Here is a 56,010-nt window from a genome sequence, read left to right as displayed (position 1 = left end):
GCCCGAGAAGATCAAGACCGAGACGCAGTTCGCGCGCCTGATCGGCGCAACGCCGCTGCAGGTCGATCTCCGTCTCGTGCGCGTCGGCAGCCACACGCCCAAGAACACCTCGCAGGAGCACATGATTGCCTTCTACGAGGCCTGGGAGGACATCGCCCACGAGAAGTTCGACGGCTTCATCGTCACCGGCGCGCCGATCGAGCACCTGCCCTTCGAGGGCGTAACCTACTGGAAGGAACTGCAGCGCATCTTCGACTGGACGCAGACGCACGTGCACTCGTCCTTCCACATCTGCTGGGGCGCGCAGGCCGCCTTGCACCACTTCCACGGCGTGCCGAAGCACGCCCTGCCGCAGAAGGCCTTCGGCGTCTATCGCCACAAGAACCTCAATGCCGCCTCGCCCTACCTGCGCGGCTTCTCCGACGACTTCTCCATGCCCGTGTCGCGCTGGACCGAGGTGCGGCGGGCCGAACTGCCCAAGGCGGGCCGCCTCGAGGTGCTGATGGAGTCGGAAGAGGTCGGCCTCTGCCTGATCAACGATCCGGACCACCGTTCGCTCTACATGTTCAACCACATCGAATATGACACGATGACACTCGCGGACGAGTACAACCGCGATGTGGCGGCGAAGAAGGCGATCAACATGCCGGCCAACTATTTCCCCGGAAACGACGCCAAGCGTCCTCCGGAGAACCGCTGGCGGAGCCACGCCCACCTGCTCTTCGGCAACTGGATCAACGAAGTCTACCAGACGACGCCCTATGATCTCGCCCGCATCGGCCAGGACTGAGAGCTGCAATAAACGCAGCCAAAACAACCGGCTCTTGCAGTCAGGCTTCGCCATCGCCACCTAGCGGCTGAGACGCTACACTGCGTCTGGGTTGAAAAAAGGGCGCATGGCGTTGAATTTGACCGATCTTGTGGATGGCACCCGCCTCGCGGCGGGCGGCCTCAAGGACTTTGCCACGGGCCTCGTCAGCCCGTCGCTGAGGCTTGGCGTGACTGGACTGTCACGCTCCGGCAAGACGGTGTTCATCACCGCCCTCGTCCACGCCTTGCTGAAGCAGGCGCGCCTGCCGGTGTTCGAAGCCCATGCCAGGGGCCGCATCAGCCGCTGCTATCTCGAACCGCAGCCGGACGATGATCTGCCGCGCTTCTCCTATGAAAAGCACCTCGAGGCGCTCACCGGCCCCGACCGCCATTGGCCCGAGGGCACGCGCCGCATCAGCCAGTTGCGCCTGACGATCGAATACGAACCGCGCGGATTGCTCGCCCGCAATCTGCACGGCGGGAAGCTGCATCTCGACATCGTCGACTATCCGGGTGAATGGCTGCTCGATCTGCCGCTCATGTCACAGACCTATGCACAGTGGTCGGCAGCAACGGTTGCCGGCAGCCGCAAGTCGCCACGGCTTGCCCACGCGAAGGAGTGGCACGCCCATCTCGCGAGCCTTGATCCTGCAGGCCCATCGGATGAGCAGCAGGCCCTGAAGGCGAGCGAACTCTTCACCGCCTATCTCGCCCGCTGCCGCGAAGACGACGTGGCGCTGTCCACCCTGCCGCCCGGCCGCTTCCTCATGCCGGGCGACCTCGCGGGCTCGCCTATGCTGTCCTTTGCACCACTCGATGTGCCGCCCGATCATGATCCGGTGTCAGGCTCTCTCGCCGCCCTCATGGCGCGCCGGTACGATGCCTATGTCGCCCGCGTGGTGAAGCCCTTCTTCTTCGGCCACTTCGCCCGTCTCGACCGGCAGATCGTGCTCGTCGATGTGCTCTCGGCCCTCAATGCCGGTCCTGCCGCCGTCAATGATCTCCGCGCGGCGTTGACGGGCGTGCTTGGAAGCTTCCGCATCGGCGCCAATTCCTTTGCCTCGGTGCTGCTCGGGCGGCGCATCGAGCGTGTGCTTTTCGCCGCCACCAAGGCCGACCTGTTGCATCACACCAGTCATGACCGCCTCGAAGCGATCCTGCGCGTGCTCGTCGACGAGGCCGCGAAGAAAGCCGAATTCAGCGGCGCCACCCATGATGTGGCAGCGCTGGCCGCGATCCGCGCAACCCGCGAAGCCATGGTGACGCGCGGCAAGGACCAGCTTCCCTGCATTTCGGGTGTGCCCCAGGCGGGCGAGGAACTCGGCACCACCTTCGACGGCGAGAAGGAAGCCGCCATCTTCCCCGGCGATCTCCCGGCCGATCCTGAAGCGGCACTTCGCGGCGATCTCGAAGGGCAACTGAAATTCGTGCGCTTCCGCCCGCCGCTCATCAAGGATGTCACTTTCCCCCACATCCGGCTGGACCGTGCCATCGAGTTTCTCATCGGAGACCGCTTCACATGAGCCGCAAACCGCAAGCCTTCGTGCTCGAGGACGACAAGGCCGCACACACGGACAAGAAGGCGTCACCGCGGGCCCATGTGGAATTCGCGCCCGAAAGCGAAAACCAGGATCTGGTCGTGGTGCCGCCCGCCGGTGTCGAGGCCAAGCCGCGCCGCATGCCGTGGCTGACGATCCTGGTCTCGGCCCTTGCCACGCTGGTGATGATGGCGGCGGGTGCTGCCGTCACCCAGATGGTTGAAGACTTCTTCACCCGCTCCGCCTTGCTCGGCTGGACCGCGCTTGCGGTCGCGGGCATCGCGGGGTTTGCGGCGCTTGCGATCATCGCCCGCGAAATCTGGGGCCTTGTCCGCCTCAACAAGATCGAAGGGATGCAGGAACTCGCGGCCCGCGCCATCAACCTCGATGAACAGAAGGCGGCACGCGCACTCGAGGATGGCCTCCGCAGCATCTACGGAAGCCGCACCGACCTTGCCTGGCCCATGAAGGAATTTGCCGCCCTTGGTGGCGACATCATCGACCCGCGCGACCGCGTGCTGCTCGCCGACCGCCTGCTCATGGAGCCGCTCGACGAAGCGGCCCATCGCATCATCGCCCGCCGCGCCTGCCGCGTCACGCTGCTCACCACGGTGACGCCGGCCGCGGCACTCGACATTCTCTTCGTCGCCTCCCAGAACCTCGGGCTCCTGCGCGAACTTGCGGCTCTCTATGGCGGACGGCCCTCAACGCTTTCCACCCTGCAGCTTGCCCGCATGGTGATCACCCATCTTGCCGTCACCGGCGGGCTCGCCCTCTCCGACAGCCTGATCCAGCATGTCGTCGGCAAGGGCCTGCTGGGCCGCCTCTCGGCGCGCTTCGGCGAAGGAGCGGTGAACGGCATTCTCACCAGCCGCATCGGGCTTGCCGCCATGGATGTCTGCCGCCCCATTCCGGCCCGTACGCCGGCGCGTGAAGCGCTTGGCAAGCTCTTGCGCGAGATCGTAAGCTTCCCGCCGAAAAACTCCTCGGATGACGCACGCAAACCTGAATCCGGAAACCCAGCGGAATCATAACCGCCGCAACGCCCTTCACACGGCGCTGCTGATCGGCGGCACCGGCCTGCTGATGGGTCTCATGGCCTATTCGGTACTGGGCGTGCTGGGGCTGATCGGGGCCGCGGTCTTCGGCGCCATCGGCCTTGCCAGCCTCAGCCGCATGTCGCCCAAGCTCATCCTCAATCTCTACAAGGCGAGGCCGCTCGGCGACAACGAACTGCCGGAACTGCAACAGGTATTGCGGCAACTGGCGAAGCGCGCCGATCTCCCAGCGGTGCCGCAGCTTCACTACGTGCCGAGCCGCATGCTCAATGCCTTCGCGGTCGGCACCCGGCAGGACTCGGCCATCGCCGTCACAGACGGGCTGGTGCGCGGCATGACCCTGCGGCAGATCACCGGCATCCTCGCCCATGAGACGGCGCACATCGCGAACGGCGACCTCAAGGTGATGGGGCTCGCCGATGTGCTCAACCGCATCACCAGCCTGATGTCGATGATCGGCCTCATCGGTGTCCCCATCGTCTTCGGCACAGGCGTCGACATTCCCTATGTCGGCCTCTTCATGCTGATCTTTGCGCCGACGATCGGTGGACTTTTGCAACTCGGCCTGTCGCGGGCCCGCGAATACGACGCCGACCTCGACGGCGTTACCCTGACCGGCGACCCGGAAGGTCTGGTCGAAGCCCTGTCGGCTCTCGAAAACTACCAGCGCGGCGTCTGGGAGGGCATGTTCCTTCCGGGAAGCCGCGTCCCACAGCCCTCCCTGCTCCGCACCCATCCGAAAACGGAAGACCGCATCGCCCGCCTGCGCGCGCTCACCACGGGTACAGTGGCACAGCCCGCCAGCGAAACCCGCCTGCGCCCCGACACCCTCAGGGGGCCACATCCGTCGCTTGTTCCGCACGTTTCCAACCCGCGCATCCGCTGGGCCCGCTTCGGCATTTACTTCTGATTAACCCTCCCCGCGTTTGCGCAGCGCGCGGCAGCAAAATCCTCATATTGTCATGGCAGGGGTGGCAGCCGAACACAGGGGAGTTGCCTCATGGACAGACTGACGGCTTTGCCGCGCACCAGCGAGATGGCTGGGGCTGCCCTGAAGCAGGCTGATCTTGTCAGCACCCTTCCGGCCTCGGCCCACATCAGCCTCGTGACTTCGCTTGGCGGCGTTCGCGCACTCGAGAAGGACTGGCTTGCCCTGGAAACCGACAGCCAGGGAACCACCACCGTCTTCCAGACCTACGAATGGGCCTCCACCTGGTGCAAGATCTATTGCGCCGGCGAAACCGGTTCCAGCATTCACATCATCACCGGCTATGATCAGAACCGTCTTGTCTTCCTCTGGCCCTTGATGCTGACGCGCCGCGTCGGCCTCAATGTGCTGTGCTGGCTCACCGAACCCTTCGGCCAATACGGCGACGTGCTCTGCGCCAAGGGGCAGAACGCCCAGATGTGGGTGGGACAGGCGCTAGCCTTCATCCGCAGGCTCAAGGGCATTGACGTGCTCCGCCTCCGCCACGTGCGCGACGACAGTGCCATTGCCGCATCCGCCGGCAAGATCCTGGTGAACGCCCATCTCGACGAGCGCGCGCCCTATCTCGATCTCACCCAGTTCGCCACCGAAGCGGACTACGAGAACCGCTACACCGGCACGCAGCGCAAGCGCCGCAAGAAGATCCGCAAGCATCTCGAGGAATTGGGCGAGGTGAGCTTCACCCGGCTGCCCTTGGGCACGCTCTCCGACAAGGCCATCGTCGATGCCATGAGCGAGAAGAACAAGTGGCTCGCCGAACGCGGCCGCATCAACCAGATCATGGCCTGCCCCTTCCATTCCGAGTTCCTCAAGGCACTCGCCCGCGGCAAGCAGCGCAGCATCGAAATGGTGGTGACGGAACTCCGCGCCGGCGACCGCGCCGTCTCGTGGGAGATCAGCTTCCGCTTCGGCGGCACGCACTTCGCCTACATCACCTCGCATGCGAACGACCTCACCGACCTGTCGCCCGGCCGCCTGCACTTCGACCTGTCGCAGCGCGCCTGTCTCGCCGATGGCATGAAGTCCTTCGACCTGATGGTGCCTTACGACGCCCACAAGGAATCCTGGAGCTCGGCCTGCATGCCGACCCAGGACTATTACCTGCCGCTGTCGCGCAAGGGCCTCGTCGCGGGCAAGCTGTACCTCAGCTACATCCGGCCCAAGCTCCGGGCGATCTACTATCGCCTGCCGCAATCCCTGCTGCGCTACATCAACCCGCTCCGCCGCAACGCCGAGGGCTGACCCCCAAATACACTCAAGGCTGATGTGAATTCATGGAGACTGTGCAGGGGCCGGCGTCTTGCGCTAAGGCACCCTCGGAGCAGTCATCATGGTCATCACGGAATTCACCCCACTGGCAGGTGCAATCGGCGGCGCGCTGATCGGATTTTCAGCCGTCCTCCTGCTCGCCACCGCCGGCCGCATCGCCGGAGCAAGTTTCATCTTCGGCGGCCTCTTCACCAGCCGCCTCGACGAGAACTTCACCTGGAAAGCGCTGTTCATGGCGGGCCTACTGGCGGGAGGCGCAATCGCCGGCTGGTTCGCTCCGCCGCAAATCACCTTTCCGTCCGGCCCGATCCTCACCGCCATCAGCGGATTCATCGTGGGCGTTGGCGTCACGCTCGGAAACGGCTGCACCTCGGGCCATGGCATCTGCGGCCTGGCGCGCTTCTCGAAACGCTCGCTCGCTGCAACCGTCACCTTCATGGCGGTCGCCATCGTAACGGTCTACGTGACTCGCCACGTGATCGGGGCCTGACATGCGAGCCTTCTTTATTCTCGTGAGCGGCCTTCTCTTCGGCCTTGGCGTTACCCTTTCCGGCATGGTCGATCCGTTGAAGGTGCTGAACTTCATGGATATCACCGGTACTTTCGATCCCACCCTGCTGTTCGTCATGGGCGCTGGTCTGGCGGTGACGCTCGTAGGCTACCGCATCGTCCTGGGCTGGCAGAAGCCACTCCTCGCGGAGCGCTTCCATCTTCCTGTCCGGAGCATGATCGATGCGCGACTCCTTGCAGGCGCAGCGCTCTTCGGCATCGGCTGGGGCCTCAGCGGTTTCTGCCCCGGACCTGCGGTCGCAAGCCTTGTCTTCGGTCACCTGCCGAGCGTGATCTTCGTCGCCGCCATGGCGGCCGGCATGGTGATCACCCGCCGCCTCGCGCCACGGGCCGGCTAGATTCGGTTATAGCGCTTCATCAGTTCCATCACCTGATCGAGCGGCAGCGCGATGGAGCGGTTTCCGTCGCGCCCTGTCATCGTCTCGTTGGCCACCATGGAATCGATCACCGCTTCTTCCGTCGCCTCTGCGACTGCGCGGAACAGGCCATCGATGGCGCCGTTGCCGAGGTAGTCTGCCTTCCGCAAGGCCGTGCGCTGCTCGTGGGCCGCCGCATTCGCGGTGGAGAAGGCGAGGAAGATATCGCCCGAACTGTTGCTGCCGATGGTGCCGGTCCGCGCCAGCCCCACCGGCACGCGCCGCGCCAGGCGCTTCAGCTGATGCGGCTGCAGGGGTGCATCGGTTGCGATGATGACAATGATCGAGCCTTGCTCCTTGCCGCGCAGTTGGTCGTGCAGGATGTGGGCACCGATGGGCACGCCCAGCAGCGTGAAGTCCGGCCGCCGCCCGAAATTCGACTGCACGAAAACGCCGAGCGTATATCGGACGCCGTCGATCTCGACGAGCCGCGAGGCGCTGCCGTTCCCGGCCTTGAAGTCATAGGTGATCATGCCGGTGCCGCCACCGACACTGCCGAGTTCGATCGCCCCTCCGCGTGCACTGTCGAGTGCCGCAAACGTATGCTCGGCAGTCACATGAAAGCCGTTGATGTCGTTGAGGTCGCCGTCATAGGTCTCGGCAGCCACCGGCAGACCCCAGTCCTGCCCGGTGCCCACCTTGCGTTCGACCATCCACTGGATGGTCGCATCGCGTGTGATGCCGCAGGAATGTGTATTGGTGATTGTAATCGGCGTCTGCAACTCGCCCGCTTCCTCGATCCAGACCAACCCGGTCATCTCGCCATTGCCGTTGAAGGATGAGAAGCCTGCCGCACACGGCACGTTTGCACCGGACCGGCCGCGCGGCAGAATGGCCGTGACACCCGTTCTCACCGGCCCATTGCCCCGCACCAACCGGCCCTCACCGGAGATGAGCGTGGTGACGCCCACTTCCACGCCCGCCACGTCGGTGATGGCGTTGAACGTTCCCGGCTCGCCTTGCAGTGGCAGGCCGAGGCCCCGGGAGCGCAACTTGCCTTGCGGCGTCTTCATCCAGTGGATCGACGTCATGATGTTTCCTTGAGTTGCGACCGGGAACCCGCTTTAACTTTGTCATGGTCGCTGAATCGGTATCGCATTTCAAGGATGCGCTCATCGTGCTGGGCACGGCGGGTGTGGCAATACCGTTGCTGAAGCGCATCGGCATCAACAACATCCTCGGCTTCATGCTGGTGGGCGTCATCCTCGGGCCGAACATCCTGGGCGGGCTTGCGCTCTATTGGCCGCCGCTATCGTCGCTCGCGCTCACCGACGAGGCTTCGGTCGCGGCCCTGGGTGAGCTCGGCGTCGTCTTCCTGCTCTTCCTGATCGGGCTTGAGCTGTCGCCCGAACGCCTGCTCACCATGAAGCGCCTCGTCTTCGGCCTCGGCGTCACCCAGGTGGTGATCAGCATGGTCGCCATCATGCTGGCGGCCAAGGCGCTTGGCCTCGACCAGCGCTCGGCCATCGTCGTCGGCATGGCGCTTTCGCTGTCGTCCACCGCCATCGTCGTGCAGATGTTCACCAGCGAACGCCGCCTCGGAACCCAGGCGGGCCGCACCAGCTTCGCCGTGCTGCTGCTGCAGGACCTTGCCATCATCCCGATGCTGATCCTCGTCGACATCATGGGTGATCCCGTCGGTTCGGACATGATGACCAGCATCGGTCTCGCAGCCCTCAAGACGGCAGGCGCCATTGCGGTGATCGTCGCCGTGGGGCGCTTCGGTCTCCGCCCGCTGCTGAAACTCGTCTCGGCCAGCAACAGCCCCGAGATCTTCATGTCCGCGGTTCTCTTCATCGCCATCGGCACGGGCGCACTCGCAACTTCCGCCGGCCTGTCCATGTCGCTCGGTGCCTTCGTTGCGGGCCTGATGCTCGCTGAAACCGAATACCGCCGCGCCATCGAAGCGATCATCGAGCCCTTCAAGGGCCTGCTGCTCGGCCTGTTCTTCCTGCTCGTCGGTCTTGGCCTCGACATCCACGGCATCCTTGCCGAGCCCATCGTTATCCTGGGCGTCGCCCTTGGCCTGATCGCCCTCAAGGCGGCAATTACCTACGCATTGGCGCGATATTTCCGCGTCGCCCGCCACGCCGCATTGGAGTCGGCATTCCTGCTCGGCCCCTGCGGCGAGTTCGCCTTCGTCATCATCGGTGCGGCAGCGGCGTCAAACGTGGTGAAGCCGGAAGATACCAACATCGCGCTCCTCGTCGTCACGCTCACCATGTTCGCTCTTCCCGTGATCGGCAAGGCGACGCGGCCCGTGGTCGACACCCTGCGCAAGGGAGCTGCCGTCACCGCCCTGCCGCAGCCTTCACTCTCGCCCGGCGGTGAGCCACAGGTGATCATCGCGGGCTATGGCCGCGTGGGCTCGCTCATTGCCTCCATGCTGGAGGAACACAATCTCACCTATCTCGCCATCGACACCGATGTGCAGGTGGTGAGCCAGCACTATGGGCAGGGCCACAAGGTGTTCTTCGGTGATGCCGTCGATCCGGTGTTTCTCAGCAAGTGCGGCCTCGCCACGGCGAAAGCCATCGCCGTCACCATGGACAATCCGGTGAAGGCGGAAGAGATCGTGCGCATCGCGCGCCAGGAAAATCCGGGTATCAAGATCATCGCCCGCGCCCGCGACGAGCGCCATGCCATGAAGCTCTATCTCGCCGGCGTCACAGAGGCCGTGCCGGAGACGATCGAATCCAGCCTGCAATTGGGTGAAGCGCTTCTCGTCGAAACAGGCGTGCCCATGGGGTTGGCCATCGCTTCGGTGCACGAGCGCCGCGACGGCTTCCGCAAACTGCTCGGCCGACCGAACCGCCGCGAGGCCGTCAGCGCAGCGCGCCGCAAGCTGCGCAACCGCATGCCGGCCAAGGAACGGAACGAGTGATCAGAACTGCTTTTCGGGAACCCGGACGCGAAGCCCGTCGAGGGCGTCCGTCACCTTGATCTGGCAGGAGAGGCGGGAGTTGTCCTTCACGTCGAAGGCGAAATCCAGCATGTCCGCTTCCATCGGGCTGCGAGCACCCGTCTTCTCCACCCACTCCTGCTCGACGTAGACATGGCAGGTGGCGCAGGCGCAGGCGCCGCCGCAATCCGCATCGATGCCGGGCACCTGGTTCTTCACGGCCGTCTCCATGACGGTCATGCCGGGCGTGCCGTTGGTCTCGATTTCGCTGCCGTTGTGCTGGATGAAGGTGATTTTCGCCATGGTTCCTGCCGGAGTTCTGCCGGTGAAAGTGCAATTTTGGCGGTCTCTTAGGTGATGTGCCTGTATCTGGCAACTGCACCCGCGCTCACCCCCAGCCGGCCGGAATTGACCGGCCTCGCTGCCCGCATATGGGATCAGGAAACAGGTTTTTCTAGCGGAGGTAGTTTTTTGCCGCGTCCTGGAAGGCATCGGCCTCCGCCATGAACTGATCGGCGATGCGGGTGCGGGCTTCAGGGTCCTGGGGCGAGCCTGCCAGTTCCCACTGGGCTGCCAGTTCGGCAATCCGGTTGGCGCCGACGGAGGCCGCCGCCCCCTTGAGGGTGTGGGTGAGGAAGCGCCAGGCGGTGGTGGTCATGGGCCGGGTGAAGGCCTGCTTGGCCTCGTTCACCTGGGCCAGGAACAGCCCCACGATCTCATTCTGGAGGTCGGGATCGCCAAAGGTCTGCCGGACGAAATGCACCTCGTCGAAGACGGCCCCCGGAACGGGCGCAGCCTGGGGGAGCGGGAACTTGTGAAGGGCAGAGGACACGGCGGCTTTTCCTTGGTCTGAGCCGGAAAAACTGCCACAAAGTCAATGACATCCCCTGAAAAAAGAGGGTTTGCAGGGGGTTTCCTGAATCGAATCAATTCGCTCCACATTTTTAACCAAACTTTCATTTACCCCCAGCTCTTCGCCTTGAAAGGGTTCAAGGCACCGACTCGTTAGGTTAATGTAGTCCAAATGCCCGTCTCAGGCGGTGGGCTCCGCAGTGGTGTACTGCGGTCGCCTGATGTGCGGGGGGACAACGAGTCGCGGCCAGTCTGTGACGTTAATCGAGAGTGCGGGTGAGAGCATGGCGAAGAATTCTGAAAAGGGGCGCAGGGAACGTTTCGCGGCCCTTCAAGCGGCGGAATCAGAACGCCCTTCGACCGCCGAACCGCAGCTGCGCGGCCGCCCCGCCAACGAGAATGATCCTGCCACCGCCATGATGCTCGCCAGGCTCCGCCGCCCGCCGAGCTACAATGTCTATGTTCCCGCCCTCGTCATTTCCATCGTCTGGGGCTTCCTGTTCCTGTTTGCCAACAAGAACACCGTCGTTGAACTGATCAACGGCCGGGCTGCCGACACCAATGCGCTGGCCATGCTGCTGCTGCTCTTCGGCCCGATGGCCGTGGTGTTTACCCTTGCCTATTACCTGTGGCACGCCCAGCGCATGCGCCAGGTCTCGGAAATCCTGGTGCAGTCCTCGGTCCGCCTGCTGCGTCCGCAGGATGTCGCCGCCGAAGGCCTCACCTCCATCGCCCAGAACGTGCGCCATGAGGTCGACCTTCTGGTGGGCGGCGTGGAACACGCCTATCAGCGCGCCGCGGCGCTTGAAGAGATCGTCCACAAGGAAATCTCTGCCGTCGAACGCGCCTTCGGTGCCAACGAAGATCGTATCCGCAGCCTGGTGAGCGGGCTTGAAAGCCAGCGCGCCGCCCTGCAGCAGACCAGCCAGCTTGTGGGCGGCGAAGCAGCCCCCCTGCTCTCGCGCCTCGAAAGCAACACCAACAACCTGAGCCAGGTGATCAACGTTGCGCTCTCGACCTTCTCGCGCCTCGAGGACGGCCTGAAGGGCTCGACCGCCGAACTCGCCCGCACCATCGAAGACGTCTCCAACCGCGCCGCCATGGCCGGCCAGGAAATCGGCGGCCATTCCTCGCAGTTCGAGCGCATGTCCACCATGCTGCTGAACGACTTCCGCGGCTTCTCCACCCAGCTTCAGGACTACGTGCAGATCCTCAACACCGCCGCCAACACGCTCGGCAACGAGTCGCGCAAGTTCGGCGGCGAAGTGAAGGGCATGGAAGCCAACCTGATCCAGCTCATGCGCCAGAGCGCCGACCAGATCGCCATGGCGAACAACGAGGTGGGCTCCACCATCGAGCGCCTGAGCAACGCCTCCGCCTCGCAGATCAAGCAGGCCGCCGGCGAACTGCAGCAGACGGTGGGCAGCATCAGCGACAACATCGGCTACCACCTCAAGGCGACCACAAGCGAAATCGCCAGCCTCGTCGAGCGCGCCGGCATCGATACCTCGCAGAAGATCGAGGACAGCCGCGCCCTTGTCACCCAGGGCCTGCAGAACGTCGCCAGCGACTTCATCAACCGCGTGGCCCAGTCGCGCACCGACCTCACCTCCTATGTGGATCAGGCGGCAGCGCAGATCACCGGCAACTTCGACAATGCGACGAGCCGCCTTGCCGAACGCATCAACGTCGCGGGCACGCAGATCCTTGCGGGCCTCGACCAGTCCGGCAACCAGTTCCTCTCGCAGCTCGACAGCTCGGGTGCCAACTACGCCAGCCGCATCGAGCAGGCCTCGGCCAATCTCAGCTCGCATATCGCCGATCAGGCCAACGCCATCTCGGACACGATGCGGAACGCCACCGACTCGCTCACCACGACCTTCGATGCGACCTTCGGCAGCGCCATCTCCAAGTTCGATTCCTCGGCCCAGGTTCTGGGCAAGCGCATCGACGAACACGCGAACTCGTTCGTCATTGCGATGAACAACGCCTCCAACAATCTCACCGGCACCTTCGACTCGACCTATGGCGCCGCCATCGAACGCTTCGACAAGACCGTCTCGGCCCTCACCAACTCGGTCGACGACCATGCCGCAACCCTTTTGCAGGCCATGCGCGATGCAACCGGCGAACTGACCGGCGGCTTCACCACCAACTACGCCGAAGCCCTGAGCAAGCTCGACAACACCGTGTCGAACCTCACCAACACGGTCGACAGCCACACCAACACATTCGTGACCGCGCTGCGCGACTCGACCTCGGCAGTCACCGGCGCCTTCGAAACCACCTACAACGGCGCGGTGGACAGGCTTGACCGCACCGCCGAGACCTTCGGCCAGCAGGTGACCCAGTACTCGAACACGCTCATGGGCACGATGAAAGAGGCCAGCGAGCAGATCAACAACTCCATGGCGGGCTCGGTCGCAACCGCGCTCGACCGCATGGACAATCATGCCGCCGCCTTGGGCGAGCACATCGAGAAGCACGCCACCGCCATTTCCGGCACGCTCAAGACCACCACCGAGTCGGTCACCACCAGCTTCAATGGCGCCTTCAGCCAGGCCATGGGCACATTCGACACCGGTCTTTCGCTTGCCGTCAGCAAGCTGGAGAACACCTCGGGCGCCACCATGCAGAAGATCAACGAGGTCACCTCGGCGGTCTCCAGCCAACTCCAGTCCACCGGCGCCGGCGTCAACGACATCCTCGTCACGACGAGCGGCACCATCGCCGCCCACCTCAAGGAAACGGCCGAGATCGTTAGCCGCCAGATGCAGGATTCGGGCCTTGCCCTCTCCGCCTCGATCGAGACCTCCGGTGGCGCCGTCACCGACCGCCTCATCACCATGTCGGGCGAGTTCATGGACAAGCTGGGCAATGTCCGCGAGGGCATGATCCAGATCCTGGAAGACACGACGATCAACCTCTCCGACCGCCTCAAGGACACCTCGACGCAGCTTTACACGCGCCTCGAGCAGACCACTCTCCACATCAGCGACCAGCTCGAGTCGGTCACGCTCCGCGTCAACGAGAACATCGATGCGACCGCCGGCGTTGTCACCAGCCGTGTGGCGGACGTCACCCAGTCGCTCACCAGCAAGCTCGACGCCTCGTCCAGCCAGCTGGGCTCGCTGCTTGAAGCCACCGAGTCGCGTCTCGGCGGCCAGCTCGAACAGGCCACGACCGACCTCACCAACCTCTTCACCAGCAACACCAACCGCATGGCCGACAATCTCACCGAGACGGCCCGCGACCTCGGCGAGCGCTTCGACATTGCGTCCGGCCATCTCGAGCGCATCACCACCGACGTGGCCAACCGCCTCACCAGCAGTTCGGACCGCTTCGTCACCACCATCGACCAGGCCTCCAGCGAGATGGAGAACACCTTCGGCAAGGCGCAGAACGCTTTTGCGGAAGGCCTCGGCAACACCGCGATGGAGATCAAGGGCCGCTTCGAACAGGAAACCGGCCTCCTCAGCGACCGCATCGACCGCGCCGCCAGCGAGTTCACCTCGGCCGCCGACATGTCAAGCGGCAAGCTCGACGAAGCCCACCGCAAGTTCTCGCAGCACATCGAGACGGCAAACACCTATCTCGCCGACCAGCTCGCCTCCGCCGCCGGCGACATCGACCAGCGCCTCGAGAGCATTTCCATGCAGCTCACCGGCAAGCTGGAAGTGACCGGCACGCGTATCTCCGAACGCCTCGATGACGTCAGCTCGCTCGTCGACCGCTCGATCGACAAGTTCAACGCCGAGATGGAGCGCATGCTCTCCAACCGCCGCGAGGTTCTCGACAGCCTCATCGCGGAAACCTCGAAGCGTGCGGCGGAAGTCGATCACGTCATGTCCAGCTACATGAGCATGATCGAGGAATCCCTCAGCGCCGCCGAAACCCGGTCGCGCGACATCAGCCGTATCGTCGGCGAGCAGACCAACATTGCGATCTCGCGCCTCGAGGAAGAACTCAAGCGCCTCGAAGGCTCGTCCACCGGTCAGGTCAACCAGGCCGCCCGCCTGCTCCGCGAGCAGCACGAGCGCGCCCTCTCCAGCATGAACGAGATGCTCTCCTCCACCGCCAGCGACTTCCAGCAGACGGCCCAGGACATGCGCATCACCGCACAGCAGGTCGTGAAGGACATCGACGCGGCCCGCAGCGAACTGAAGCGCGCCGTCATCGACCTGCCGGAGGAAACCCGCAACAACGCCGACGCCATGCGCCGCGTGGTGGCCGACCAGATCGCTGCCCTGAATGCACTCTCCGACGTGGTGCGCCGCCAGAGCGGCACGCTCGACTTCTCCATGCCGTCTTCTTCATATCCGAGTTACGGAGGCGGCGGGCGAACCCCACCGGGATCACCCTCGGGAAAATCTGAGGGCGCCGCGTTCACCGCTCCCACTTCCGGAACGCTCGGCGCCCTGAAAAAAGAAACGGAGCGGTCGTCTGAACGCGCTGAACCGCGCAATCAGGACCTGCAAGGCACAATGGCCCAGATCGCCGCCAGCGTCGAAGCGCTCAGCGGTGCAGGGCAGCAGCGCACCCCGGCCCGCAGCCAGACCCCGGCCCAGCCGCCGGCCCGCGCCGAGACGGGTGTGATCGCCAAGGAAATCTCCACGGCGACGCAGAAGCTGCACGGTGCCTCCCGCGAGATCGTGGAAGCCGTCGACGGCGGCCTGCCGCGCGACCTCGAGAAGCGCTACAACGCCGGCGAGAAGGGCATCTACACCCAGCGCCTGCATGATGGCCGCAACAAGCGCACCATCAAGAACCTCGGCGCCCGCTATGCCGAGGAGCGCCTGCTGCGCAGCCGCATCAACGGCTACATCCGCCTCTTCGAGCGCCTGCTCGACACGCTGGCGGAACTGCCGGGCGGCAGCGCCACCATCGACGAGGTGCTGGGCTCGCAGAGCGGCGAGGTCTACCTGATGCTGGCGGAAATCTCCGGTCGGGTTCCCGGCCAGTGACCCGGCCAGTGATCCTCGGATGACGGGCCAACGGTTCACCACCTTTTCTCTCGCGGCCGCGCACGAGTCGTGGCCGCTGGAGAAGCCCTTCACCATCTCGCGCGGCACCAAGACCCACGCGGATGTCGTGGTGGTGAAGCTCGGCAAGGACGGCGTGACGGGACAGGGCGAATGCGTGCCCTACCCGCGCTACAATGAAACCGTGCCGCAGGTTCTGGAGGCGCTCACTGCCGCGCGGAACACGATCGAGGCAGGTCTCTCGCACGCGGAGATCGCCGCACTCGATCTGCCCCACGCCGCAAAGAATGCGCTCGATTGCGCCCTGTGGGATTGGCGCGCCAAGGCGGAAAGAAAGCCCGTCTGGTCTCTCGCCAGCTTTCCGGAGCCGAAGCCCCTCGTCACCGCCTTTACGATCAGCCTCGGCGAGCCTGCCGTCATGGCGAAGGACGCAGCAGAAGCCGCCCGGCCCCTTCTGAAGTTGAAGCTCGGCAAGCCCGGCGATGCCGAACGCCTGCATGCCATCCGCGCCGCCGTGCCGGACTCGCGCCTCATCGTCGATGCCAATGAAGGCTGGTCTGCCGATGAACTTCCCGCCCTGCTCCGCGCCTGCCGCGACACGGGCGTTGAACTTGTGGAGCAGCCATTGCCTGCGGGTGCTGACGATGCGCTGAAGCACGTCTCGCGCGATTGTCTGATCTGTGCCGATGAATCCGCCCATGGCCTCGAGTTCGCTTCCTGATCTTGCCGGCAAGTACGACGCCATCAACATCAAGCTGGACAAGACCGGCGGCCTCACGCCTGCCCTTGCGCTCGCACGCGCCGCGATGGACAAGGGTCTTGTCATCATGGTGGGCTGCATGGTGGGCACATCGCTTTCCATGGCGCCTGCATCGCTGGTGGCCCAGATGGCGAAGGTGGTCGATCTCGATGGCCCGCTGATCCTGCGGAAGGACCGCGAACCGGGCATCCGTTACGATGGCAGCCTCATGTATCCGCCGCCGCCCGCACTCTGGGGCTGACGCGCAGCAGCGGCACCGCAATCAGCAGCGCCACAAGCGAGAATCCCCATCATCGCCAGATAGGTCTTGGCGCCGAAGTGGTGATAGAGCGGACCGGAAGCCCAGATCGATGTCGACATCAGGATGCCGCCCGAGAGCGCAGCATGCAGGGCCTGCGCCCGGTTGCGAAGGCGCTCCGGCACCATCAGCCGGATCATGTGCATGGTGCCGAGATGTGTCATGGCGAAGGATGCGGCATGCAGCGTCTGCAGCACCAGCAGCACCGGCAGGGATTCCACAAAGGAAAGAAGCAGCCAGCGCACTGCACCGCCCGTGATGCCGGCGAGGAAGATCGTGCCCGGACCGAAGCGCTCGATCACGCGGTTGGAGAACGCAAGCAGCGACACCTCGGCCATGACGGCCACGGCCCACATCAGACCGATCACCAGCGAACTGAAGCCCAGGCTCTGCCAGTGCATCGAACTGAAGCTGTACATCATGCCGTGCGAGGCCTGCGCCAATCCGGCAGCAAGCAGGAAGAGCGGAAAGCTGGTGGCAAAGAGGAAGCGAGCTGCCCCCATGGAGGACGCGGCCTTGGGTTTTGGTCTCCCCAGCGCCTCCGGCTCGGCAGGAAGCAGGAAGGTGGAAAGCACCGAGAGCCCCATCGCTCCCGCCATCAGCCAGACGGTGTCGAGGGCATCGAGTTTGGTCAGCAAGGCGCCGGAGCCCAGGCTTCCGGTGAGGAAGCTGAGGGAGGCCCAGAGCCGCATCCGGCCATAGTCGAGGCCAAGTGCTGCGCTGGCATCGACGCTGTAGCTTTCCGACAGCGGAAAGACGGGTGCGAAGAAGAACGAGGCGGCGAGCGCCATGAGGGCAATGGGCCAGAAGCCCTCGACAAAGCCGAGGCCGCTGTAGGTCATGAAGGCCATGACGGCGCAGCCGATGATCACCTGCCGGCGCTTGTGGAAGTGGTCGGCCACCCAGCCGAAGAGCGGCGCCGAAACCATGCGGATCGCCATCATGCCGGCGACGATGAAGGCAATGCCCGGCGCATCGATGCCTTTCGCCGCAAGCCACAGCGGCAGGAACGGCAACTGCACGCCGCTCCCCAGCATCATGAGGGCGTAAGCCATTGAAAACCGGATGCTGAATCGCCGTGCAGTCATGTGAAGAGCGGGCTCTAAACCCATTATTCACCACTTTCCACGAATATCCCAGCATGTGAGCCTTGCAGCAATCTGTGGGGCAGTGTGTGTGGAGTTTGCGTCATGCCGGTCCAGGAACAGCCCCTGAACTTCGAGGATCTGTTGCATACCGTTCAGGAATCCGAGCGTGGCCGCTGGTTCCTGTCCGAGTTCGAGAACCGCATCCGCAAGGCCGAAACCTCCCACATCTTCGCAGCGATCCAGAAGCTCGAAGCCGTCATGGCCGAGCACGGCAAGTCCGGCGGCGACAGCCTTCTGGTTGCCAGAGCCCGAACCGCCATCGCTGCCGCCCGCCGCGAAATCGCTTCCATTGAGGGCGCCAAGATGTCGGACGAGGGCCGCCTCTTCGCCAAGCTTGCGGACATGGCCCGCACCGCCTTCACGGCCGACGGCACGCCTGCCCCGGTCAATGCCGGCATCACCCGGGCGCTCCGCCTCGTCGACCAGATCGAACAGGAGCTTTCGCCCCTGCCCCGCGCCGACGGCGGCAACGCCTACTTCAACGCCGACAGCAGCGTTTTCGAAACGCCCAAAATGCCTGTCATGAAGCCTGCGACGCCCGCCATTGCCGCGGTGAAGCCCGCCGCCCCCGAGGTGGAACGGGGAGCAAAACTGCTGATCCGCAAGTCGGGCGAAGTGGAAGCCTATGCCTCCGCGCCGCCCCAGCCCAAGGCCGAGCCTCAGCTCCAAACGTCGCCAGCACCTACTGCCGAAACACCGGCAGCGCCCGCGGCAACCGCCGAGCCTGCGACGGGGATCGCCTCCATCACACCGCCCGCCGCCAAGGCGCCGCGCGTCGTCATCATTCGCCGCAAGCCGGAAGACCTCCAGGATGTTCCGCTTGTGGATGAATCCGCATCCGTTACTGCCGCCTGATCTCCGCCACAGTTCAGGGGCATCCAAGACTTCATTCACCATCTCGCGCGACTGTGGCAGACAGCAGCAAGATTCGGGGACCATCGTGCAACTCTTCAACCTCACCCGCCGCTCACTTCTCGCAGGACTTGCCTCAAGCATCGCTGCGCCGGTGATGGCACGGGCCGAACAGACCGCTTCCCTTCCCGCGGGTGCCGCGAAGAATGCCACCCAGAACAAGCTCGCCACCCGCACCGGCGTGGTGGCGGACCGCAACGAATCCGCCATGGTCACGCAGGGCTCCGCCGAAGCGGTGCGTGGCGCCATTGCCATGTATGAAGAGATCGTGGCCCAGGGCGGCTGGACCAAGCTGCCCAACAGCAAGCTCGAGAAGGGCGTGAAGTCAAAGGCCGTCGTCAACCTGCGTGAGCGCCTTGTGCGCGAGGGCTATCTCGACCTTGAAAGCCTGGGCGGCGACTCGCCCTCGACCTTCGACGACGACGTGGCCCGCGCCCTCAAGTCGTTCCAGTACAATCACGGCATCTACACCTCGGGCCGCGTCGACAGCCGCACCTATGCCGCGCTCAACATTCCGGCGGAACAGCGCCTGTTCCAGCTCACCGAGAACCTGCCGCGCGTCACCGCCTATGCCGAGGGCCTCGGCGAGCGCAACATCCTCGTCAACATTCCGGCCCTGCAGCTTGAGACCGTCGAAGGCGGCATCGTCTATGCCCGCCACAACGTGGTCTGCGGCAAGCTTGAACGGCCGACGCCGACGCTGGCGAGCAAGGTGAGCGACGTCACCTTCAATCCCTACTGGAATGCGCCGGCCTCCATCGTGGCCCGCGACATTCTCCCGAAGTTCCTCGAAGATCCGGGTTACCTTGACCAGATGCGCATCCGCGTTTTCGACGGCGTGGGCGGACCCGAGATCGATCCGCGGACCGTCGACTGGTACTCCGTGCCGCCCGACCGCTATCACTTCCGCCAGGAACCCGGCGAGCAGAACTCGCTCGCCACCGTGAAGGTGAACTTCGCCAACAAGTTCATGGTCTACATGCACGATACCCCGCACCGGGAACTGTTCGCGCAGAACGCCCGCTTCGAGAGCTCGGGCTGCGTGCGCGTCGATCAGGTCCGCATGTTCATCGACTGGATCCTCGCCGGCCAGGACGGCTTCGACGAAGCCCAGTTCGAAATGATCACCGCCACCGCCGAGACCTACGTGATGCCGGTGAAGAGCAAGGTCGATGTCCGCTTCATGTACCTCACCGCCTGGGCGACCGAGGATGGCCGGGTGAACTTCCGTCCGGATGCCTACCGGCTCGACGGCACGGGCTTCATCTACGGACAGCCGGAACCTGTCGCCGAAATGTAATATCTTGAATTACCAATATCTGCCTCCTATGTGGGGGGCATGAGCTTCCAGACCGACTTTCATCACGTTTACCAACCCGGCGCCGCGACCGGACGCCCCCTGCTCCTGCTCCATGGCACGGGCGGCAACGAGCATGACCTGCTGGATCTTGCCCACACCGTGGCACCCGGGCGCACGGTGATCTCGCCCCGCGGCAAGGTGCTGGAACACGGCATGCCGCGCTTCTTCAAGCGGCTCGCGGAAGGCGTCTTCGACGAACCTGACCTGCGCGCCCGCACCGATGAACTGGCCGCCTTCGTCAAGGGCATCACCGCACACCACAAGCTGCCCGCTCCCATTGCGCTTGGCTTTTCCAACGGCGCCAACATCGCCGCGGCACTCCTCACCCTCCATCCGGAGGTCCTGGGCGGAGCCATCCTGTTGCGTGCCATGGCGCCGCTGAAGGACATGCCCGCCTTCAAACTGCCGCAGACGCCCGTCCTTCTCGTCTCCGGGAAGCAGGACATGATGATCCCGTTTGCGCAGGCCCAGCGCCTTGCCGCATCGCTCACGGCGGCAGGTGCCGCCCTCACCCACGAGACCTTGCCTGCCGGGCACGGCCTCACCCAGACAGATCTTGGCTTGATGAGCCGCTTCCTCGCGGCACAGGAGTAACGACCATGCAACTGAACGGCTTCCACCACCTCACCGCTGTCACCGCCGACGCGCCGAAGAACCACGCCTTCTACACCGACGTGCTGGGTCTTCGCCTTGTGAAGAAGTCGGTGAACCAGGACGACGTCAGCGCCTATCACCTGTTCTATGCCGACGGCAAAGGCTCGCCCGGCACCGACATCACCTTCTTCGATTGGCCCGCACCGCGCGAGCGCCGCGGCACTCATTCGATTGCCCGCACCGGTTTCCGCGTGCAGGGCGAGAAGGCCTTCAGCTACTGGACCGACCGCCTGAAGGCAAAAGGCCTGAAGGTGGGCGAGCCCACCGAGAAGTTCGGCCGCATCACGCTTGATTTCGAGGACTTCGAAGGCCAGCGCCTCAGCCTCGTGCAGGACGAGAGCGACACGCCCTACGCCATCTGGGACAAGAGCACGGTTCCCGCCGAGCACCAAATCCACGGGCTTGGACCGATCACGCTCAGCGTGCCCGACATTGCCCCGACCGAAATGGTGCTGACCAAGGTCATGGGCATGAGCAAGGCGGCCCAGCACGGCAACACCCATGTCTACTGGATGAAGGGCAAGGGCCCCGTGGCCGAACTGCATGTGATCGAGGAACCGGGTCTTGCGCCGGCGCAGCAGGGTGCGGGTGGCGTGCATCACGTCGCCTTCAACATCCCCATGGCCGACTACACCGCCTGGGCCGAGCGCCTGCGGGCGATGCGCGTGCCGAATTCGGGCCCGGTTGACCGCTACTGGTTCAAGAGCCTCTATTTCCGCGAGCCCAACGGCATTCTCTTCGAGATCGCCACCGACGGCCCGGGCTTCCACGCCGACGAGCCGATGGAAACGCTCGGCGAGACCCTGTCTCTGCCGCCCTTCCTCGAAGGCCGCCGCGCCCAGATCGAGGCGGGACTGAAGAAGCTGGGGTAAGGCTTTCCTCAGCTCCGCAACCACTGCCGTCATGCCCGCGCAGGCGGGGGTGACGGGATGGTGATTGTCGAGGGAATATGCGCCAGCCATGGCGCGGCATTTAATGGCGATATTATACTTGCCGTACCCAATTGTCGGGCGGGTCGCCATGGTGCTACCGTGAATAGCGCCTCTCGGTATTGGAAAACTAAGAGGCTTTGGAGTCTCTTGGAGATGATTAATTTTCAGGTAGGTGGACTTTACCACGCACTTCGTCAATTGGAGATCGAAGAGCGCGACATGACTAGTCGCATCAACATAGACAGTTTCATCCCTGCCCAGCCGCTTAATTCGTTATCCAAATTAGCGGGCGTGGCAGCACCACCTTCCCCGGCGTTTAAGCAGCCACTGAAGATCACAACCGAAGATATCAATCGGACAAAGCCATTTTTAAAATTTATTCGCGAGGCCGTTTGCAATGGTCTTGGATTGCCCGCGTCAAACCACCGAGTTCAGCTATTCGAAGGAAAACTGAAAGTTGGGATGACAGCGAATGATTTTGTTGCAGAAGCTCGGGCCTTGCGAGAGGCGATAGAGGGTGAAATTCAGAACGTGTATTTTTACCATTACGCAAGCGATGGAGCTGTTGCGCTTCTTTCATTTGACGATACTTGGGGAGATATCTGCAAGAAATTCCCGTCTGTTAAGAGCGAAGCTATTGCGGCGGTAGATTGTGCTGCATTAGGTCATGGAACAGCCAGTGTGTTCCATCTCATGAGAATTGCAGAATATGGGCTACGTTCTTTGGCCAGAGAACGTTCAGTTAAGTTGGCAAAAAATCGTCCTTTGGAATGGGCGGATTGGCATTCAATCATAGAGGCGATTGACAAGGACGTCACAAAGATAGCTAGCCGAAAACCGGGAAAGGCGAGAGAGGCGGCACTCGAATTTTATCGTGGTGTTTTGGGGGAATTTCAGGCTTTCAAGGATGTATATCGCAACAACGTCATGCATACGCGCAGAAGCTATACCCAGGTAGAGGCACAAGGAATCTTGCTGCGGGTTCGTGATTTCATGGGGCGTCTATCCAAGAAAATTGACGAAAACCCAAAGGCGATCCGGTGGGGCAAGTTCTAGCAAGTCGAGTAACCAGTTGACCCAAGTTGAATGAGCCTTTAGCTTTTCAACTGTTATGGGTGGGACTGGTTGGTAAAGGTGCTCGACTGTTAATCGAAGGCCCCCTCACAAGGAGCGGGTTCGATCCCCGTCACCCATGCCACACGACTCGTCGTAGCAAGGACGTAAGGGTGTGGGGCGGACAACCCTTGTGAGAGATTGGGTTGTCCGCCCATCTATTTCTGGAAAAACAAGCGGTTTTCCATTATATTCATTGAAGGCATGAATATGCGGGTGTGACTGGCCGGAAACGGCTTGCCGCGTGTTTAGGCCCAAAGGGAGAGTTTAACTCTTTCGTAACCACAGAGTTACGTGGCATGGGTTTCCACCCATACTAGGCCGTCCCTCAACGGGGCGGCCTTTTCGCTATTTGCTGTTCTTCTTCAAAACTATTTTTGAGAACGCCTCGTCAAACTTCTTCCCAGATTTACCGACGGCAAGCTTCCGAGCGGCTTCTCTGAACCGCTCGGATTGCTCGCTATCGTCTTCTTTTATGGACGTGTCTCGGGTCTTTGTTTTTGAGGGCATAGGGCTTAGGCCCCTTTGTTAGTCGTTTCATAGGTCAGGCGCTTTCCGACGATACCACGAACCATATGGTCAGTGCGGGCCTCGTCGTTGACGCCCAACGCAATCCGGTTGCTGTAGCGGAAATCAAATTCAGCGAGATAACGCTGCAAGTGCTTTTCCGAACAGTGTTGATAGATGCCCTTCATACCACGCTTGAAGATGGAGAAATAGCCTTCCACGGTGTTGGTGTGGACTTCGCCCCGGACGTATTCGCCAGCGGCGTGCTTCACGGATTCATGCGACTTAACGATGTGGGCGATATGGCTATACAGCTTGCTCTCGTCGGTGTTGAGGGCAGTACCGCGATGGAGATTCTTTTCCAGAACCTCGCGCACGGTCAGCTTGTCGATCTGAGGGGCATAGAAGGACCGGGCCTTGCCGTTCCGCTCCACAAGGGCAACCACAGCCCGCTTACCCTTAAGGCCGCTCTTGCCCTTCTTGGTGCGCTTGGTGACCAGTTCCTTATCGCCAAAGTAGGTTTCGTCAACTTCCACGGTCACGCCGTGGCCGCCCATGGGTTCCATGCCGACAACCTTCATGGCCTCGCGCAGACGGTGCGACATGAACCACGCGGTTTTCAGGGTCACGCCAAGGGTACGGTGAAGCTGGTTGCTGCTGATACCCTTCTTGCTGGACGCCATCAAGAACATGGCCTGAAGCCACAGGTGCAGCTTGACGTGGGAAGCCTCAAACACGGTGCCGATCTTCACGGTGAAAGGCTTGCGGCAGTCATAGCACTTATAGACGCCCACGCGGGTTGACTTGCCTTCCAGCTTGCCAATCCGGTCAATGCCGCCGCAATGGGCGCAAACCGGGCCGTTCGGCCACACGCGCTTTTCCACGAAGGCATAGGCTGCTTCTTCGTTGTGGAAATGGGGCTGGTTGAACACAGACATGGGGTAACTCCGTTTATGGAGCCTGTTTATTCCCATTCCGTGGGTACGTCAAGTATAATATCGCGCATTTAATCCTACTAGGATTAAAGTCAAGTCCAGCCTTACGGCAGGTTGTCGCGCATGAAGATGTCGATGCGGATGCGCTCCTGCGCTTCCACCAGCGGCGCATTGTCGGCCTTGGCGATCAGCACGCGCACGGCAGAGCGCACCTCGTGCCCGGCATCCTGGTTGATGATCGCATCGATCGTGCCGCGGATCAGCGCCTTGCGCGAGCCTTCCGTCACCTCGTGGGCGATGAACACCACGTCCCCCGCCCGGCCTGACGATTCCAGCCCGGCCACGATGCCCTTGGTGCCGCCACCCACGTTGTAGATGCCGATCACATCTGGATGTTCCTTGAGGAGCTGGGCCGTGAGTTCGGCGCTCCGCTCCACGTCGTCGCGGCTTTCCCGCACCGGCAGGATCTGGAGCTGCGGGAATTCATGCGCCATCACCTGCTCGAAACCGAACTGGCGCTCGATATGGTCGCGGAGCGACAGTGAGCCGGCGAACAGGCCGATCTTGCCGGTCTGGCCGCGCAGGAAACGGCCCATGAGTCCTGCCGCGGTACGCCCCGCCGAGGAGTTGTCGATCCCTGCAAAGTGGGTGCGCTTCGAGCCCGGCACGTCCGAGACCAGCGTCACCACCGTCTTGCCGCGGGCGACCAGCGCATTGATCGCCTCGCGCACTGCTGGATGGTCCAGCGCCACGACGGCGACACCATCCACGTCGTCGCCCATTTCATCCAGCACCTGGGCCAGCAGCGGCCCATCGAACACGTCCACCTTGCGAACCATGATGGTGACGCGCTCGGCCGCCATGCGGCGGGCGGCATCCTCGACTTCAGTGGCAATCGACTGCATGAACTCGCCCGCCGTGGTGGGCAGGATGAACCACAGGCGGTAATCCTTGCCGCGGGCCAGCCGCGCGGCAATGCGGTCCGGCTGGTAGTTCAGTTCCCGGATGGCGGTTTCGACCTTCTCCACCGTGAGCGCCTTCACCCCCGGCCTGCGGTTCAGCACCCGGTCGATGGTGGCAACGCTCACCCCTGCCCGCCGTGCCACATCCTGAATGGTGATCTTGCTCATGAAATTGCTCTCTTTGGCCTGTTCAAGCTGAGGTCGTGGTGCTTGTCAAACGTCAGCCGTTGCGGCAATGCCATCAGGATCATGGCTCATCCCCTCAAGCTGGCCGCCGACATCGGCGGCACCTTCACCGACATTGTCCTGGAACAGGGTCCCAAGCGCTGGAGCGGCAAGCTTCTGACCACCACCGCGGCCCCCGAAGTGGCGGTTCTGGAGGGCGCACTCGGCCTTCTCGCGGAGGCAGGTTTCGCGGCCAAGGACGTAGATGTGTTCATCCACGGCACCACGCTGGCCACCAATGCCCTGATCGAGCGCAAGGGCGCAGCCACCGCCTTCATCACCACCGAAGGCTTCCGCGACGTCATCGAACAGGGTTACGAGAAGCGCTTCGACCACTACGACCTGATGATCGACCGGGCGGAGCCGCTGGTGCCGCGCCACCTGCGCCTCACCGTGCGCGAGCGCCTTGCGGTGACGGGCGAGGAACTGATCCCGCTGGACGAGACTGCCGTGCAGGGCATCGCCGACACAATCCGTGCGGAAGGCGTGGGTGCCGTCGCCATCGGCTTCCTCCACGCCTATGCCCACCCGGCGCACGAGCAGCGCCTGCGCGATCTCCTTCGCCCGCTGCTGCCCAAGGACGTGACCATCTGCATCTCGAGCGAAGTGGCGCCCGAGATCCGCGAATACGAACGCTTCTCCACCACCGTGGCCAATGCCTATGTGCGGCCGCTGATGGCGGGCTATCTGCACCGCCTGCAGGACGGCCTCGCCAGGGCGGGGCTTTCGGCGCCGCTCTACCTGATGATGTCGGGCGGCGGACTCACCACGCTCGAGACCGCGGCGCGCTTCCCGATCCGCCTTGTGGAGTCGGGGCCTGCGGGTGGCGCCATTCTGGCAAGCCGCATCGCCCACCAGTGCAAGCTGCCGGAGGTCGTCTCCTTCGACATGGGCGGCACCACGGCGAAGATCTGCCTTCTCAGCAGCGGCGAACCCGAACGCGCCCACCGCTTCGAGATCGCCCGCGCCTATCGCGACATGAAGGGCTCCGGCATTCCCGTCCGCATTCCGGTGATCGAGATGGTGGAGATCGGTGCGGGCGGCGGCTCCATCGCCCGCGTCGACAAGCTGGGCCGCCTCACCGTGGGGCCGGACAGTGCGGGTTCGACGCCGGGCCCTGCCGCCTATGGCCGGGGCGGCACCAAGCCCACCGTGACCGATGCCAACATCGCACTCGGGAGGATCGATCCGCAGTTCTTTGCAGGCGGCAAGATCGCGCTCGATGAGAAGGCAAGTGCCGCTGCCCTTGCGAACGACATCGGCAAGCCGCTGTCGCTCGCCGACTACTGGCCCGCCGCCGGCGTGGCCGAGATCGTCGAGGAGAACATGGCGAACGCCGCCCGCGTGCACGCCATCGAACGCGGCAAGGACATTGCCTCTGCCACCATGATCGCCTTCGGTGGTGCGGCACCGCTGCACGCCTGCCGCCTTGCCGAGAAGGTGGGGATCAATCACATCATCGTGCCGATGGGTGCGGGCGTGGGATCCGCCATCGGCTTCCTGCAGGCGCCCATCGCCTATGAGATCACCCGCAGCGCCATCATCAGCCTCGATGCCTTCGATGCGAAGCGGGTGAACGCCCTTCTCAAGAGCATGATCGACGACGCCACCGCAGTGGTGAAGCCGGCAATCGGCGGGGCCAAGCCCACGGTGCGGATCGTCGCCGACGGCCGCTATGTGGGCCAGGGCCACGAAATCCAGATCAGCATCCCCGTGCGCACGCTGGCCGATGCCGACGGCACCAGGCTGAAGGCGGCGTTCGAGGCGGCCTACGGCACCGTCTATGGCCTCACCATTCCGGGCCAGCAGGCGGAGATCACCACCTGGTCGGTCACCGTCTCGTCCAGCGTGAAACCGCCTGCCCCTGCCCGCAAGGCACCGCGCAAGGCCGCGAGCAAGGCGAAGCACGTGCGCAAGGTCTTCGACTCGAAGGCGGGCAAGCTGCTGCCCACGCCCGTGTACTGGCGCTTCGATCTTGCTGCGGGTGCCACCCTCAAGGGCCCGGCGATCATCGCCGAGCATGAAACCTCAACGCTGGTGGCGAGCGGCTTCACCGCCCGCATCGACACCGCCGGATACATCCACCTGGAGCGCAACGCATGAGCAAGGCCGCCCTCGACGCCATCCGCACCCAGGTGATGTGGAACCGCCTCATCGCCGTGGTCGAAGAGCAGGCCCAGAGCCTTCTCCGCACCGCCTTCGGCACCATCACCCGCGAGGCGGGCGACCTCTCCGCCGGCGTCTATGACGTGGAAGGCCGGATGATCGCCCAAGCCATGACCGGCACGCCCGGTCACGTGAACACCATGGCGACGGCGGTGGCGCATTTCTTCGCCAAGTATCCGCCGAAGACGATGAAGCCCGGCGACGTCTACATCACCAATGATCCGTGGCTCGGCACCGGGCACCTGTTCGACTACGTGATGGTCACACCCGTCTTCCTCAAGGGCAAGCTTGTCGCCTTCTTCGCCTCCACCTGCCACGTGATCGACGTGGGCGGCGTGGGCATGACCGCCAACGGCAACTCCTCCTTCGAGGAGGGCACGCTGGTGCCGCACCTGCCGATCCGCAAGCAGGGCAGGATCAACGACGAACTGCTCGATGTGATCCTCGCCAATTCGCGGAGCCCCATCGAGGTAAAGGGCGACATCCTCTCGCTCATCTCGGCCAATGACACGGGTGCCCGCCGCCTCATCGGCATGATGGAGGAGTTCGGCCTCACCTCGCTCGACAAGCTGGCGAAGCACATTCTCACCCAGTCGGAGCGCGGGGCGCGCGAGGCGATCAAGGCGCTGCCCGAGGGCGAATGGCGCTACGAGATGCCGCTCGACGGCTATGAGCGTCCGCTGCTGCTCAAGTGCAAGCTGACGATCCGCGGCGGCAAGGTGGTGATCGACTTCACCGGCTCGTCGCCTGCCTCGCTGCACGGCATCAATTCCCCCCGCACCTATACGCTCGCCTATTCTGTGTTCGGGCTGAAGGCAGTGATTGCGCCGCACGTGCCCAACAACATCGGCTCGCTCTCGGTCTTCGACATGATCACCGAGCCCGGCACGGTGATCGATCCCATCCGCCCCTCGCCCGTCACCGCGCGGCACGTGGTGGGGCAGATGCTGGCCGACTGCGTGTTCGGCTGCCTGGCGCAGGCCCTGCCCGGCCGGGTGCAGGCGGAGAGCGCGGGGCCGATCTGGATCCTCTCGCTTTATTCCGCCCACGGACGGGTTTCTGTCGAGGAGACGCGGGATGCCACACCCTTCAGCGTGATCTCGATCGGGCTTGGCGGCATGGGCGCGCGCCCCGGCAAGGACGGGCTTTCGACCATGGCCTTCCCGTCTGGCGTGGGCGCCATTCCGGTGGAGATCACCGAGGGCCAGTGCCCGCTGTGGTTCCGCGAGAAGCAGTATCTGCCGGGCTCGGGCGGGGCTGGCGAATTCCGCGGCGGCCTTGGCCAACGCATCGTGATTGCCAATCGCGAAGCCGCACCCTTCACCATTTCCGCCGCAACCTTCGACCGCATCCACAATCCGGCGGCAGGCCGCGAGGGCGGCGAGCCCGGACGGCTGGGGGCCGCCCGCCTCGCCTCCGGCAAGGCGCTGCCCGACAAGGGCCTGCACATCGTGCCGAAGGGTGATGCGCTGGTGGTTGAACTGCCGGGCGGCGGCGGCTTCGGCGATCCCGCGCGGCGCGATGCCGCCCGCGTGGCGGACGACAAGCGCGCCGGACTGATCTGACTCACCGGCCCCGCAGATTGTGCAGGCGCAGGTCTTCGAGCGACGCTTCGGCATTCGCGCTGAGCGGCAGCCTGCGGGCCCAGCGCAGGTCATCGCGGGTGAGGCCCATGTCACGCAGCATGTGATCATCCATGCGTTCGAGCAGGCGGATGCCGCGGCGGGCGCGCCAGTTCCGCCACAGGCGCGGCAGCAGGGCGTGGGCGGGATGAAGGCCGGCCGAGATGGCCTGTGTTTCGATGTAGTTGCGCATGTCGGTGTCTCCGGTTCGCACTGAACCCCCTTTAGAGCCGCCCATATGGTGCGCCCACCCGAAAGCCGACAGTGCAGATTGTGGAGCGCGGCTGATACAGATTGTGGAGCTGCGGTGCCATCACACGCGCCCCCTGCTCGAGGAACAAGCTGCTTTGCAGATTATATCATTTCTGATATAACGTCCTCGGAATGAAACGTCTGGCATTCCTTGGGCGGTCGCATTCAGACCTGTCCAGTTTTCCTGAAAGCCCGCGCCGAAAGGCGGGGTACCAGCTCAGTCTGGTTCAGGCGGGACTGGAACCCGACGACTGGAAGCCGATGCCGAGTATCGGCCTGGGCGTCCGGGAAATCCGCATCAGGGACCAAGCCGGGGCATTCCGCGTTGTCTACGTTGCGACCTTTGAAGATGCGATCTACGTGCTGCATGCCTTTCATAAGAAGTCCCACCAGACAGCGGCGTTGCATATCGAATTAGCCAGAGTCCGTTACAGGCAACTGGCCGGGAGACCAGGAACATGAAGGTCAGCTACTTCGACACCGTCTGGGATGCGATTGAGCCGTCCAAGAGCGATGCCGCGAACATGCGGGCGCGGGCCGACCTGATGATTGCCATTCACAAGACCGTGCTGCGCTGGAACACAACGCAGGCGACTGCGGCGCGACGCCTTGGCCTCACGCAGCCGCGGCTGAATGATCTGCTGAAGGGCCGCATCGGCAAATTCAGTCTGGATGCATTGGTGAACCATGCCACCCGCGCCGGGCTTGAGGTGAAGGTGCGGGTGGGCAAGAAGGCGGCTTGAGGGATTGATAACACCCTCACCCGGCGCATGCGCGCCACCCTCTCCCGCAAGCGGGCGAGGGCCAATGTTCTCTCGCCTTCTCCCGCTGGCGGGAGAAGGTGCCCGAAGGGCGGATGAGGGTGGTACCAAAGCTGGGTGCCCGCCTGCGCGGGCATGACGGGTGTGGGGTGTGTGTCACTCCCGCATGCTTCGAGGCTTTGCTGCGCAAAGCACCTCAGCATGAGGAGTGAACTCACATCTCCGGCGTTTTGACGCCCTTGATCGCGCACGCCGCGCGCACCGTGTTGTAGAGCAGGCAGGCGATGGTCATGGGGCCCACGCCGCCGGGCACCGGGGTGATGGAGCCCGCCACCTTTTCGCAGCTCGCAAAGTCGCAATCGCCCACCAGCTTGCCCTTGCCGTCGCGCTCGATGCGGTTGATGCCGACGTCGATCACGCAGGCGCCGGGCTTGATCCAGTCGCCCTTCACCATCTCGGGCCGGCCCACGGCGGCGATGACGAGATCGGCCTGGCGGACGATGCCCGGCAGGTCCCTCGACTTCGAATGCGCCACCGTAACGGTGCAGTTCTCGGCCAGCAGCAGCTGCGCCACCGGCTTGCCCACAATGTTGGAGCGGCCGATCACCACCGCGTTCAGCCCGTCGAGCTTGCCCAATGCATGCTTCGCCAGCATCACGCAGCCCGTGGGCGTGCAGGCCACCAGCGCATCCTGCCCGGTCGAAAGGCGGCCCACGTTCACCACGTGGAAGCCGTCCACGTCCTTCTCGGGCGCGATGGCATTCAGCACCTTGGCGCTGTCGATGTGCTTGGGCACCGGCATCTGCACGAGAATGCCGTGCACGGCGGGATCCTTGTTCAGCTTCTCCACCAGCGCGAGGAGATGAGCCTCGGAGGTTTCGGCAGGGAGCTTGTGCTCCCACGAGTTCATGCCGACCTCGACCGTCTGCTTCGCCTTGTTGGCGACGTAGACCTTGGAGGCCGGGTCCTCACCCACCAGGACGACCGCAAGGCCGGGGGTGAGGCCGTGATCCGTCTTCAGGGAGGCGACCGCCGCCGCGATCCGGGCGCGCAGGCCCTCGGCATAGGCTTTTCCATCGATGAGTTTGGCCATGGTCGGACTCGCTGGTTGCGCATGCTTCGAGGCATTGCTGCGCAATGCACCTCAGCATGAGGAGAAACAAAAATGTCCCTCACCCTGAGGCGCTGCGCAGCAGCCTCGAAGGGCGAGGGACACCCGATCAGAACAGGCCTTCAATCTGGCCCTTGGCATCGAGGCCGATCACTTCCGCCGACGGCACCTTGGGCAGGCCCGGCATGGTCATGATCTCACCGCAGATGACGACGATGAATTCCGCACCCGCCGAGAGGCGCACCTCGCGGATGGGCACCACGTGGTTGATGGGCGCGCCCTTGAGGTTGGGATCGGTGGTGAAGGAATACTGCGTCTTGGCCATGCAGATGGGGAACTTGCCGTAGCCCTGCGCTTCCCAGCCCTTGAGCTGGTCGCGGATCGCCTTGTCGGCGACGATGTCGTCGGCGCGGTAGATCTCGCGGGCGATGGTTTTGACCTTGTCCCACAGCGTGAGGCTGTCGTCGTAGATCGGCTTGAACTGCGCCACACCCTTTTCGGCGAGTGCGGCCACGTGGGTGGCGAGTTCCTTCGTGCCCTTCGAGCCTTCGGCCCAGTGGGTGCACTTGAAGGCTTCCACGCCGTGGGTCTTGCAGAAGTCCTTGATCACCTGCACCTCGGCATCGGTGTCGGTGATGAAGTGGTTGACGGCCACCGCAATCGGCACGCCGAACTTCTTCACGTTCTCGATGTGGCGGCCGAGGTTGGCGCAGCCCTTCTTGAGGGCCTCGACGTTTTCCTTCTTGAGGTCTTCCTTGGCCACGCCACCATGCATCTTGAGGGCGCGGATCGTGGCCACGATCACCGTGGCGGAAGGCACGAGGCCGGCCTTGCGGCACTTGATGTCGAAGAACTTCTCGGCGCCGAGGTCAGCGCCGAAGCCCGCTTCCGTCACCACGAAGTCGGCGAGCTTGAGCGCGGCCTTGGTGGCCATCACCGAGTTGCAGCCGTGGGCGATGTTGGCGAAGGGGCCGCCGTGCACGAAGGCGGGGTTGTTCTCCAGCGTCTGCACCAGGTTGGGCTGAAGGGCATCCTTGAGCAGCACCACCATGGCGCCGGCGGCCTTCAGGTCGCGGGCATAGACGGGGCTCTTGTCCTTCTTGTAGGCGACAACGATCTGGCCGATGCGGCGCTCGAGGTCGGCAATCGAGGTGGAGAGGCAGAGGATGGCCATGATCTCGGAGGCGACGGTGATGTCGAAGCCGGCCTCGCGGGGATAGCCGTTGGCGACGCCACCCAGCGAGCAGACCACTTCGCGGAGCGCGCGGTCGTTCATGTCCATGACCCGGCGCCAGGCGACGCGGCGGGTGTCGATGCCGAGTTCGTTGCCCCAGTAGATGTGGTTGTCGATCATCGCCGAGAGCAGGTTGTGGGCAGACGTGATGGCGTGGAAGTCACCGGTGAAGTGGAGGTTGATGTCCTCCATCGGCACGATCTGGGCATAGCCGCCGCCCGCAGCACCACCCTTCATGCCGAAGCACGGGCCAAGCGAGGGTTCGCGCAGCGCCACCATGGCCTTCTTGCCGATGGCGTTGAGGCCGTCACCCAGGCCCACCGTGGTGGTGGTCTTGCCTTCGCCCGCGGGGGTGGGGTTGATGGCGGTGACGAGGATGAGCTTGCCGTCCTTCTTGGAGGTCAGGCTGTCGATGTAGGAGAGCGCCACCTTGGCCTTGGTGTGGCCGTAGGGCACGAGGTCCTGGTGCGGGATGCCGAGCTTCTGGCCAATCTCCATGATGGGTTTCATCTTGGCGTCGCGGGCGATTTCGATATCGGAACGAACGGTCATCCTGGGCTTTCCTCTGGGTTAATTTAGTTTCTTCATAAGAAAATACACAATCCAGCCCCGGGGGTCCAGTGCGGGATCGAAAATTCCGCAGTCTTGTTAGACGAGCCCGCCCCTTAGCGCAGATGCGTTTTCGCCTCAGCACAAATCGGGAGCGACATGAGGTCAAAAAGCGACTTCCTCTCAAATCCGCGCATGAAGGGCGTGTGTGCGAATGATGACGCCATGATCATTTCCCTCCCCCTTGCGGGGAGGGATCAAGGGTGGGGGTTGCGCTGACGGTTGTCATGATGACGTGCAATGCGGGTGAGATCATCCGACCCCCACCCCGGCCCTCCCCGCAAGGGGGAGGGTGAAGGAGAGAACGGGCGATGAAGGATCATTGCGGCGCGGCGCGCAATCGCCTAACTCCGCACGCCTCATGACGGCCTCCCCCTCCACCATCGGCATCGACTTCGGCACCACCAACACCGTGCTCGCCGTGGCACACGACAGGATGACAGCAGGCGTGCTGCCCTTCCGCTTCGACAACAGCGCGCGCGACATGGTGCGGACGGCACTGGCCTTCCGCCGCTCCGGCCGCCACGACCCGGTGAGCGAGGCGGGCCCCTGGGCCATCGACATGTTCCTCGAAGCGCCGGAGGACACCCGCTTCCTCCAGTCGTTCAAGTCCTTCGCGGCAAGCCATGCCTTCACCGACACGGCCGTCTTCGCGCGCCGCTTCAACTTCGCGCAGTTGCTGGAGGTGTTCCTGAAGCGGCTGGGCGAGCATGCGGGCGTCACCTATCCGAAGCGGCTGGTGATCGGCCGTCCCGTGACTTTTGCCGGCGCCGTGCCCGACGAGGCGCTGGCGCATGCGCGCTATCAGGCGGCCTTTGCGGCCCTCGGCTTCGAGGAGGTGCATTTCGTGCTTGAACCCGTGGCGGCGGCCTTCTTCTTTGCGCAGCGGCTTTCCGCACCCGCCACCGTGCTCGTCGGCGATTTCGGCGGCGGGACCTCCGACTTCTCGATCATGCGCTTCGTGCCGGGCGAGACGGCGGAGGCGCTGGCCCATGCAGGTGTTGGCCTTGCGGGCGACAGCTTCGATTACCGCATCATCGACAACGTGGTCTCGCCTGCGCTGGGCAAGAACGCCACCTACGAAAGCTGGGGCAAGGAGCTGCCGATCCCGCTCCACTACTTCACCAGCTTCTCGCGCTGGAACGAACTCTCGATGATGAACCGCCCGCCCGTCATCAAGGCGCTGCGGGAGTTCGCCGACGCGAGCAAGGATCACAAGAAGCTGGAGGCCTTCATCGCCCTCATTGAAAGCGGCGCGGTGTACGGACTCTATCAGGCGATTGCAGGGGCCAAGGCGGCCCTCTCGACGGCGGAGAAAGCCTCGTTCTCCTTCGCGGTCGAGGGTGTCTCGATCGCGCGGACGATCACGCGCACGGATTTCGAGAGCTGGATTGCGGAAGACCTGGCGCGGCTCGACGAGGCGATCGGCACGGTGCTGGCGCGGGCCAATCTTGCGGCTGACGGCATCGACCGGGTGTTCCTCACGGGCGGCACATCGCATGTGCCGGCGGTGCGCGCGCTGTTCGAGCGGCGCTTCGGGGCACAGCGGGCGGAGACGGGCGAAGAACTGATCTCGATTGCCAAGGGTCTCGCGCTGATCGGGGCGCGTGATGATGCGCGCCGCTGGGCCGTCACAGCGGCGACGTGAGCCACTTGAGCTTGTCGGTGGTCTCCGGTCGGAAATAGGCGATCATCCGGCCCTGCCCTGAGGCGTGCGCGCCCTCGCCCCACGGTGCCACGCCATGGAGCGCGAAGCGATGCACGAGCGTGGCTTCTCCCGGTGCGGCCGGAAGCACGATCCGCTCGCAAGTGTCGAACACTTGTTTCCGCGTCTGCTGATAGAGATCGGTGAAATCGATCTCACCCCAGCGCTCCGGTGCGAGCGATTGCAGCGCCGCGGTGAAGACCGTCTGCATGATCACGTGCGAGCCCTTCCAAACCACCAGCGGTGCGGCACCGGCGCTCGCCTCGGTGAGCGGCAGACCGAGGATGAAGTCGTGGTACTCGCGGAGATAACGCCGCCGCTCCGGCCCTTCGCCGTGGAGGCCGTCCACATGGGCCGCATCGCGCTGGCGGCGGAAGCGGTGCTGCGCCTCGCTCTCGCTCTCATCCCGCTGCGGGTAGCCGGGGAAACACGCGGACACCTGCGCCTGATGCCACGGCCCGCGAAAGCCCAAGGCATCGCGCAAGAAATCGATCGCTTCGCCTGCGAGCGGCGGACCGCCGGGTACAGCGCCATCGGGCAGATTGGGTAATGCATCGACACCGACGAACCATGTCCGCCCGTGCCGCCACCAGTGGGCATGGCGGGGATCCTCCATCGCCGCAGCACCCGCCACCGCCGCCGCTTCCGCCCAGCGCTTCAGCGCGGACGAAAACGGAAAGCGCAGGAAGCCATCCCGCTCGAAGCGGGTTGCCCGGCTGCTCATGTCTGCCGCGCTTATTTGCAAGTGAATGCTCCAAACGAGAGACTCACGGAATCACTCCATGCCGGGGGCAACATGAGCCATGTGATCCGCGTCGTTGCGTACGGTGTCCTCATCTGGATGTTGAATTTCAGCGCGTCCATGATCTTTGCCGGCAGTGACGGGTTCGTGCACGGGGACTATACACAGTTCCGTGCCGTGATGTTCATGACCAATACGCTCTCGGCCGCTTGTCTCCTCGCGCTGCATTTCCGCCACGTCAAGCGCAGCTTTCTGCGCGAGGGCATCCTGGTGGGTACGGTCTGGCTGGAGATCAACCTCTCCCTCGACTTCCTTGTGGTGGTGCCGCGCTCCGGACTCGGCATCATCGATTACCTGCCACAGATCGGCATCGACTACATCGGCATTCCCGTGCTTGCGATCCTGGTGGGCTTCGTGATGACCAGCCGCAACCCCAGCAGGAACCAAAGTTCGGCGAAGCGAAGCCGCACCACGCCGGGTCGCCTTGCGCAAGTGAAGCGGGCACTTCGCCGCCTGACTGTGTCGCGCAAGAGCGGCAAGCGCAAGGCACCTTCGCCACAACCCTTTGAGCAGCGCGAGAGCGCGTCGAATGTGGTGCCGTTCCCGCTACCGGGCTGGCGGACGGTACAGCCCGCGAATCAACAACGCACGGAACCACCCCAGCCGGTACCGTCATCTGTTTGGCGGGAGATTGAAAGGCCGGCACCTACGGCCCGTCACGTGCCGCCTCCGCCCGAGCTCGCCTTCGAGCCCCTGCTCCGCCAGCCGTACCGCTCCCTCCGCTGAAGCGCTCTTGGCGGCGCTCAGACGGCGCGGCGGCGGCGGCGATAGCTGATGATGCTGAGCGGCAGGGTGAGGATGTAGAGCCCCGACATCAGAGAGAGCGTGATCCACGGCCAGCCGAAGACACCAAAGGAGAAGAGCGCGGCGAGGAGAATGGTGGGCAGGAAGAAGACGTGGAGCGCCTTGCGGCTCACCGACTTGGCCGAGAAGGTGGGCACGTTCGAGACCATGAGCAGCGCCACAGCCGGGACGATCACCGCTGCGAGCGTCACGGCGCTCTCCGTGGTCACCAGTTCCGAATAACCGAGGAAGATCGGCGAGAGCGACAGGCAGGCACCCGCCGGGGTGGGCACGCCGGTGAAATAGTTGGCGTGCCAGCTCGGCCGGTCCGGATCGGTGGAGGCGACGTTGAAGCGCGCAAGGCGAAGCGCACTGGCGCTGAGGAAGCAAAGGCAGGCGAACCAGCCGACGACCGGCACATCGCCCAGGCCCCACGTGTAGAGCAGGAAGGCGGGCGCGGCACCGAAGCTCACCACGTCAGCGAGCGAATCGAGTTCCGACCCGAAGGCGGAGGCCGAATTGGTGGCGCGCGCCACGCGGCCGTCGCAGCCGTCGAGGAGGGCCGCAATCAGGATGCAGGCCACGGCGGCGACGAAGCGGTCGGCCGCGGCATAGGTGATGGAGGTGAGGCCAAAGCACAGCGCCATGACGGTGATGCCGTTGGGCAGCACGTGGCGGTAGGGCGAGGCGGAAACGCGGGCGGCGGTTTTCTGGGCACGGCTGGGCATGGTCTTATCCCTGCTGCATCGTGTTGTCGGTGCCGGCGAGGCCTCCGGCCGGCGGTCCGACGAGATTGGGTTCGAGATAGGTCTTCACGAGATCGATGGGGTTCCACACGACGCCATCCGAGAACAGGCCGAAGACATCGCCCGTGGTGAAGGCAGGCGCTTCGGTGGTGCCGTGGAAGAGCGACGAGGAATAGGCCGAGAGCACGTCGCGGTCGCCATAGCCCATGAGCAGCAGCAGCGTCGCCGGGATCTGGAAGTGGCTGGCGCGGCCGCGGCTCAATTCCGCACCCTGGGCGAACTGGTGCGCGAGCGTTGCATCGGTGGTGATGGCGTAGAGCGGCACGAGGGCGGTGCGCGAGTCCACATCCTCCACCTGGCAATGGGTGAGCTTGCCGGGCTCCAGCACCTGGCCGTGGTCAGAGGTGTAGACCACGGTCGTGTCGGGCGGCAGGCCGTTCTTCAGGAACTCCGTGAAGAAGTGGTCGACCGACCACGCCACGGCATTGCGATAGGAGGCCTGCTTGGCCTGGGCCGTTTCGCCCACCTTGGATTCGAGCGGGCCATACTGGGCCGCACTTGCCGGATAGGCGCTGTCATAGGGGAAGTGGGCGCCATACTTGTTGGCATAGATGAAGGTGGGCTGCGGGTTCTTCATCTCTTCCGCGATGATGCGGGCAAGCTCGAGGTCTTCCTGGCCGTGGGCCACGCCGCGGATGGCGTGGAAGCTGTCGATGTCCTCGCGCTCCGCCATGGTCATGAAGTTCTGCAGCAGGTTGCCGTCGGTGATGTTGTCGGCCTGCGCGTCGATGAAGACGGTGCGGAAGCCAGCCTTCTTGGCGAAGGCGAAGACGGAGGGATTGCGGCTGACGCTGCCCGAGACATCCTGGCGGCGGGCGAGATAGCGGAGCAGCACGTTGGAGTAGTTGCTGCAGTTGCCACCCGAGGCCGCCGGGCCGAAGTCGATGAAGTTGCTCTTCAGCGCCGGCATGTGCGGGGTGAAGGGGTTGCCCGGCGTGAAGTCGATGTAGTCGCCGCGGATGCTTTCATCGACCAGCATGACGATGTTCTTGCTGAGGGGGTGACTTGCCGTCCATGCCACGGTTTCGCGTTCGGGCACCGCACCATTGGCGATCTTCACGCCGGCAAGGGCGCTGAGCGCCACCGGGGTGAACTGGTTGGGAAGGGCGCGGCTCGAGGCGGGGCCCTTCATTTCGACCACACCGGCCACGAGCGCGAAGGGCAGCACCGGCAGCAGCGCCATGGCGAGGGTGGCCGGCTTCCAGCGGGAAAGACCCTTGAGGCCGGGCAGTAGATTGGCGGCCACGAAGAAGGCAAACGCCAGCGCGCCCGCGGTGATGGCCGTGCCATATTGCGCAGTGGCGCGGCCCGCTTCATGGCGGGCGTTCCAAAGTGAGACAATGTCGAGGATCTGAAGCTGCGAGCCGCTGGCGAGGAAGTAACCAAGTCCGAAGGCCGTGCCGAGGCCGAGGACGGCGCCCCAGAAGCCACGCACCGCCCAGGAGGGGTGGAAAGTCGCCGCGAGCAGCGCCGCGACGGCCATGCCCCAGATCGCAAAGAAGATCACAAGTGTCGGATATTGCGCGCGTTCCAGCATCATGGCGACCCGGCCCACGAACCCGTCGTTGCTGATCCAGAGGAGCTGGGCGATGACCGCCAGCTTGATGGCAATGGTTGCCAGGAACCAGGCAGAGGAGCCGGTGTTGGGGAGGAGTTTCGTCATGGGGACCGCCGTTTCTCAGTACCGTTTCGCGGTTCTCCTCTGCAAAATGCTTGCCATCCGCCTGAGCCTGCTCCCGAAATTGACCTCTGGCACGGTGCTGATTATCGTTAATGGCGTTTCGGCGCGGGGGCATCGAGAGTGAGAGAATGACAGGCCTGCAGTACGACAAGGCTGCCACGGAACAACTGGAAGCGATTTACAAGACCCCCGACGTTGCGGGCCAACGCGCCCGGACTATCGCGCTTCTCGCCCCCGAACCGGGCGAAGCCATCCTCGACATCGGCAGCGGCCCGGGCTTCCTGTGCACGGAGATCGCCGAGAAGGTGGGGGCCACCGGCAAGGTGCGCGGCATCGACATCTCGCCCGTGATGGTGCGGCGCTCCACCGAGCGGAACCCGGAACGCTGGATCAGCTTCGCGGTGGGTGACGCCACCAAGCTTGAGGAAGCGGACGCCAGCTACGACGCCGTGGTGAGCATTCAGGTGGCAGAATACGTGCCCGACATCGCGAAGTTCTGCCGCGAGGCCCTGCGGGTGCTGAAGCCCGGCGGGCGCGCACTGATCATGGCGACCGACTGGGATGCCATCGCCTGGTACTCCCGCGACCCCGGCCGCATGCAGCGTGTCATGTCCGCCTTCGCGCCGCACTGCGCCGATAGCGCGTTGCCGCGCACGCTGGGCAAGCGCCTGAAAGAGACGGGCTTCACCGTGGGGCGGGTGACGCCCTACCCCATTTTCAATACGGCATGGAACGACGACAGCTACAGCTGCCGCGTGATCAACTTCATCGCCAGCTATGTGCGGCGGCAGAAGACTGTGCCTGAGGCCGAGCTGGACGCGTGGGCGGCGGAACAGGTTGAGCTGGGCAAGAGCGGTGACTACTACTTCCTCTCGACGCGGGTGTTCTTCGAGGCTGTGAAGCCGCAATGACCTTTACGATCACGCAGGCCGCATCGGCGGAGGATTTCGAAAGCTTCGGTGCGCTGATCGGCGACTACGTGAACTGGTGCCGAGCCCGCTACAGCGATGACCCGTGGTTCGTGGACCAGACCATGGGCCACCAGTCACTCGATACCGAACTCCAGGACCTGGCCAAGAAATACACCCCGCCCGCGGGGCGCGCCTTCATCGCCCGCGAAGACGGACGCCCGTGCGGCTGTGCCGCCTATCGCTGGCGGGGTGAGGGCATTGTCGAGATGAAGCGGCTGTTCGTGCCGCCCGCCTTCAAGGGCAAGGGCTATGGCCGCAGGATCTGCGACGCGCTCATCGCTTCGGCCCGCGCCGACGGCTGCACGACGATGCTGCTCGACACGGCAAACCTGATGCGGGAAGCGATTGCGCTTTATGAGTCCGTGGGCTTCCGCCGCTGCGCGCCCTACAACGACTATCCGCCGGAGCTGATGCGCTACCTGATCTTCATGGAATTGCCGCTGCGGGCAGGCTGACGCGTCTCAGCCGACGAAGGCGCGTTCCACCACATAGGTGGCGGGCTCGCTGTTCGAGCCTTCCTTGAAGCCCAGCGCATCGACGATGCGGCGGATGTCCTTCATGAATTCCATGGAGCCGCAGATCATGATGCGGTCGGTCTCGGGATCGAGCGGCGAGATCTTCATCGCCTCGTAGAAGGCGCCCGACTCGATCAGCTCGGTAATGCGGCCCATGTGCTGCGTCTCCTCGCGCGTGGTCGAGGGGAAGTAATGGAGATGGCCCTGTGCGACCTCGCCCACCAGCGGATCGTTCAGCGTGTTGTGCACGGTGTCGGCGGAGTACTTCAGTTCATCGCGCTGGCGGCAGGTGTGGGTGACATAGACCTGCTCGAACTTCTCGTAGGTCTCGGGATCGCGGATGAGCGAGGCGAAGGGCGCGAAGCCCGTTCCGGTGGAGAAGCAGAACAGGCGCTTGCCCTGGATCAGCGCGTCATTGACGAGCGTACCGGTGGCCTTGGGCTTCATGATGATGGTGTCACCCACCTTGATCTTCTGCAGGTGTTCGGTGAGGGGTCCGTTCGGCACCTTGATGGAGAAGAACTCCAGTTCCTCGTCCCACGAGGGGGAGGCGATGGAATAGGCGCGCAGCACCGGGCGTTCGCTGTTGGGAAGGCCAATCATGACGAACTCGCCCGAGCGGAAGCGCAGCGACTGCGGCCGCGTGATGCGGAAGCGGAAGAGGCGGTCGGTATAGTGCTGGACTTCGGTTACCTTCTCGGCAAAGGCACCCTTCGGCATGAAGGGGTTGGCCGGGGCGGCATCGGAAGCAAGGGCGGCGTCGGTCATGGCTGTCTCGAAATCGGCATGGAAAGGCGGGCAGTCGGGCTTACGGCGGACTGTCCGTTCTTTATAAAGAACGGTCCGTATAGGGGATCAGGTAGCAAGCCGCAAGCCCCCGCGCCATGACCCACGTCAACGCAGGGTTGGGGGTCTGTTGCCGTTTGTTGCGGCCCCTCACCCCCGCGTTGCGGACCCTCTCCCCGGAGGGGAGAGGGCGATTGTGTTCGCCTTCTCCCGTTGGCGGGAGAAGGTGCCCGGCAGGGCGGATGAGGGTGGGCGCGCGACCCGCCATTGCGGGCCGCAGCTCCTCTGCCCATATTCCCCGCATGGCGAATGGCTTCGAGACCTGGCTCCGCCCCGAAGCAAAGGGGCTCTATTGCGCCCCCGGCGATTTCTACATCGACCCGCTCGCCCCGGTGGAGCGGGCGGTGATCACCCACGGCCATTCCGACCACGCGCGCCCGGGCCACAACAAGGTGCTGGCCACAGCCGAGACACTCGCCATCATGCGCGCGCGCCTCGGCGAGGGCGCCGGCCGCACGCAGCAGCCGCTGGCGCTGGGCGAGCGCCTCACCATCAACGACGTGACGCTGTGGCTGGCGCCCGCCGGCCACGTGCTCGGCTCGGCCCAGGTTGTGCTGGAACACAAGGGCCGCCGCGCCGTGATCTCCGGCGACTACAAGCGCCGCGCCGATGCCACCTGCACGGGCTTCGAGGTGGTGCCCTGCGACCTCTTCGTCACCGAAGCGACCTTCGCGCTCCCCGTCTTCGTGCACGAGAGCGACGCCCACGAGATGGCGAAGCTGATGGCCTCGCTCGCTGCCTTCCCGGAACGCACCCACCAGATCGGCGCATACGGCCTCGGCAAGTGCCAGCGCCTCATCAGCATGATGCGGAGCGTGGGCTATGACCGCACCATCTGGCTCCACGGCGCGATGAAGCCGCTCTGCGATCTCTACGAACGCCACGGCGTGTCGCTGGGCGATCTTCGCCTGGTGAGCGAGGCTAATCACGATCTTGCAGGCGAGGTGGTGATCGCGCCGCCCTCCGCCATCGGCGACCGCTGGAGCCGGCGCTTTGCCGAGCCCCTGCCCGCCTTCGCGTCCGGCTGGATGCGTATCCGTGCCCGCGCCCGCCAGCGGGGCGTGGAACTGCCGCTGATCATCTCCGATCATGCGGACTGGCCGGAGCTGGTGCAGACGATCCGCGATGTGGGCGCGGGTGAAATCTGGATCACCCATGGCCGCGACGATGCCCTCACGCTGCAATGCCAGGCCATGGGCCTCACCGCAAAGGCGCTCGCCATGGTGGGCTTCAGCGAGGAGGATGGCGAATGAGGGACTTCGCCACGCTGCTCGACCGCCTCTCCTACACGCCGGCGCGAAACGGCAAGCTGGCGCTGATGGCGGACTATTTCCGCTGCACGCCGGATCCGGACCGGGGCTATGCGCTGGCGGCGTTGACCGACGGACTGCCTTTTTCGTTTCCGGTGCGGCAGACGGTGCTTGACCTTGCCGCCCAGCACATCGACCCCGAACTCTTCCGCCTCTCGCGCGATTATGTGGGCGATACCGCGGAAACGCTGTCGCTGATCTGGCCCGAACGCAATGCAGGCGAGCCGCCGGGCCTGGCGCAGGTGGTGGAAACCCTCGGCCTCATCGGCCGCAATGACCTTGGCGTCACGCTGGCGCGCTGGCTCGATACGCTCGACGTGAACGGGCGCTGGGCGCTGCTGAAACTGGTGACGGGCGGCATGCGCACTGGCGTATCGGCGCGCCTCGCCAAGACGGCGCTGTCGCTCGCCTTCGACAAGCCGATCGAGGAGATCGAGGAGGTGTGGCACGGGCTTGCCATGCCTTACACGCCGCTCTTCGCCTGGCTCACGGGGGTGGGCGAGCGGCCCGACGTGAAGAACATGCCGGTGTTCCGCCCGCTGATGCTGTCACACCCGCTGGAGGAGTCCGACCGCGCCGCGCTCGATCCTGCGGATTACCAGATCGAATGGAAATGGGACGGCATCCGCGTGCAGGTTTGCGCCCGGGGCGGCACGAGCCGGATCTATTCGCGCTCCGGTGATGATGTGAGCGCGGCATTCCCTGAGTTCGCCAACCTGCCCTTCAACGCCACGCTTGATGGCGAGCTGCTGGTGCTGCGGAACGGCGAGGTGGCGCCCTTCCAGGATCTGCAGCAGCGCCTCAACCGCAAGACCGTGACGAAGAAGATGCTCACGGACTATCCCGCCCATATCAGGCTTTATGACCTGCTCGAGCATGACGGCGAAGACATCCGTACACGGACGATGGCGGAGCGGCGCGCCGCACTGGAGCAGTGGTTCGCAACGGTGCGCCCGGCGCGGATGGACGTCTCCGAGATCGTGACCGTGCCGGATGCCGAGGCGCTCGCCCGCATCTGGGCGCAGACGCGGGCGGAGGGGATCGAAGGGTTGATGCTGAAGCGCCGCGATGCGGCTTATGTGTCGGGCCGCCCCAAGGGACTGTGGTGGAAGTGGAAGCGCGAGCCGCTCGCCGCCGATTGCGTGCTGATCTATGCCCAGCGCGGCTCGGGCAAGCGCTCGTCCTTCTATTCGGATTATACTTTCGCGGCCTGGGACGGCAGCAAGTCGCCGCCTGAGCTCGTGCCCGTGGGGAAAGCCTACTCCGGCTTCACCGACGAGGAACTGAAGCGCCTCGACGCCTTCGTTCGCCACAACACCGTAAGCCGCTTCGGCCCGGTGCGGCAGGTGGAGCCGAAGCTGGTGCTGGAGGTGGCGTTCGATGCGATCCAGCCGTCCACACGGCACAAGAGTGGCATCGCCATGCGTTTCCCGCGCATTTCGCGCATCCGCTGGGACAAACCCGCCGCCGAGGCCGATACGGTGCAAGGGCTGAAGGCGCTGATCGGCGGCGGGTGACGGGTCACGTACTGGAGTTCGACGTCACCCCCGCGAAGGCGGGGGCCCAGCTTTCTTGCATCACCCTGACTTGAATGGGGCGGTGTTTTGTGGCCCCCATTTCACTATCTCTCCATGCCCGGCCTTGAGCCGGGCATCCAGAACACCGGGTGGCGGAAAGTCTGGATGGCCGGGTCAAGCCCGGCCATGGAGAACCCACAGAATGACCGTCATTCCATGCGAGCGACGCAAGCGTCGCGAGACATGGAACCCAGCTTTGACAAACGAAGCTGGATTCCGGCTCGCGCGCGACATCTCGCTCCGCTCGATCAAGGCGCGCGTCCGGAATGACGGTGTTTTCGTTGGCAGATTAAATCTGTTCGTCACCCCCGCGAAGGCGGGGGCCCAGCTTTCTGCTGCCTTGACGCCAAAAGCCGGGCATACTTCTCAGCGTGATGGCGTCTCCATGATCGGGCAAGCCCGACCATGGAGAAGCTGTTGCATCTTATCCCTGGCACTCGGGGTGTTCGGCCTGGTCCTGGGCGCTGTCGCAGCCGCTGCCGCCGGGAACACGCTTCTTGCGGCGGGCCTCCTGCGCATAACCATCCTTCGCGGTGGAGACGGTGGCAGTATCGCTCACCGGCGCCACGGCAGCGAAGGACAGCGATATCCCGGCAATGACAAGTGCGAGTGCGGTCAAGATGGTCTTCATGGTTCTCTCCTCAGTGTGTTGCGCTGATCCCACAGCGTGAGAAGACTGTTGCAGGTGATGGCTGGCAGAAGACTGACCCACCCCGTCAGTATGCTGTCAGGAAAGCATGAAGGCGGCGCTGCGTTTCTTCACGCTTTCGACGATCGCCTGATAGACCGCAGTCACGCGCCGCGTGTCGTGCGTGTCGGGGTGAGTCATGAGCCAGTAGGTGCGGGAGAAGCGCATCTCCGGCAGTATGCGCACGAGGTCGGGATGGCGTGCCGCCGCGTAGTCGTGGAGGATGCCGATCCCCTCGCCCGCCAGAACCGCCTCCATCTGCGCGACAACGCTGCCGCATTCATAGTGCCGCGCCATGCGCCGGGCGAGATCGGCGGTGTAGTCGAGCGCCCGCGAATAGGCGATATCCTCCACGTAGGTGATAAAGAGCTTGCCGTCGAGATCATCCGTGGACTGAATGTTTCCGTGGCGCTTCAGGTAGCTCGTCGCGGCATAGACCGAGAGCGAGTAGTCGGTGAGTTTCTTGATGATGGCGCGGCCGAGCTTGGGCCGCTCGATGGTGACGATGATGTCGGCCTCGCGGCGGGAAAGCGAGAAGGAGCGCGGCAGCGGCACGAGCTGGATAGTGAGGGCGGGATGCTGGTTGGCAAGGCGCGCCAGTTCCGGCGCCAGATGGAAGGTGCCGAAGCCATCGGGCGCGCCCACGCGCACCGTGCCTGAGACCGTGTTGGACGTGGCGGGCAGTGCCGCATCGGCCTGCAGCAGTTCCGATTCCATGCGCTCGACCCGGGTGAGCAGGCTTTCGCCCGCGGGTGTCAGCACCGCGCCGGTGGTGCGGCGGTCAAAGAGGCGGGTGCCGAGCGATTCCTCCAGCGCATCCAGCCGCCGCGCCACGGTGGCGTGATTGAGATGCAGCGTCTTCGCGGCACTCAGGATCTGCCCGGCGCGGGCGATGGCAAGGAAGATGCGGAGGTTGTCCCAATCCATGATCAGCGCAAGACCATGACGCGGACGCCGGGCACATCGGCCCAGGCCCGGTCGGTGGTGACGGCCGTGGCATTGCGAGCTGCGGCGAGCGCAAGGCAGGCCCGGTCGCCCAGTGAAAGACCGCGGGCTTTTGTGAGCGGGCGCAGCGCCGCCGCACTGATGGCCTGTTCCAGATCGAAGTCCACGGTATCCGGACGAAACTCCGCGAGAATGGCGGCAACATCGTCCGTACCAATGCCGCGCTCATAGAGCTTGCTCACCGCCTCGGCATAGTTCACCGTGCTGACGACCGCATCGGAGAGCAGTGACTCGACCGCGTCGGCGCCTGGCTCCTTGAACAGGAGACAGAGAATGGCCGACGCATCGAGGACGTAGGTCTCACTCATTCCCGGAGTCCCGGCGGCGGTCGGCCACCAGCTCGTCGGAGAGAAGCGCTTCACCTGCCCGCGGGCCGTATTTCTGCAGCCGCTCCTGGATGCGGCGAATGCCTTCCCGTTGCGAGCGGATGCGCAGTTCGTTGTCGGTCACCTCGAGCAGGACCGTGTCGCCATCCTCCAGCCCGAGCTTCTTGCGCACTTCAGCCGGAAGTTGCAGCCTGCCGCCACTAACGATCTTGCCGCGCTGTACATTCATACATTTTCTCCAAATGCTACAGATTTCACGATCCTGTAGATATCCCGATCGGCTTAACGTTTCAATGCTACTTATATTTTCACACAACGAAAGCGCAAATCTTCGTGTTGCTGTGCAAAATGCAAAAGCGCATAGGAAGGCACCAGCAAGGGAGGATCTTCATGGTCAAGACAATCAATCACTGGATCGGCGGCAAGGAAGTCGCGGGCAAGGGCACGCGCAAGAGCGCCGTGTTCAACCCCGCAACCGGCGAGCAGACCGGCGAGATCGTTCTCGCCACCACGGCCGAACTCGACGCCGCCGTGCAGGTGGCGCAGGCTGCCGCCCCCGGCTGGCAGGCCACCACGCCGCTTCGCCGCTCGCGCATCCTCAACGCCTTCCTCCGCATTCTCGAGACCCGCACCAAGGAGCTCGCCGCCTGCATCTCCGCCGAACACGGCAAGGTGCTGTCGGACGCCATGGGGGAAGTTCAGCGCGGCATGGAAGTGGTGGAGTTTGCCACCGCCGCCCCCTCGCTGCTCAAGGGCGAATACACGGAGAACGTCGGCACCAAGGTCGACTCCTGGTCGACGCGCCAGCCGCTCGGTGTCGTCGCCGGCATCACGCCGTTCAACTTCCCCGCCATGGTGCCGATGTGGATGTTCCCCACCGCGCTTGCCTGCGGCAACACCTTCATCCTCAAGCCGTCGGAGCGTGATCCCTCCGCCTCGCTCCTCATCGCCCAGTGGCTGAAGGAAGCGGGCCTTCCCGATGGCGTGTTCAACGTGGTGCAGGGCGACAAGGAAGCGGTGGACGCGATCCTCCACAACCCCGGCATCTCGGCTGTCTCCTTCGTCGGCTCGACACCGATTGCGAAGTACATCTATTCAACTGGCACGGCGAACGGCAAGCGCGTGCAGGCGCTGGGTGGTGCCAAGAACCACATGATCATCATGCCCGACGCCGACATGGACCAGGCGGTCGATGCCCTGATGGGTGCGGCCTACGGCTCCGCCGGCGAGCGCTGCATGGCGATCTCGGTTGCGGTTCCGGTGGGCGAAGGCACGGCGGAAATCCTGCTCAAGAAGCTGGAGCCCAAGGTGCGCGCCCTGAAGATCGGCCCCGGCACGGATGCCGATGCGGAAATGGGTCCGCTCGTCACCAAGCAGCACTACGAGAAGGTGAAGGGCTACATCGACCAGGGCGTCAAGGAAGGCGCCAAGCTGGTGGTGGATGGCCGCGGCTTCAAGATGCAGGGCTACGAGAACGGCTACTTCCTTGGCGGCACGATCTTCGATCACGTGACCACCGACATGACCATCTACAAGGAAGAGATCTTCGGCCCCGTGCTCTCCATGGTGCGCGCCAAGTCCTATGACGAGGCGGCCACGATGATCAACAAGCACGAGTACGGCAACGGCACGGCGATCTTCACCCGCGACGGTGACGCCGCCCGCGAGTTCGCCCAGTCGATCCAGGTCGGCATGGTCGGCGTCAACGTGCCGATCCCGGTGCCGATGGCGTTCCACTCCTTCGGCGGCTGGAAGGCGTCGCTCTTCGGCGACCACCACATGCACGGGCCGGAAGGCATCCGCTTCTATACCAAGCTCAAGACCATCACGAGCCGCTGGCCGACGGGCATCCGCTCCGGCGCCGAATTCGTGATGCCGACGATGAAGTAAGCGTTCCTCCCGCTTGCGTGACGACGAATGCCCGGCCTTCGCGCCGGGCATTTTTGTTTTTTTTTGGGGGGGGGGGGTGATCGCGTTTGCCCCTCACCCCCGCTTCGCGGACCCTCTCCCCAGAGGGGCGAGGGCGATAATCATCACGCCTTCTCCCGCTGGCGGGAGAAGGTGCCCGAAGGGCGGATGAGGGTGGAACATGGGTAATCTTTCATTAACCAACCAGATGACAACTACAGCACCCGGTGGCAGAAACTGCCCCGAACGATTTCATTCTGGAGGTTTGAATGCGGAAGGTTCTTCTCGGCACGCTCGTTTCCCTGGCGCTGTTCCAGGCTCCGGCCCTGGCGGCAGCACGCTGCGGCAATACGGGCGCGGGCTTCGAAGCCTGGAAGCAGTCCTTCGCCGCCGAAGCCAAGGCCAATGGCGTGAACGGCAAGGCGATCGCCGCCCTGATGGGCACGAGCTACGCCACGGCGACGATCCGCGCCGACCGCAATCAGCATTCCTTCAAGCTCAGCCTCAAGCAGTTCATGGCCAAGCGCGGCGCGCCTGCCATCGTCGCCCAGGGCCGCAAGAAGAAGGCCGCGAATGCCGCCCTCTTCGCATCGATTGAAAAGAAATACGGCGTGCCGGCGGGCCCGCTCATCGCCATCTGGGGCATGGAAACGGCCTTCGGCAACTTCACCGGCAGCCAGAACGTGCTCTCGGCCACGGCGACGCTGGCCTATGACTGCCGCCGCAGCGAATTCTTCACCGACCAGCTCTACGCGATGCTCACGCTTGTCGGCTCCGGCAAGGTCTCGGCCGGAGCCAAGGGCGCCATGCACGGCGAACTGGGCCAGACGCAGTTCATGCCGAAGAACGTGCTGAAATACGGTGTCGGCAATCTCAACACCAAGGAAGGCGCGCTCGCCTCCACCGCCAAGTTCCTGGTCGGCCACGGCTGGCAGCGCGGCGAAGGCTATCAGCCGGGCGAACCCAACTTCGCGGCGATCCAGGGCTGGAACGCCGCCAGCGTCTATCAGCAGGCCATCGCCATCATGGGCCGCCAGATCGACGGGTATTGAGGGACGTTGGGGTACACCCAACCTCCCGTCATTCCATCCAAGCGGCACATGTGCCGCGCGAGATGGAACCCCGCTTCCTTCGACCAAAGCGGGGTTCCATGTCTCGCGACGCGAAGCGTCGCTCGCATGGAATGACGAGTGAGGGAGAAACGCGCGCACCTCGTCTTACCGCAACCCGCCATTGAATCGCGTGTCCCGCGCTCCCATATTGCCACGCGTGAAAGGACACCTCGCCCATGGCCACGTTTGACGTCTCCAAGACCTTCGACCGCAGCCCGGAAGGCTATCAGGCGCTGACCTGGGTGCTTTACATCTGTTCGCTGGGCGTGGCACTGGCGACGCTGGGCGAGATCTCCGGCACCATCCTGTTCGTGGGCTGCGTCGCTATCATCCTGCTCGCCCGCATCCGCAAGGACGATGCCGCCGGCACCATCTACGGCAGCCATCTCGGCAACATCGCCAAGGTGATGACGATCGCGCTCGTCGTGGCCGCGATCCTGCTCGCCTTCACCATCGTCACCTTCGGCATCGGCATTCTCATCACCTGGCCGCTCTACGTGCTGTTCCTGCTCTGGCTGGGCTACCGCCTCGTCAAGGGCATGATGCGCCTCAACGACGATCAGGCATACTGACCCGCACGCCGCCGCACCCGGCCGAAGGCATCCCGCAACGCGTGACTGTTCCATCCGGTGACACGCATCGCCGTGCGCACGATGTGGGCGCAGGCGCGCGCGTCCTCCAGCGGGTGATGATGCCAGAAGCGATAGTTGAGATGATTGCACACCGTCTTCAGGCGATGGTTCGGAAGTTCCGACCAGACCTTGCGCGCGATGGTGCAACTGTCGATCCACACGCCGCCCGGTGGCGGAATTTCCGCCGCCTTGCTGATGGCGTTCACCACCGTCTCGTCATAGTGGGTGTGTGAGACGATGGTTGCGCCATCGAGGATGGGCCACAGCGTGTGGGCGAGACGGAGCACCGAAGGCGTGGGCATCACCATGTGGGCGCCCTCCTGATCGAGATGCGTGATGGCTTGCGGTGCCGCATCACACATGCCTGAGGGCGCCAGCCACGAGAACCATTCGTAACGGATGCTGTCGCGGTCGAACACCACAATCCCCACGGCATAGGCCGAAGAGCGCCTCGTACTCGGCGTTTCAAAATCCAATGCCACGAAGGGCATTTCGACTCCCACAAACAATCGCGAGTTGATTAGCGCATGGGCATTTCGCGGAAAAGGCGAAAATCGTGGTGGGTTATGAGGTTATAAGCAGAAGGTGAAGTGGTTTCTCGTGGTTGCAACGAACCGTCACCCCCGCGAAGGCGGGGGCCCAGCTTCCTGTGTCGTGATCACCGAAAGCTGGATTCCGGCTCGCGCGCGACATCTCGCGTGCGCTCGATCAAGGCGCGCGTCCGGAATGACGGTGGGATGTATCGTGCGCGGACGAGAAACCCTCACCCCCAGTCGAGCACCACCTTGCCGGAGGCGCCCTGCTTCATCAGCGCGAACCCCTGCGCATAATCCTCCGCCTTGAAGCGGTGAGTGATGACCTTGCGCACGTCGAGGCCCGACTGCAGCATGGCAATCATCTTGTACCAGGTCTCGAACATCTCGCGGCCATAGATGCCCTTGAGCGTGAGCGCCTTGAAGATGATGCGGTTCCAGTCGACGGGCGTCGGCCGCGACGGAATGCCGAGGATGGCGATCTTGCCGCCCATGATCATGTGATCGACCATCTGGTCGAAGGCGTTGGGCGCACCCGACATCTCGAGTCCGATGTCGAAGCCTTCCTGCATGCCGAGGCGGTGCATGACATCGCGCAGGTCCTCGCGGCCGACGTTCACCGTGACGGCGTCGTTCACCTGATTGCAGAGTTCGAGGCGGTAGTCGTTGACGTCGGTGATGACGATGTGGCGCGCGCCCACGTGACGGCACACGCTTGCGGCCATGATGCCGATCGGGCCAGCGCCCGTGATCAACACGTCCTCGCCGATGAGATCGAACGACAGCGCGGTGTGCACGGCGTTCCCCAGCGGATCGAGAATGGCGCCGATCTCGTCATCGACCTCGGGCGGCAGATGGATGGCGTTGAAGGCAGGGAGCTTCAGGTATTCGGCGAAGGCGCCGGGCACGTTGACGCCGATGCCCTTGGTCTCGGGATCGAGATGGAAGTGGCCGGCCCGCGCCATGCGGCTCTTCATGCCGATCAGGTGGCCCTCGCCCGAAACGCGGTCACCCACCTTCACGGTGCGCACGTGGCTGCCGACCTCGACCACGGTGCCGGCGAATTCATGACCCACCACCATGGGAACGGGAATGGTCTTCTTCGCCCACTCGTCCCATTTCCAGATGTGGAGGTCGGTGCCGCAGATGCCGGTCTTGGCCACCTTGATCAGGATGTCGTCGGGGCCGATCTGGGGTGCGGGCTCGTCACGGAGGACCAATCCCTCTTCCGGCTTCGCCTTCACAAGTGCTCTCATGAAATCACCTTCAATGTGCGGCCGACCTTGGTGAAGGCGGCGATTGCCGTGTTGATGTCATCCGGCGAGTGCGCCGCCGACATTTGCGTGCGGATGCGCGCCTTGCCCTGTGGCACCACCGGATAGAAGAAACCTGTGACGTAGATGCCTTCCTCATAGAGCGCCGCCGCCATCTGTTGCGCGATCTTCGCTTCCCCCAGCATCACCGGAATGATGGGATGTTCACCGGGGAGAAGATTGAAGCCCGCCTTGCCGAGACCAGCGCGGAAGGCCGCCGCATTGGCAACGAGGCGGGCGCGGAGATCGTCACCCTTCTCGGCGAGATCGATGGCCGCATGGCTGCCCGCCACGATGGCGGGCGGCAGGGCATTGGAGAAGAGATAGGGCCGCCCGCGCTGGCGCATGAGATCGACGATCGGCTGCGAGGCCGCGATGTAGCCGCCCGCCGAACCGCCCAGCGCCTTGCCGAAGGTGCCGGTGAGAATGTCGACCTTCACGCCTGCCCGCGCCGGCGTGCCGCGGCCCTTGGGGCCGATGAAGCCGGTGGCATGGCAATCATCCACCATCACCAGCGCATCGTGCTTGTCGGCGATGGCGCGGATCGATTTCAGGTCGGCGAAGTAGCCGTCCATGGAGAAGACGCCGTCGGTGACGATGATGATGCGCCGCGCCTTCGCCTCTTTCGCTGCGGCGAGCTGGCGCTCAAGGTCGGCCATGTCGCCATTGGCATAGCGGAAGCGCTTGGCCTTGGAGAGGCGCACGCCATCGATGATCGAGGCGTGGTTGAGGGAGTCCGAGACGATGGCGTCGTCCTCACCGAAGAGCGGCTCGAAGACGGCCCCATTGGCATCGAAGCAGGCGGCGAAGAGGATCGCGTCCTCCATCTCCACATAGCTCGCAATGCGGTGCTCGAGGGCGCGGTGGATGTCGGTGGTGCCACAGATGAAGCGCACGCTCGCCATGCCGAAGCCGTGCGTGTCCATGGCGGCCTTGGCGGCGGCGATGATGGCGGGATTGTCGGCAAGGCCGAGGTAGTTGTTGGCACAGAAGTTGAGGACGTCGCGGCCGCCACCCACACGGATGTGGGAGGATTGCGGCGAGAGGATCTCGCGCTCGGTCTTCCACAGGGATTGGGCCCGGATGGCATCGAGTTCGGCGGACAGCGTGGCGAGGACAGTGCTCATGGGGTTCTCCGGCGCGCACTATAGCGGCAGAGGGGCAGCGGGGGAGGCTCAAAAAACTGTTGGGCCGGTTGCGCCTCCCTCCCCTAAACTGCCTTCCACAGAAGGAGTGCCCCATGATCCAGCGCCTGAACCCCGATACCGTGCCCAAGCCCGCTTCCGCCTATGACCAGGCGGTGCTGCACGCCGCCCATGCCAGGCGGCTGGTGATCTCGGGCCAGGTGGGTGTCACCGCCGACGGCAAGGTGCTGGAGGGGCTGGAGGCGCAGCTCCGGCAATGCTGGGTCAACCTCTTCGCGGTCATGAAGGCGGCGGGCTTCGAGAAGAAGCACCTGATCAAGTCGGTGATCTATGTGACGCAAGCGGGCCAGGTGGGGCTGTCCCGCCGGATCCGCGACGAGGCCATGGAGGGGAACACCAGCGCTTCAACGTATCTGGAGATTGCGGGCCTCGCCTCGCCCGCCTTCCTCTGCGAGATCGAGGGCGAGGCGGTGCGCGAGGACTGAGCGCGCGCGCCTCAGCCGCCGGGGATGCGCGGCATCAGGTAGATTTCAGCGCCCGCTGGAAGCTCGGTATCCCACTGGTCGCGGTAGATCTTGCCGTCGATCGAGACGGCGACGCCGCGCTTGATGTGCGCCTCGACCCCCGGATAGCTCTCGCTCAGCAGGCGGAAGAGTTCGCGGATGGTGCGGGCCGACGAGGTCACGGTCTCCTTGCCGCCGACGAGCGGCCGGAGCGCCCCCCAGAGATGCACGGTGTGGATGTGGACGGTGTCGTTGCTCATGGGGGAGATATAGCGATTATCTTTTGAAACGTCATCGCTTGCGCATGCTTCGAGGCTCGGCTTCGCCTCGCACCTCAGCATGAGGAACCAATTTAACCCTCATCCTGAGGTGCATTGCGCAGCAATGCCTCGAAGGTTGCGCCACACATGACGCCCCCAAACAAAAATGGCCGGGGCGAGCCCGGCCATTCGCAACGTGAGGGTGACCCCTGCTTACTTCTTCTTCGCCTTGAGCGCCTTCAGCACGCGCGGCGGAGACATGGGGATGTGGTTGAGGCGCACCCCGGCCGCATTCGAGATGGCGTTGGCAATGGCGCCCAAGGGCGGCACGATCGAGGTTTCGCCCACGCCGCGCACACCATAGGGGTGGTTCGGGTTGGGGATTTCCAGGATCTGCGTGTCGATCATCGGCAGGTCCGAACACACCGGGATGCGGTAGTCGAGGAAGCCCGCATTCTGCAGGCGGCCATCCTTGCCGTAGACGTACTCTTCGTTCAGCGCCCAGCCGATGCCCTGTGCGGCACCGCCCTGATACTGGCCTTCCACATAGGACGGATGCATGGCCTTGCCCGCATCCTGGATGACCGTATAGCGCTTGATCGTGGTGCGGCCCGTTTCCGGATCGACCTCGGCGTCACAGATGTGCGTGGCGAAGGAGACGCCGGCACCATCAGCGACGATTTCCGAGTGACCGGCAATCGGGCCACCGGTGTTGGCGGCCTGGGCGGCGATTTCCTTGACCGAGAGCGGGGCCTTGTTGCCATGCTTCTCGCCCACGGCGCGCGCCGCGCCATCCATCCATTCCACTTCCTCGACCGGGATTTCCCAGATCTTGGCGGCGCGTTCACGCAGCGTCTGCACTGCCTTGCGGGTGGCATCGACCGCCGCCATGGACGACGAGAAGGTGCCGCGCGAACCGTCGGTCATGTCGTTGTGGCCGAGCGACGAGGTGTCGGCGACGATGACGCGCACCTGGTCGTAGGAAACGCCCAGTTCTTCCGCGACGGCAAGCGCCAGCGAAGCGCGGCTGCCGCCCACGTCGACGGTGCCGACGGCGACGGTGACCGAGCCATCGGGTGTGACGTTCACGTCAACGCAGGTCTGGCCGCCGAAGTTGAACCAGAAGCCGCAGGCCATGCCGCGCCCCTGGTTGGGACCGAGCGGAGCCTTCATGTGCGGATGGTTCTTGGCGGCTTCCAGCGTCGGGCCGATGCCGATCGGACCATAGACCGGGCCGTAGGACGACTTGGTGCCTTCCTTGGCCGCGTTCTTGATGCGGAACTCAATGGGATCCATGCCGATGGCATGGGCCACCTGGTCCATGGTGCTTTCGACCGCGAAGGCGGCAATCGGCGCCGACGGCGCACGATAGGCCGCGCACTTCGGACGGTTGACCACCACGTCCTTCGACACCGACTTCACGTTCTTGAAGTCGTAGCAGGCCCACGCCGTCATTGCGCCGAACTCGGCCCAGGTGAAGGGGAAGGCCCCGTTCTGGTAGCGCAGTTCCGCGAAGGCGGCGGTGACCGTGCCGTCCTTCTTGGCGCCGATCTTGATGTCCATGGAAGCGGACGAGGTCGGGCCCGTGGCGCGGAAGACTTCGTCACGGGTCATCACCACCTTGACCGGGCGGTTGGCCTTGCGCGAGAGCGCAAGAGCAATCGGCTCGGCCCAGACGTGGGTCTTGCCGCCGAAGCCGCCGCCGATTTCGGAGGCGGTGACGCGGAGCTTGTTGATGTCCATGCCGAGGAGTGCGGCACAGGTGTTGCGGTAGACGAACGGACCCTGGGTGGTGACCCACAGTTCGGCCGTGCCATCGGGCGAAACGCTGGCGAGGCAGGCGTGGGGCTCGATGTAGCCCTGGTGCGTCTGCTCGGTCTTGTAGGACTTCTCGATGATGACGTCGGCCTCCTTGAAGCCCGCCTCAACATCGCCATGGCCGTATTCGGCGATCTTGATGAAGTTGGAGGGCTTGGTCGGCTTGGGCTCGATGCCTTCGGTGAAGATGTCTTCGTGCAGAAGCGGCGCGTTGGGCTTCAACGCTTCATCGGGATCGGTCACGTGCGGCAGCACCTGATAATCGACCTTGATGAGCTTGAGGGCCTGCTTCGCCGTGTGCATGTCGACGGCGGCCACGGCGGCGACGGCATGGCCGTCATAGAGCGCCTTGGTGCGGGCCATGCAGTTTTCCAGCGTGTCGCGGAGCGAGCGGTCGCCGTTGGAGAGATCCGGCAGATCGGCAGCCGTGACGATCGCCTTCACACCGGCGAGCTTCTCGGCCTTCGAGATGTCGATCTTCTTGATCTTGGCGTGGGCGTGCGGCGAGCGCAGCACGAGGCCCACGAGCTGGCCCGGGGCGAAGGCGTCAGCGCCGTACTTGGCGCGGCCTGTCACCTTGTCGATGCCGTCGGGACGGCGGACGCGCGTGCCGATGACCTTGAAGGGCTTGCGGACGAGTGATGTATCGAGCGGCATTGTTAGGCTCCTCTCATTTCCTTGGCGGCGGCCTGGACAGCGCGCACGATCTTGTCATAGCCGGTGCAGCGGCAAAGATTGCCGGCAAGGCCAAAACGGATTTCCTCTTCGGACGGATCCGGGTTCTTGGCGAGCAGCGCCTTGGCTGCAATCAGGAAGCCCGGGGTA

Annotated in this window: 51 protein-coding genes, 1 tRNA gene and 1 pseudogene (2 of these 53 running past the window's edge); 30 read left to right on the top strand and 23 right to left on the bottom strand. The window is 64.2% G+C overall.

The window, feature by feature from the left end:
* The 7 genes from metA to QM801_RS01995 all read left to right on the top strand — a co-directional run.
* Nucleotides 1-790, top strand: the 3' portion of a protein-coding gene (gene metA / locus QM801_RS02025; protein ID WP_415017543.1) for a homoserine O-acetyltransferase MetA. 131 nt of this gene lie to the left of the window's left edge; 790 of the gene's 921 nt are visible here — the last part of the coding sequence; the start codon falls outside the window, past its left edge; its stop codon occupies nucleotides 788-790.
* Nucleotides 791-896: 106 nt separating this feature from the next.
* Nucleotides 897-2,333 carry a YcjX family protein gene (locus QM801_RS02020; protein WP_415017542.1) on the top strand — a complete coding sequence of 479 codons (1,437 nt, stop codon included), beginning with the start codon at nucleotides 897-899 and terminating at the stop codon, nucleotides 2,331-2,333.
* The gene (locus QM801_RS02015) at nucleotides 2,330-3,382 is read left to right on the top strand and encodes a YcjF family protein (protein ID WP_415017541.1); all 1,053 of its coding nucleotides are present in this window, start codon (nucleotides 2,330-2,332) and stop codon (nucleotides 3,380-3,382) included. Before QM801_RS02020 ends, QM801_RS02015 begins: the two co-directional genes overlap by 4 nt.
* On the top strand, nucleotides 3,339-4,316 hold the full coding sequence (locus QM801_RS02010; protein WP_415017540.1) for a zinc metalloprotease HtpX: 978 nt from the start codon (nucleotides 3,339-3,341) through the stop codon (nucleotides 4,314-4,316). The genes QM801_RS02015 and QM801_RS02010 overlap by 44 nt, the downstream gene beginning before the upstream one ends.
* A gap of 90 nt (nucleotides 4,317-4,406) precedes the next feature.
* Nucleotides 4,407-5,636: a GNAT family N-acetyltransferase gene (locus QM801_RS02005; RefSeq protein ID WP_415017539.1), complete on the top strand. Its 1,230-nt coding sequence runs from the start codon at nucleotides 4,407-4,409 to the stop codon at nucleotides 5,634-5,636.
* A gap of 88 nt (nucleotides 5,637-5,724) precedes the next feature.
* Nucleotides 5,725-6,153, top strand: a complete 429-nt coding sequence (locus QM801_RS02000; RefSeq protein WP_415017538.1) for a YeeE/YedE family protein — start codon at nucleotides 5,725-5,727, stop codon at nucleotides 6,151-6,153.
* Between the two features lies 1 nt (nucleotide 6,154).
* Nucleotides 6,155-6,571 (top strand): DUF6691 family protein, encoded by a 417-nt coding sequence (locus tag QM801_RS01995; RefSeq protein ID WP_415017537.1) that lies wholly within the window; start codon nucleotides 6,155-6,157, stop codon nucleotides 6,569-6,571.
* Here the strand turns inward: QM801_RS01995 and QM801_RS01990 are convergent.
* Nucleotides 6,568-7,680, bottom strand: coding sequence for a P1 family peptidase (locus QM801_RS01990; RefSeq protein ID WP_415017536.1), 1,113 nt, complete (start codon nucleotides 7,678-7,680; stop codon nucleotides 6,568-6,570). The two genes, QM801_RS01995 and QM801_RS01990, sit on opposite strands and share 4 nt — an antisense overlap.
* 44 nt (nucleotides 7,681-7,724) lie before the next feature.
* Between QM801_RS01990 and QM801_RS01985 the strand changes: the two genes are divergently transcribed.
* Nucleotides 7,725-9,533, top strand: coding sequence for a cation:proton antiporter (locus QM801_RS01985; RefSeq protein ID WP_415017535.1), 1,809 nt, complete (start codon nucleotides 7,725-7,727; stop codon nucleotides 9,531-9,533).
* Here QM801_RS01985 and QM801_RS01980 read toward each other — a convergent pair whose 3' ends face one another.
* The gene (locus QM801_RS01980) at nucleotides 9,534-9,854 is read right to left on the bottom strand and encodes a 2Fe-2S iron-sulfur cluster-binding protein (RefSeq protein WP_415017534.1); all 321 of its coding nucleotides are present in this window, start codon (nucleotides 9,852-9,854) and stop codon (nucleotides 9,534-9,536) included.
* A gap of 151 nt (nucleotides 9,855-10,005) precedes the next feature.
* Nucleotides 10,006-10,383 carry an Hpt domain-containing protein gene (locus QM801_RS01975; RefSeq protein ID WP_415017533.1) on the bottom strand — a complete coding sequence of 126 codons (378 nt, stop codon included), beginning with the start codon at nucleotides 10,381-10,383 and terminating at the stop codon, nucleotides 10,006-10,008.
* A gap of 304 nt (nucleotides 10,384-10,687) precedes the next feature.
* Between QM801_RS01975 and QM801_RS01970 the strand changes: the two genes are divergently transcribed.
* Together QM801_RS01970 and dgcA are read left to right on the top strand one after the other, a co-directional pair.
* Nucleotides 10,688-15,367, top strand: a complete 4,680-nt coding sequence (locus QM801_RS01970) for a hypothetical protein (RefSeq protein ID WP_415017532.1) — start codon at nucleotides 10,688-10,690, stop codon at nucleotides 15,365-15,367.
* Nucleotides 15,368-15,386: 19 nt separating this feature from the next.
* Nucleotides 15,387-16,386, top strand: a pseudogene (gene dgcA, locus QM801_RS01965) (N-acetyl-D-Glu racemase DgcA).
* On the opposite strand, the gene QM801_RS01960 reads toward dgcA, so the two are convergent.
* A complete protein-coding gene (locus QM801_RS01960; protein ID WP_415017531.1) occupies nucleotides 16,338-17,498 on the bottom strand; it encodes an MFS transporter in 1,161 nt (386 codons plus the stop codon). The pseudogene dgcA and the gene QM801_RS01960 overlap by 49 nt on opposite strands.
* Nucleotides 17,499-17,633: 135 nt before the next feature.
* On the opposite strand from QM801_RS01960, the gene QM801_RS01955 reads away from it, so the two are divergent.
* The 6 genes from QM801_RS01955 to QM801_RS01930 all read left to right on the top strand — a co-directional run bounded on the left by QM801_RS01955 (nucleotide 17,634) and on the right by QM801_RS01930 (nucleotide 22,647).
* Complete coding sequence (locus tag QM801_RS01955) at nucleotides 17,634-18,446, top strand: hypothetical protein (RefSeq protein WP_415017530.1); 813 nt, start codon at nucleotides 17,634-17,636, stop codon at nucleotides 18,444-18,446.
* A gap of 85 nt (nucleotides 18,447-18,531) precedes the next feature.
* Nucleotides 18,532-19,803 (top strand): L,D-transpeptidase family protein, encoded by a 1,272-nt coding sequence (locus tag QM801_RS01950; protein WP_415017529.1) that lies wholly within the window; start codon nucleotides 18,532-18,534, stop codon nucleotides 19,801-19,803.
* Between the two features lie 39 nt (nucleotides 19,804-19,842).
* Nucleotides 19,843-20,457, top strand: coding sequence for an alpha/beta hydrolase (locus tag QM801_RS01945; protein ID WP_415017528.1), 615 nt, complete (start codon nucleotides 19,843-19,845; stop codon nucleotides 20,455-20,457).
* Nucleotides 20,458-20,462: 5 nt separating this feature from the next.
* On the top strand, nucleotides 20,463-21,389 hold the full coding sequence (locus tag QM801_RS01940; protein ID WP_415017527.1) for a ring-cleaving dioxygenase: 927 nt from the start codon (nucleotides 20,463-20,465) through the stop codon (nucleotides 21,387-21,389).
* Between the two features lie 57 nt (nucleotides 21,390-21,446).
* Nucleotides 21,447-22,505, top strand: coding sequence for a hypothetical protein (locus QM801_RS01935; protein WP_415017526.1), 1,059 nt, complete (start codon nucleotides 21,447-21,449; stop codon nucleotides 22,503-22,505).
* Nucleotides 22,506-22,560: 55 nt separating this feature from the next.
* A tRNA-Asn gene (locus QM801_RS01930) sits at nucleotides 22,561-22,647 on the top strand.
* Nucleotides 22,648-23,077: 430 nt separating this feature from the next.
* Here QM801_RS01930 and QM801_RS01925 read toward each other — a convergent pair.
* On the bottom strand, nucleotides 23,078-24,007 hold the full coding sequence (locus QM801_RS01925) for an IS1595 family transposase (protein ID WP_415017525.1): 930 nt from the start codon (nucleotides 24,005-24,007) through the stop codon (nucleotides 23,078-23,080).
* Between the two features lie 101 nt (nucleotides 24,008-24,108).
* Nucleotides 24,109-25,134 (bottom strand): substrate-binding domain-containing protein, encoded by a 1,026-nt coding sequence (locus tag QM801_RS01920; protein ID WP_415017524.1) that lies wholly within the window; start codon nucleotides 25,132-25,134, stop codon nucleotides 24,109-24,111.
* A gap of 81 nt (nucleotides 25,135-25,215) precedes the next feature.
* On the opposite strand from QM801_RS01920, the gene QM801_RS01915 reads away from it, so the two are divergent.
* Nucleotides 25,216-27,294, top strand: a complete 2,079-nt coding sequence (locus QM801_RS01915) for a hydantoinase/oxoprolinase family protein (protein ID WP_415017523.1) — start codon at nucleotides 25,216-25,218, stop codon at nucleotides 27,292-27,294.
* Complete coding sequence (locus tag QM801_RS01910) at nucleotides 27,291-28,922, top strand: hydantoinase B/oxoprolinase family protein (RefSeq protein WP_415017522.1); 1,632 nt, start codon at nucleotides 27,291-27,293, stop codon at nucleotides 28,920-28,922. Before QM801_RS01915 ends, QM801_RS01910 begins: the two co-directional genes overlap by 4 nt.
* Nucleotide 28,923: 1 nt before the next feature.
* On the opposite strand, the gene QM801_RS01905 is transcribed toward QM801_RS01910, so the two are convergent.
* Nucleotides 28,924-29,172 (bottom strand): DUF1127 domain-containing protein, encoded by a 249-nt coding sequence (locus tag QM801_RS01905; protein ID WP_415017521.1) that lies wholly within the window; start codon nucleotides 29,170-29,172, stop codon nucleotides 28,924-28,926.
* 191 nt (nucleotides 29,173-29,363) lie between these two features.
* On the opposite strand from QM801_RS01905, the gene QM801_RS01900 reads away from it, so the two are divergent.
* Both QM801_RS01900 and QM801_RS01895 read left to right on the top strand, forming a co-directional pair.
* Entirely contained in the window at nucleotides 29,364-29,693 is a 330-nt protein-coding gene (locus QM801_RS01900; RefSeq protein ID WP_415017520.1) for a type II toxin-antitoxin system RelE/ParE family toxin, read from the top strand.
* Nucleotides 29,690-29,974, top strand: coding sequence for a helix-turn-helix domain-containing protein (locus tag QM801_RS01895; protein WP_415017519.1), 285 nt, complete (start codon nucleotides 29,690-29,692; stop codon nucleotides 29,972-29,974). Before QM801_RS01900 ends, QM801_RS01895 begins: the two co-directional genes overlap by 4 nt.
* Nucleotides 29,975-30,206: 232 nt before the next feature.
* Here QM801_RS01895 and folD read toward each other — a convergent pair whose 3' ends face one another.
* Nucleotides 30,207-31,085, bottom strand: a complete 879-nt coding sequence (folD, locus tag QM801_RS01890) for a bifunctional methylenetetrahydrofolate dehydrogenase/methenyltetrahydrofolate cyclohydrolase FolD (RefSeq protein ID WP_415017518.1) — start codon at nucleotides 31,083-31,085, stop codon at nucleotides 30,207-30,209.
* Nucleotides 31,086-31,212: 127 nt separating this feature from the next.
* On the bottom strand, nucleotides 31,213-32,889 hold the full coding sequence (locus QM801_RS01885) for a formate--tetrahydrofolate ligase (protein WP_415017517.1): 1,677 nt from the start codon (nucleotides 32,887-32,889) through the stop codon (nucleotides 31,213-31,215).
* 418 nt (nucleotides 32,890-33,307) lie between these two features.
* Between QM801_RS01885 and QM801_RS01880 the strand changes: the two genes are divergently transcribed.
* Nucleotides 33,308-34,594 carry an Hsp70 family protein gene (locus QM801_RS01880; protein WP_415017516.1) on the top strand — a complete coding sequence of 429 codons (1,287 nt, stop codon included), beginning with the start codon at nucleotides 33,308-33,310 and terminating at the stop codon, nucleotides 34,592-34,594.
* Here QM801_RS01880 and QM801_RS01875 read toward each other — a convergent pair.
* Nucleotides 34,578-35,375, bottom strand: a complete 798-nt coding sequence (locus QM801_RS01875) for a hypothetical protein (RefSeq protein ID WP_415017515.1) — start codon at nucleotides 35,373-35,375, stop codon at nucleotides 34,578-34,580. The two genes, QM801_RS01880 and QM801_RS01875, sit on opposite strands and share 17 nt — an antisense overlap.
* Before the next feature lie 72 nt (nucleotides 35,376-35,447).
* Here QM801_RS01875 and QM801_RS01870 point away from each other — a divergent pair, with 72 nt between their 5' ends.
* The gene (locus QM801_RS01870) at nucleotides 35,448-36,179 is read left to right on the top strand and encodes a hypothetical protein (protein WP_415017514.1); all 732 of its coding nucleotides are present in this window, start codon (nucleotides 35,448-35,450) and stop codon (nucleotides 36,177-36,179) included.
* A gap of 17 nt (nucleotides 36,180-36,196) precedes the next feature.
* Here QM801_RS01870 and pssA read toward each other — a convergent pair whose 3' ends face one another.
* A complete protein-coding gene (gene pssA, locus QM801_RS01865; protein WP_415017513.1) occupies nucleotides 36,197-36,964 on the bottom strand; it encodes a CDP-diacylglycerol--serine O-phosphatidyltransferase in 768 nt (255 codons plus the stop codon).
* Between the two features lie 4 nt (nucleotides 36,965-36,968).
* Entirely contained in the window at nucleotides 36,969-38,705 is a 1,737-nt protein-coding gene (locus QM801_RS01860; RefSeq protein WP_415017512.1) for a sulfatase-like hydrolase/transferase, read from the bottom strand.
* A gap of 146 nt (nucleotides 38,706-38,851) precedes the next feature.
* Here QM801_RS01860 and QM801_RS01855 point away from each other — a divergent pair, with 146 nt between their 5' ends.
* Both QM801_RS01855 and QM801_RS01850 read left to right on the top strand, forming a co-directional pair.
* Nucleotides 38,852-39,634, top strand: a complete 783-nt coding sequence (locus QM801_RS01855; RefSeq protein ID WP_415017511.1) for a methyltransferase domain-containing protein — start codon at nucleotides 38,852-38,854, stop codon at nucleotides 39,632-39,634.
* Nucleotides 39,631-40,149, top strand: coding sequence for a GNAT family N-acetyltransferase (locus QM801_RS01850; protein ID WP_415017510.1), 519 nt, complete (start codon nucleotides 39,631-39,633; stop codon nucleotides 40,147-40,149). The genes QM801_RS01855 and QM801_RS01850 overlap by 4 nt, the downstream gene beginning before the upstream one ends.
* Before the next feature lie 6 nt (nucleotides 40,150-40,155).
* Here QM801_RS01850 and QM801_RS01845 read toward each other — a convergent pair whose 3' ends face one another.
* The gene (locus QM801_RS01845; RefSeq protein ID WP_415017509.1) at nucleotides 40,156-40,977 is read right to left on the bottom strand and encodes a ferredoxin--NADP reductase; all 822 of its coding nucleotides are present in this window, start codon (nucleotides 40,975-40,977) and stop codon (nucleotides 40,156-40,158) included.
* 266 nt (nucleotides 40,978-41,243) lie between these two features.
* Here QM801_RS01845 and QM801_RS01840 point away from each other — a divergent pair, with 266 nt between their 5' ends.
* Entirely contained in the window at nucleotides 41,244-42,308 is a 1,065-nt protein-coding gene (locus tag QM801_RS01840) for a ligase-associated DNA damage response exonuclease (protein ID WP_415017508.1), read from the top strand.
* The gene (locus tag QM801_RS01835) at nucleotides 42,305-43,882 is read left to right on the top strand and encodes a cisplatin damage response ATP-dependent DNA ligase (RefSeq protein WP_415017507.1); all 1,578 of its coding nucleotides are present in this window, start codon (nucleotides 42,305-42,307) and stop codon (nucleotides 43,880-43,882) included. The genes QM801_RS01840 and QM801_RS01835 overlap by 4 nt, the downstream gene beginning before the upstream one ends.
* A gap of 484 nt (nucleotides 43,883-44,366) precedes the next feature.
* Here the strand turns inward: QM801_RS01835 and QM801_RS01830 are convergent, their stop codons facing one another.
* The 4 genes from QM801_RS01830 to QM801_RS01815 all read right to left on the bottom strand — a co-directional run bounded on the left by QM801_RS01830 (nucleotide 44,367) and on the right by QM801_RS01815 (nucleotide 46,190).
* Complete coding sequence (locus QM801_RS01830; protein WP_415017506.1) at nucleotides 44,367-44,573, bottom strand: hypothetical protein; 207 nt, start codon at nucleotides 44,571-44,573, stop codon at nucleotides 44,367-44,369.
* Between the two features lie 96 nt (nucleotides 44,574-44,669).
* Nucleotides 44,670-45,557, bottom strand: coding sequence for a LysR family transcriptional regulator (locus QM801_RS01825; protein ID WP_415017505.1), 888 nt, complete (start codon nucleotides 45,555-45,557; stop codon nucleotides 44,670-44,672).
* A gap of 2 nt (nucleotides 45,558-45,559) precedes the next feature.
* Nucleotides 45,560-45,943 (bottom strand): type II toxin-antitoxin system VapC family toxin, encoded by a 384-nt coding sequence (locus QM801_RS01820; protein ID WP_415017504.1) that lies wholly within the window; start codon nucleotides 45,941-45,943, stop codon nucleotides 45,560-45,562.
* Complete coding sequence (locus tag QM801_RS01815) at nucleotides 45,936-46,190, bottom strand: AbrB/MazE/SpoVT family DNA-binding domain-containing protein (protein ID WP_415017503.1); 255 nt, start codon at nucleotides 46,188-46,190, stop codon at nucleotides 45,936-45,938. The genes QM801_RS01820 and QM801_RS01815 overlap by 8 nt, the downstream gene beginning before the upstream one ends.
* Nucleotides 46,191-46,351: 161 nt before the next feature.
* Here QM801_RS01815 and QM801_RS01810 point away from each other — a divergent pair, with 161 nt between their 5' ends.
* The 3 genes from QM801_RS01810 to QM801_RS01800 all read left to right on the top strand — a co-directional run bounded on the left by QM801_RS01810 (nucleotide 46,352) and on the right by QM801_RS01800 (nucleotide 49,553).
* Entirely contained in the window at nucleotides 46,352-47,851 is a 1,500-nt protein-coding gene (locus tag QM801_RS01810; protein ID WP_415017502.1) for a CoA-acylating methylmalonate-semialdehyde dehydrogenase, read from the top strand.
* 287 nt (nucleotides 47,852-48,138) lie between these two features.
* Nucleotides 48,139-48,921 (top strand): lytic murein transglycosylase, encoded by a 783-nt coding sequence (locus QM801_RS01805; protein ID WP_415017501.1) that lies wholly within the window; start codon nucleotides 48,139-48,141, stop codon nucleotides 48,919-48,921.
* A gap of 236 nt (nucleotides 48,922-49,157) precedes the next feature.
* Nucleotides 49,158-49,553, top strand: a complete 396-nt coding sequence (locus QM801_RS01800) for a hypothetical protein (protein ID WP_415017500.1) — start codon at nucleotides 49,158-49,160, stop codon at nucleotides 49,551-49,553.
* On the opposite strand, the gene QM801_RS01795 is transcribed toward QM801_RS01800, so the two are convergent.
* From QM801_RS01795 to QM801_RS01785, 3 genes are all read right to left on the bottom strand, one after another.
* Nucleotides 49,541-50,104, bottom strand: a complete 564-nt coding sequence (locus QM801_RS01795; RefSeq protein ID WP_415017499.1) for a hypothetical protein — start codon at nucleotides 50,102-50,104, stop codon at nucleotides 49,541-49,543. The genes QM801_RS01800 and QM801_RS01795 overlap by 13 nt on opposite strands.
* Nucleotides 50,105-50,376: 272 nt before the next feature.
* Nucleotides 50,377-51,402, bottom strand: coding sequence for an L-threonine 3-dehydrogenase (tdh, locus tag QM801_RS01790; protein WP_415017498.1), 1,026 nt, complete (start codon nucleotides 51,400-51,402; stop codon nucleotides 50,377-50,379).
* Nucleotides 51,399-52,586, bottom strand: coding sequence for a glycine C-acetyltransferase (locus QM801_RS01785; RefSeq protein ID WP_415017497.1), 1,188 nt, complete (start codon nucleotides 52,584-52,586; stop codon nucleotides 51,399-51,401). Before QM801_RS01785 ends, tdh begins: the two co-directional genes overlap by 4 nt.
* Before the next feature lie 113 nt (nucleotides 52,587-52,699).
* On the opposite strand from QM801_RS01785, the gene QM801_RS01780 reads away from it, so the two are divergent.
* Nucleotides 52,700-53,089 (top strand): RidA family protein, encoded by a 390-nt coding sequence (locus tag QM801_RS01780; protein ID WP_415017496.1) that lies wholly within the window; start codon nucleotides 52,700-52,702, stop codon nucleotides 53,087-53,089.
* 11 nt (nucleotides 53,090-53,100) lie between these two features.
* On the opposite strand, the gene QM801_RS01775 is transcribed toward QM801_RS01780, so the two are convergent.
* The 3 genes from QM801_RS01775 to QM801_RS01765 form a co-directional block, all read right to left on the bottom strand.
* A complete protein-coding gene (locus QM801_RS01775; RefSeq protein WP_415017495.1) occupies nucleotides 53,101-53,367 on the bottom strand; it encodes a MoaD/ThiS family protein in 267 nt (88 codons plus the stop codon).
* Between the two features lie 213 nt (nucleotides 53,368-53,580).
* A complete protein-coding gene (locus tag QM801_RS01770) occupies nucleotides 53,581-55,842 on the bottom strand; it encodes a xanthine dehydrogenase family protein molybdopterin-binding subunit (protein ID WP_415017494.1) in 2,262 nt (753 codons plus the stop codon).
* A gap of 2 nt (nucleotides 55,843-55,844) precedes the next feature.
* Nucleotides 55,845-56,010, bottom strand: the 3' portion of a protein-coding gene (locus QM801_RS01765) for a (2Fe-2S)-binding protein (protein WP_415017493.1). It continues 308 nt past the right edge of the window; 166 of the gene's 474 nt are visible here — the last part of the coding sequence; its start codon lies off the right edge, out of view; its stop codon occupies nucleotides 55,845-55,847.

Origin of the sequence: Aestuariivirga sp. (assembly GCF_047600585.1) — a bacterium.
GTDB lineage: Bacteria > Pseudomonadota > Alphaproteobacteria > Rhizobiales > Aestuariivirgaceae > Aestuariivirga.
Note: the sequence above shows the minus strand (reverse complement) of the source record. Positions and strands in the feature narration are given on the sequence as shown.

What these genes read in the sequence shown, in the direction of transcription:
- QM801_RS02020 (WP_415017542.1), top strand. Translation starts at nt 897, where the DNA reads ATGGCGTTGAATTTGACCGATCTTGTGGATGGCACCCGCCTCGCGGCG.
- QM801_RS02015 (WP_415017541.1), top strand. Translation starts at nt 2,330, where the DNA reads ATGAGCCGCAAACCGCAAGCCTTCGTGCTCGAGGACGACAAGGCCGCA.
- QM801_RS02010 (WP_415017540.1), top strand. Translation starts at nt 3,339, where the DNA reads ATGACGCACGCAAACCTGAATCCGGAAACCCAGCGGAATCATAACCGC.
- QM801_RS02005 (WP_415017539.1), top strand. Translation starts at nt 4,407, where the DNA reads ATGGACAGACTGACGGCTTTGCCGCGCACCAGCGAGATGGCTGGGGCT.
- QM801_RS02000 (WP_415017538.1), top strand. Translation starts at nt 5,725, where the DNA reads ATGGTCATCACGGAATTCACCCCACTGGCAGGTGCAATCGGCGGCGCG.
- QM801_RS01995 (WP_415017537.1), top strand. Translation starts at nt 6,155, where the DNA reads ATGCGAGCCTTCTTTATTCTCGTGAGCGGCCTTCTCTTCGGCCTTGGC.
- QM801_RS01990 (WP_415017536.1), bottom strand. Translation starts at nt 7,680, where the DNA reads ATGACGTCGATCCACTGGATGAAGACGCCGCAAGGCAAGTTGCGCTCC.
- QM801_RS01985 (WP_415017535.1), top strand. Translation starts at nt 7,725, where the DNA reads ATGGTCGCTGAATCGGTATCGCATTTCAAGGATGCGCTCATCGTGCTG.
- QM801_RS01980 (WP_415017534.1), bottom strand. Translation starts at nt 9,854, where the DNA reads ATGGCGAAAATCACCTTCATCCAGCACAACGGCAGCGAAATCGAGACC.
- QM801_RS01970 (WP_415017532.1), top strand. Translation starts at nt 10,688, where the DNA reads ATGGCGAAGAATTCTGAAAAGGGGCGCAGGGAACGTTTCGCGGCCCTT.
- QM801_RS01960 (WP_415017531.1), bottom strand. Translation starts at nt 17,498, where the DNA reads ATGGCTTACGCCCTCATGATGCTGGGGAGCGGCGTGCAGTTGCCGTTC.
- QM801_RS01955 (WP_415017530.1), top strand. Translation starts at nt 17,634, where the DNA reads ATGCCGGTCCAGGAACAGCCCCTGAACTTCGAGGATCTGTTGCATACC.
- QM801_RS01945 (WP_415017528.1), top strand. Translation starts at nt 19,843, where the DNA reads ATGAGCTTCCAGACCGACTTTCATCACGTTTACCAACCCGGCGCCGCG.
- QM801_RS01940 (WP_415017527.1), top strand. Translation starts at nt 20,463, where the DNA reads ATGCAACTGAACGGCTTCCACCACCTCACCGCTGTCACCGCCGACGCG.
- QM801_RS01935 (WP_415017526.1), top strand. Translation starts at nt 21,447, where the DNA reads ATGGTGATTGTCGAGGGAATATGCGCCAGCCATGGCGCGGCATTTAAT.
- QM801_RS01925 (WP_415017525.1), bottom strand. Translation starts at nt 24,007, where the DNA reads ATGTCTGTGTTCAACCAGCCCCATTTCCACAACGAAGAAGCAGCCTAT.
- QM801_RS01920 (WP_415017524.1), bottom strand. Translation starts at nt 25,134, where the DNA reads ATGAGCAAGATCACCATTCAGGATGTGGCACGGCGGGCAGGGGTGAGC.
- QM801_RS01915 (WP_415017523.1), top strand. Translation starts at nt 25,216, where the DNA reads ATGGCTCATCCCCTCAAGCTGGCCGCCGACATCGGCGGCACCTTCACC.
- QM801_RS01910 (WP_415017522.1), top strand. Translation starts at nt 27,291, where the DNA reads ATGAGCAAGGCCGCCCTCGACGCCATCCGCACCCAGGTGATGTGGAAC.
- QM801_RS01905 (WP_415017521.1), bottom strand. Translation starts at nt 29,172, where the DNA reads ATGCGCAACTACATCGAAACACAGGCCATCTCGGCCGGCCTTCATCCC.
- QM801_RS01900 (WP_415017520.1), top strand. Translation starts at nt 29,364, where the DNA reads ATGAAACGTCTGGCATTCCTTGGGCGGTCGCATTCAGACCTGTCCAGT.
- QM801_RS01895 (WP_415017519.1), top strand. Translation starts at nt 29,690, where the DNA reads ATGAAGGTCAGCTACTTCGACACCGTCTGGGATGCGATTGAGCCGTCC.
- folD (WP_415017518.1), bottom strand. Translation starts at nt 31,085, where the DNA reads ATGGCCAAACTCATCGATGGAAAAGCCTATGCCGAGGGCCTGCGCGCC.
- QM801_RS01885 (WP_415017517.1), bottom strand. Translation starts at nt 32,889, where the DNA reads ATGACCGTTCGTTCCGATATCGAAATCGCCCGCGACGCCAAGATGAAA.
- QM801_RS01880 (WP_415017516.1), top strand. Translation starts at nt 33,308, where the DNA reads ATGACGGCCTCCCCCTCCACCATCGGCATCGACTTCGGCACCACCAAC.
- QM801_RS01875 (WP_415017515.1), bottom strand. Translation starts at nt 35,375, where the DNA reads ATGAGCAGCCGGGCAACCCGCTTCGAGCGGGATGGCTTCCTGCGCTTT.
- QM801_RS01870 (WP_415017514.1), top strand. Translation starts at nt 35,448, where the DNA reads ATGAGCCATGTGATCCGCGTCGTTGCGTACGGTGTCCTCATCTGGATG.
- pssA (WP_415017513.1), bottom strand. Translation starts at nt 36,964, where the DNA reads ATGCCCAGCCGTGCCCAGAAAACCGCCGCCCGCGTTTCCGCCTCGCCC.
- QM801_RS01860 (WP_415017512.1), bottom strand. Translation starts at nt 38,705, where the DNA reads ATGACGAAACTCCTCCCCAACACCGGCTCCTCTGCCTGGTTCCTGGCA.
- QM801_RS01855 (WP_415017511.1), top strand. Translation starts at nt 38,852, where the DNA reads ATGACAGGCCTGCAGTACGACAAGGCTGCCACGGAACAACTGGAAGCG.
- QM801_RS01850 (WP_415017510.1), top strand. Translation starts at nt 39,631, where the DNA reads ATGACCTTTACGATCACGCAGGCCGCATCGGCGGAGGATTTCGAAAGC.
- QM801_RS01845 (WP_415017509.1), bottom strand. Translation starts at nt 40,977, where the DNA reads ATGACCGACGCCGCCCTTGCTTCCGATGCCGCCCCGGCCAACCCCTTC.
- QM801_RS01835 (WP_415017507.1), top strand. Translation starts at nt 42,305, where the DNA reads ATGAGGGACTTCGCCACGCTGCTCGACCGCCTCTCCTACACGCCGGCG.
- QM801_RS01830 (WP_415017506.1), bottom strand. Translation starts at nt 44,573, where the DNA reads ATGAAGACCATCTTGACCGCACTCGCACTTGTCATTGCCGGGATATCG.
- QM801_RS01825 (WP_415017505.1), bottom strand. Translation starts at nt 45,557, where the DNA reads ATGGATTGGGACAACCTCCGCATCTTCCTTGCCATCGCCCGCGCCGGG.
- QM801_RS01820 (WP_415017504.1), bottom strand. Translation starts at nt 45,943, where the DNA reads ATGAGTGAGACCTACGTCCTCGATGCGTCGGCCATTCTCTGTCTCCTG.
- QM801_RS01815 (WP_415017503.1), bottom strand. Translation starts at nt 46,190, where the DNA reads ATGAATGTACAGCGCGGCAAGATCGTTAGTGGCGGCAGGCTGCAACTT.
- QM801_RS01810 (WP_415017502.1), top strand. Translation starts at nt 46,352, where the DNA reads ATGGTCAAGACAATCAATCACTGGATCGGCGGCAAGGAAGTCGCGGGC.
- QM801_RS01805 (WP_415017501.1), top strand. Translation starts at nt 48,139, where the DNA reads ATGCGGAAGGTTCTTCTCGGCACGCTCGTTTCCCTGGCGCTGTTCCAG.
- QM801_RS01800 (WP_415017500.1), top strand. Translation starts at nt 49,158, where the DNA reads ATGGCCACGTTTGACGTCTCCAAGACCTTCGACCGCAGCCCGGAAGGC.
- QM801_RS01795 (WP_415017499.1), bottom strand. Translation starts at nt 50,104, where the DNA reads ATGCCCTTCGTGGCATTGGATTTTGAAACGCCGAGTACGAGGCGCTCT.
- tdh (WP_415017498.1), bottom strand. Translation starts at nt 51,402, where the DNA reads ATGAGAGCACTTGTGAAGGCGAAGCCGGAAGAGGGATTGGTCCTCCGT.
- QM801_RS01785 (WP_415017497.1), bottom strand. Translation starts at nt 52,586, where the DNA reads ATGAGCACTGTCCTCGCCACGCTGTCCGCCGAACTCGATGCCATCCGG.
- QM801_RS01780 (WP_415017496.1), top strand. Translation starts at nt 52,700, where the DNA reads ATGATCCAGCGCCTGAACCCCGATACCGTGCCCAAGCCCGCTTCCGCC.
- QM801_RS01775 (WP_415017495.1), bottom strand. Translation starts at nt 53,367, where the DNA reads ATGAGCAACGACACCGTCCACATCCACACCGTGCATCTCTGGGGGGCG.
- QM801_RS01770 (WP_415017494.1), bottom strand. Translation starts at nt 55,842, where the DNA reads ATGCCGCTCGATACATCACTCGTCCGCAAGCCCTTCAAGGTCATCGGC.